We start from the raw sequence: 56,838 nt of genomic DNA, 5'->3' as shown, positions 1-56,838 counted from the left end.
GTTCACCGTCTGCGCTTTCGGTCTCTACGCCAGCTCGGTGACCACGCTCGCCTCGCGACGGCAGAATCTCTTCCTCAAACGGTTGCGCTCCACCGCGGCCGGTGACGGCTCCATCCTGGTCGGGCTGGTGCTGCCGGTCACCGTGATCGCGCTCGTCCAGGTGGCCGTGATCATGACCGTGCTGGGCGTGGTCACCGGAAGGCCCGCGAACATCGCCCTGCTGGTGGTGGCGGTGCTCGCCACCGTCGCCATGATGATCGGCCTCGGCCTGGCCACCGCGGGCCTGACCAACTCCCCCGAGCACGCCCAGGTCACCACCCTGCCGGTCAGTCTCGGCGTCCTCGGCGTGGCGACCTGGGTCGGCATCTCCGGCACCGACGAGCTGCCCCTGCTCAAGCGGCTGCTGCCCGGGGGCTCGGCCACCGAACTCGCCGTCAACGCCTGGAACGGCGGCGTCGCGGTCGCCGATTCGCTGCTCCTGCTCGCCCCGACACTGGCCTGGGTCGTCGTCGCCGTCGTCCTGGCTTCGAAGCTCTTCCGCTGGGAGCCGCGCCGATGAGCATGCGCAAAGCCCTGCCTCTCGTACTCGCGGCCGCCTTGGTGACCGCGGCGACCCCCGCCGTCGCGTCCGCGGCTCCCCCGCCGAAATGGGGGCCGTGCCCGGAAGAAGCGTCGGGTCTCGGACTGGAGTGCGGCACCATCGAGGTACCGCTGGACTACCGCGACCCCGGTGGGAAGACCATCGAGATCGCGATCTCGCGGCTCGCGAGCACCAAGCCGGAAAAGCGCCGCGGCGTGCTGCTGACCAACACCGGCGGCCCCGGCGGTGAAGGCCTGGCCTATCCGGCCACCCTCAAGAAGCTCGACATCCCGCAGGAGGTGCTCGACAGCTACGACGTGATCGGGATGGACCCGCGAGGCGTCCACAACAGCACACCGGTGACCTGCGGGCTGTCGCTCGCGGAGCATCCGACCAACATCCCGAGGTACGCGCGCGACTCAGCCGACGTGACGACCGAGGCCCAGCGGGTCGCCGCCGTCGCCGCGAAATGCGGTTCCTCGGCCACCGCGCCGCTCCTGCCGTACATGACCACCGCCAACACCGCCCGTGACCTGGACCGGGTCCGCGAGGCGCTCGGCGAGCGGAAGGTGAACTACTTCGGCATCTCGTACGGCACCTACCTCGGTTCGGTGTACACCACGTTGTTCCCGGAGCGCAGCGACCGGTTCCTGATCGACAGCGCGACCGGACCCGGCGGCTGGGACGCCTCCTTCTCGCGATTGTTCGGACAGGGTGTCGAAGACCGCTTCCCCGACTTCGCGAAGTTCGCCGCCTCGAAACCCGAATACGGCTTGGGCCGGACGCCGGCACAGGTGACGGCGAAGTACTTCGAACTCGCCGCGCGGCTGGACAGGACGCCGAGCCCGGACGGCTACAACGGCCAGGTGTTCCGCCACATCACCTTCGCCGATCTCTACTACGACAAGAGCTTGCCGCATCTGGCCGAGACCTGGCGCGCGCTCGACACCGGGAAACCCGTACCGCCCGCCACCTCCGGGCAGTCGTCCACCGGCACGGCTTACCCGGCGGACAACTACATCGCGAGCCAGCTGCACGTGATCTGCAACGACTCCGACTGGCCGGAGGACGTCGGGACGTACCGGCGCGACGTCGCGATCGACCGGTTCCGCCATCCGCTGTTCGGTGCGGCGGCCGCGAACATCACGCCGTGCGCGTTCTGGCCGTCGGAGCCGATCGAACCGCCGGTGAAGATCACCGGCCGCGGCCCGTCGAACGTGCTGATCGTGCAGAACCTCCGCGACCCGGCCACGCCGCTGGCGGGAGCGCGGAAACTGCGTGAGGCCTTCGGCGACCGCGCCAGGATGGTCACCGTCGACCAGGGCGGGCATCTGGCGTACCTGTTCAAGGACAACGAGTGCGCCAACGACCTCGCGACGGACTTCCTGGTCACCGGCGCGCGGCCACGGCACGATCTCGCCTGCGGGAGTCAGCGGCAGGTCCGGTCCGCGGGGAGCGCTCCGCTCAGCAAGTAGTCCCGCACCGCCGTGTCGACGCACGCGTCGCCCTTCAGGAACACCGAGTGGCGGTACACGCCTTCCACCGTCACCAGGCGCGATCCGGCGAGCGCCCTGCGCATGGCGAGTTGCCCCGCGTAGGGCGTCGCGGGGTCGCCGGTCGAGCCGAGGAGCAAGGCCGGTGAACTGTTGCGGATCCGGGTGGCGGGTTCGACGGGAGCCACGGGCCAGAACGCGCAGGGCGTGATGTTGCGGGCCAGCGGGCCGAACAGCGGCTCGGCGGCCCGATGCGCCTGGATGTCCCGGTAGTACGTCGCCGGGTCGCGGGAAGCCGCGCGATCCGCGCAGACGACCGGCGTCCCGGCCCGGTCGGTGGCGGCGCCGGATCCGGTCGTCAGGCCGTCGAGGAGCGCGTTCAACGCGGCCGAAGGCGTGACGGGAAGACCCGCCGCCGCATCGCGGAGTGTCCGCACGGTGGTGGCGAACTCGGCCTGCGACGCGGGCCGGTCGTCATAGAGGCCCGCGAAGAACAGATACGGCACCATATGACCGTCCACTGTGTACTTCCCAACCTTGAACGGCCGCCGCTCCGCCGCCCTGGCGATGTCCCGCAAGGTCTGCTCGCCCAGTCCTTGTCCCGCGGCGGACTTCGCCCAGTTCCTCGACGCCGCGTCGAGCGCCGGGGCGGTCGGGCGGAGCAGACCCGGCCCGAACACCTCGGGATCGACCGACGAATCGAGCACGAACCGATCGGCCCGCGCGCCGAACATCTGGAGGTACACCGCGCCGAGGTAGGTCCCATAGGAGGCGCCGATGTAGGAGATCTTCCGTTCGCCGAGCGCGGCACGCACGACGTCCATGTCCCGGGCGGTGTTCCGGGTGGAGGCGGCCCGCAGAAGCTCGTGATCATTGCCAGAACACCCGCGCGCCAACTCTTTCGCGAAAGCGACACTCTCGCCGAACGACCTGACGTCCGGCCCGGCCGAACGCGTGAACGTATCGGTGTTCCAAGCACACCGCAGAGGCGAACTACGCCCGACGAACCGGGGATCCATGCCGACGAGGTCGTACTCCGCCGCGATCTCCGGCATCGACGCCCCGGCCAGCACCAACTCCATCGCCGGACCACCCGGCCCGCCCGGATTGAGCAGCACCGCGCCGCGGCGGCGCGCGGGATCGGTGGCCTTGATCCGTGCCAGCGCGACGGTGATCTCCCGGCCCCGCGGCCGCCGGTAGTCGACCGGCACGACGACGTCGCCACATTGCGCACCGGCCTTGTCCAGTTCGGCGCCGAGGCTGTCGCCAGGACCGGTCGTGCAGCCGTGCCAGGTGATCGACGGCGTTGACGCGGTGGCGGGCGTCGCCGGTGTCAGGGCGGCGGCCAGGACGAGGGCCGCCACGATGGCTGTTTTCTTGGGCAACCCGGGCTCCTTGCTGTCGAGTTCGTGGGTTTCAGGCTAGGAGCGGGACCCGTGTGCGGACGTCCGTCTGGAGTCGGATGCGTCTAGCCCGCTGGGGGGTTCTTCGGGGGATCGCTACGCGTCGTTCTCTGGCTGGGGGGACTGTGTGGATTTTGGTGCGTTGGATGACCCGAGATCCACACAGTCGTGCTGTGACCGGTCCGGTCGGGGCCTTCTGCCGGCTCCTGGCCGTCGTTCCGTGAAGGACTCCTTGAGGGACTCTGGGTCTCTCAAGGGGGCCTTCACGGAACGGGAAATCTCGGTGGCACCGGCGGAGCGCGTGAAGGGGTCCTTTCCTCGGCTCAGCCGAGGGAAGGACCCCTTCATGTACTTCAAGTCCGCTGGGCATGGCGAGGGGCCCGTCGCCGGTGTGGCTGGCGGGCGGGCTCCTCGGGTCACACGTGGTGGAGGGTGTTGCGCCGGGGTTTTCGGAGCGGATCTCGGTACTGGGGCGGGATGAACTCCGGCAACCCATCGGCCGCCATCCGGACTTCCCAATCACCGTGATGGATCAGCCGGTGATGAAAACCGCACAGCAACACCAGATTCCGAAGATCCGTAGAACCTCCATCAGCCCAGTGACGAATATGGTGGGCGTGGCAGTTCTTCGGCCGCCGATGACACCCAGGGAACGCACAACCGCCATCCCGGATGTTCAACGCACGCCGCTGGCCGGGAGTGACGAACCGTCGCAGCCGCCCCACATCGAGGGGTTCACCGGCCGCACTCATGACAACCGGCAGCATCAGGCAGTCGCAGGCCGCGAGGCGTGCCTCGCGAGCGGTCATCGCCCCGACGAAGTCCAAGCAGGCGGTCCCGAGACCGGACTTCAACTCGTCGAGTCCGATAGTGACATGCAGCAGAGTCCGATAGCCGCTGGTCCCGGGCTGGTCCGGGCACGCGATCGCCAAGTCCAGGATGTCGACCCACGCATCACCCATCCGTTCGCACTTCATCCGCAGATCCACCTGGCCGAACTCGTCCACCGGCCGCGGTTGCGCATACGCCTCCAAAGCCGCAGCGGTGCGAGCACCCGTCTCGTCATCGAGAAGACCAGTCAGCTTCCAGAACCCGTCCTTACGGCGCTCCAGCGTGATCTCCCGGCGCGGCTCAGTAGGTTCGGGATCCTTCGGCTCGTTGCCGTCCGGATCCAGCCAGGCCAGGAGGTTCACTTCGGCGTCCGCGAGCTGGCGGGGTCCGGCGTCGCGGGCGAGGTCGGCGAGGATCTTCTCGGCACTGGCCCGGTCCTCGGTGGAAGTGTCGGCCGGGAGCTTCTTCAGGATCTCCAGGATCTGACCGATTCGCTCATCCCCGACCAACCCCTCCTCCGCCACCGCAGCAGTAGCCGGTGCGGCAGCAGGAACCTCAGTGCCATCCAAAGCACGAGTGGGGTTCAGGGCGACGGCCCGGTTCACCACCGCACGCGCCTCACCGACCGATAGTCCCGCGATATCGGCGAACCAGTTGGCTGTACGACCATAGCCGTACAGGTCTTTGACACCACGAGACTCGATCTCCGCCAAGAATCGCCCCAGACCGGCGGTGGCCATCCGAATCACCTGCAAAGACTGTTGCACGCCATGGGCAAGCTCCAGCTTGCCGGCGCGCCACAGTTCCTGCGGCAACTCGGGAAGGAAAGTCTCGGACACCCCTCAATAATACCGCAAAGCAATCGAACAGGCGTTCGTAATTTTAAGCGACAATGAAATCGAACGAACAACACTGAAGGGTGATGGCGCCGAGAAAACAAACTCGCGTTGCGTGGTCACGCAAGACCGACCACCAAAGACCGCCAAAAGACCAACGCCCCGGACCGGAACACCCACGTTCCGGCCCGGGGCGACCCCCAGTCGACCTCTCAGCGGTCGCGTTCCTTCGCGAACAAGGACTTCGACCACACGTACCCGACGACCGAAAGCAGCACGCACCACCCGACCGCGAGCCAGCCGCTGCTGCCGATCGGGGTGCCGAGCAGCAGGCCGCGGATGGTCTCGATGACCGGCGTGAACGGCTGATAGTCGGCGAACCAGCGCAGCCAGGCGGGCATGGAGTCGGTGGGCACGAAACCGCTGCCGAGGAAGGGAAGCAGCATGAAGATCATGGGCGTGTTGCTGGCCGTCTCCACGCTCTTGGCCGCCAGGCCGAGCGCGACCGACAGCCAGGTGAGCGCGATGGTCAGCAGCAACAGCATGCCGACGGCGGCGAACCATTCGCCGACGCCCGCGGTCGGCGAGAAGCCGATGAGCAGTGTGACACCGAAGACCACGGCGAGGGCGAACGCCGTCTGGATGAGTGCGCCGACGACGTGGCCGGTCAGGACCGACGCTTTGCTGATCGCCATCGTGCGGAACCGGGCGATGATGCCCTCGGTCATGTCCGTCGCCACCGAGATGGCGGTGCCGAGGGCGGCGCTGCACACGGTGACGAGCAGGATGGCGGGCGTGACGTAGCCGACGTATTCGGCTCTGCCGCCTCCGCCGCCGCCGAGACCGTTCCCGAGGGTGCCGCCGAAGACGTAGACGAACAGCAGCAGGAACACGATCGGCTGCCCGATCAGCATGATGGTGAGCGACGGATAGCGTCGCATATGCCGGATGTTGCGCCGCAGCATGGTCGCCGAGTCGCGCATCGAGAGGGACAGGGCGGTCATCGGGCCATCTCCTTGGTCGCTTCGGTCCGGTGACCGGTGAGGCTGAGGAACACGTCGTCGAGGTCGGGGGTGTGCACGGTGAGGCTGTCGACGGAGACCGCTTCGGCGTCGAGCCGGTCCAGCACGGCGCGAAGGGCGGTGACGGAGCCGTCGGTCGGCACGCGGAGCACCAGGGCTTCTTCGTCCGAAGTGGACACTTGAAGTACGCGGGTCGCGTCGCGCAGCGAGACGGCGTCGGGGAATTTCAGCTGCATGTGCCCGCCGGGCACGCGACGCTTCAGTTCATCGGGGGTGCCCAGTGCCACGATCCGGCCGCCGTCGAGCACGGCGACGCGGTCGGCGAGCTGGTCGGCCTCCTCGAGGTATTGCGTGGTGAGGAAGATCGTCACGCCGCTGTCGACGAGGTCCCGGATGATCTGCCACATCGTGCGGCGGCTGCGCGGGTCGAGGCCGGTGGTCGGCTCGTCGAGGAAGATGACCTTGGGGTCACCGATCAACGTCATCGCCAGATCGAGTTTCCGGCGCATGCCACCGGAGAAGGTGGCCGGCGTCTTCTTCGCGGCGTCGGTCAGCTCGAACCGTTCCAGGAGTTCGGCGGCGCGTTTGCGTCCCTCGCGGCGGGGCAGATGGTGCAGATCCGCCATGAGGAACAGGTTTTCCTCACCGGTGAGGAGGTTGTCGACCGCGGAGAACTGGCCGGTGAGGCCGATGACGGAGCGGACCCCGTCCGGATCGGTGGCCAGGTCGGCTCCGGCGATGGTCGCGGCGCCGCCGTCCGGACCGACCAAAGTGGACAGGATGTTGACGGTGGTGGTCTTGCCCGCGCCGTTGGGGCCGAGCAGGGAGAAGACGGTGCCGGTCGGGACGTGCAGGTCGATGCCGTCCAGGACGACCTTGTCGCCGTAGGACTTGCGCAGTCCGGTCGCGGAAATGGCCGGGTGTCTCATGTGGATTCCCCTGAGGTGTAAGGACCGGTTGGTCAGGAACGGTGCACGATGATGTCGCCGACAGCGGTGCCGGCGTGGATTTCGACCTTGTCGGTCGCGTCGCCGGGCGCGGTGGCGGCGGTCATGTCGTTGAGGACCCGGCCGAAGTTGGTGTTCACGTCGAGCCAGGCCGCACTGCCCTCGCGGATGCCGATCTCGATGTCCCCCAACGACGTTCCGAGCGTGAGCGTCCCCCTGGCGGCGTCGAGCACGCGGACCGAACCGTTGGCGGTCTTGGCTTCGACGCCGCGTTCGGCGCTCTCCACGGTGATGTCGCCGTTGGCCGAACGGAGGCGGATCGAGTCACCGGCGGCGCCGATCGTGGTGGACCCGTTGGAGTTCTTGACCACCGCGGTGCCCGTGATCCCGCCGACGTGCACGCGACCGGAGCTCGTGCTGATGTCGGCGTTGCCGTCGACGCGCTCGACGACGATGTTCCCGGACGCGGAGTGCAGTTTCAGCTCACCCGTGTGGTCGAGCTGGATGTGCCCGGTTCCGGATTTGTAGCGGCAGGTACCGAGCGGCCCGGTCGCGGTCAGGTCGCCGAGGCCGGTGCTCCCCTGAACCCGGGAGCCGGCGGGCAGTTCGATGGTGACGTCGATCGACCTCGTCCGGTTGCTGAAGTCGAGCAGGCGCATCTTCGGCGCGCGGACCGTCAGGGTGCCGCCGGAGAATTCGACGACGGTCCGCTTCGCGGCGTCGACGTCGGAGGCGTTGTTCTCGTCGAGCGGGGCGACTTCGACGACCGTTTCGGTGCGGTCGCCGGCGACGATGCGGACGTTGCCGACGACCGGCTCGAGGTCCGCGAGAATGGGTTCCGGGGTGGCGAAAGTAGGCATGGTTGTCCCCTCAGAGGTGGCGTGATCGATGTTTGTGCTGGTGAGCGGGGTCTAGCTGACCCAGCCCGTGTAACGCTGTGTGCCCCGGTGACCGCCGCTCACCGGAGCGGGCGGGGTGGCCCGTTCCGACGGCTGGAGCGCGGCGGACGCGGCCCGCACGAGCCACGCGTTGACCGAACGGCCTTGTGCGGCGGCGGCTTCCTCGACGCGTGCCTTGAGGTGCTCCGGAAGCCGGAAGTTGATCCGGGCGGTGGCTCCTTCTTCGTCCGGCAGCGGCGGCTGCGGAGGCGCCGGGGCTTCCGGCGCCGCGGCCGCGATCGGCCCGTCCTGCTCGGCCGCGGGAAGCGTGACGGCGAAGCTGGCTTCCCCGGCGCGCAGCCGCACTTCGACCGAACCGGGCGCGAGGTCACGGGTGATCTCGTCCGACGCCGCGGACAACGCGTCCAGCAGCGCCAGCCGGATGGCCGACGCGAGCGGCGCGGTCAGGCGTTCGGCGAGCGCGCTCGCCTCCGCTCCCCCCGCCTCGGCGGCGACGGCGAGCTCCCGGCGAACGGTGTCCACAAAGGGCGTCAAATCCATGATGCCATCATGGCACCACGATGGCGCCATGGCAAGTGCCAGATGGCGCCATCTTGCGCCAAAGTGGCGTTTACGCAGGTCGGAGGGATAATTCTTGAGTCGGCGGTCATGGTCACGGCAAGGGGATGCCCATTCGGCCATTCTCAGCTGGCGCGGGAAGCACGACGCGGCCGATTGCGTTGCCGCGGTCGGCGCAGCGGGCGAGAATCGCCGCGAGCCGCGCGGGAAAAGGGAGCGACCCGCCATCAGGTGTGGGGGTCACCGAGGCGGGCCGCCACCCGGTTTCCACCGTACAAGAGGTGTGCTCGCTCATGCGGGCAACGCTTTCTGTACCGGCGGACCTTGACAATTCGAAGATCCACAGTGGACAGCGGGCCGTCCGCGACAGAAGAGGAACACATGCGAGCAGTTCGGGTGAGCGTCTGCGCCCTGGACCCCATCACGAAGGCCGGAATGGCCGACCTCCTCGACACCCGCGCGTCCGTGGCGGTGGTCGACGGCCGGGCACGGGACGAAACCGATGTCGTCGTCGCGGCTTTCGACCGGCTTTCGGCCGACGCGGTCGCCGCGTTGCGCGAGGTCGCCGTCGAACTCGGCAAGCCGATCGTGCTGGTGACCGACCTGATCGAGGAAGGCGGGCTCGCGGCCGCGGTGGCGTGCCGGGTGGTCGCCATCCTGCCGAGGTCGGCGATGACCGATTCCCGGGTGGCCGACAGCGTCCGTGTCGCCGCGTCGGGCACCGTGACCCCGCCGTCGGCTCTGCTCGGCAGGCTGACCGAACACGCCGAGCGGCTCCACCGGGAGCTGCTCGCGCCGAGCGGGCCCGCCGGATCGGCGCTCTCGTCGCGGGAGATCGACGTCCTCCGGCTGATGGCCGACGGATTCGACACCCAGGAAATCGCCACCGAACTGTCCTATTCGGAACGAACGGTGAAGAACGTCATCTACGCGGTCACCGACCGGCTGCGCCTGCGGAACCGGTCGCACGCGGTGGCGTACGCGATCCGCGAAGGGGTGATCTGAAGCCGTTCGTCAGATGAGGCCTTCGCGGAGCGCGTACGCCACGACGTGGGTGCGGTTGCGCAAACCGAACCGGCTGAGCAGGCCGTGCAGGATGTTCTTCACGGTGCGGTCGGAGTAGGCCACGCGCCGGGCGATCTCACCGGTGTCGAACCCGTCCGCGAGCAGCCGGAGCACTTCGGTCTCGCGCGGCGAAAGGCCACTGAGGGTGAGCTCACGCGGCTGGAGAACTTCCTTGTGCAGCCGCGAAATCCCCCGCAGCAGGCTGCCGAGCTGATCGGCGGGCAGATCGCCCCGGCCGGCGTGGGCGTCGGCGACCGCGCGCAGCAGCCGTCCCGGCGTCGCCTCGGAGCGCGCGACGACCACGGCGAGCCCGCGTTCCACCGCGGCCCACAGTTCGGCCTGATTGGGCCGATCGGCCACCAGCACCAGCCGGGTGGATCCGGCGGGGATCCGGCGCGGCTCGTCCCCCGCGACCGCGACGAGGACGTCGGCCTGCGCCGGGTCGTCCCGCAACGTGATGCCGGGGCCGTCCCCGAGCGCGCTGCGCAGGCCCGCGCGGACGAGCGGGTCGTCGGCGTGCACGGCGACCAGGATCTCCCGGCGCCCTTCGGTCCGGGCGACCGGGCGGACGGGCGTCGTCATGATCGTCGACATGGGTTCCAGGTAACCGGCCGCGGCGAAGCCGGGACAAGCGGAAGCAGGGGGCAGCTTTTCGACGGCGGAAGCCTGCCGGTTGAATGGACCGCGGTGGAACCGGTGGAGGCGAGCGAGACGCGGTCGGTGTTCGGCAAGCTGCTGCTCGAACACCGGCGGGCCGCGGGCTGGACACAGGGACGGCTGGCGGAGGCCTCCGGGATCAGCGTCCGTGCCCTGCGCGAGCTGGAGCGCGGCCGCGCGCGAGCCGCTCAGCAGCGCTCCGCCGAGGTACTGGCCGACGCGCTCGGCCTCACCGGCGGTGACCGGGAGTTCTTCCTGACCGTCGCCAAACAGGGACGCCGCCGGAACCCGGCGCTGGCCGCCCAGGTCGCGGCGACCTGCGCGCTGCCCACGCCGCCGCCGGATCTGTCCGGCCGCGAAAGCGAACTGGCGCAACTGTCCGCCAAGGCCGCCGAGGGTGGTGGCGTGGTCGCGATCGTCGGACAGGCCGGGGTCGGGAAGACCGCGCTCGCGGTGACCGCGGCGGATCTCTGGCGCGCGGACTACCCGGACGGGGTCTTCGCGATGGATCTGCGCGGGATGGACGAAGAACCGCTGAGCGCCCGTGCCGCGCTCGACCGGCTGCTGCGCGCACTGGACGTAGCGCCGGGGCAGGTACCCGCCTCCGAAGACGACCGGTCGGCGCTGCTGCGGATGCTGCTCGAAGGCCGGAAAGTCCTGCTGCTGCTCGATAACGCCGCCGACGAGGCGCAGCTCCGGCCGCTGCTGGTCGCCGGGCCGGGCTCCCTCACCCTGATCACCTGCCGCCGCACGCTCGCCGGGCTCGAAGGCGCCCGGTGGCTGGGGCTCGAACCGCTTTCGGACGGCGGCGCGACCGGTCTGCTCGCCAGGATCATCGGCGCCGACCGGGTCGATGCGGAGCAGGCGGAGGCGCGGGAACTCGTCGAACTGTGCGGCTTCCTTCCGCTCGCCGTCCGGATCGCGGGCAACCGGCTCGCGACCCGGCCGCAGTGGTCGCTGGCCCACCTGGCCGACCGGTTGCGTGACGAAGGCACCCGGCTGCGCGCGCTCGCGGCGGGAGATCTGCAACTGCGCTCGGCGTTCGACCTGTCCTATCGCGCGGTCTCGGCCGGAGCGCGGCGGCTGTTCCGGCTTCTGGCGACCGTGCCGGGCGCCGACTTCGGCCTCGAACTCGCGGGCGTCGTGTCCGGCGCGGCCCCCGCCGACGTCCGCGATCAGCTCGACGAACTCGTCGACGCCAGTCTCCTGCAGGCCACGGCGGATCCGGAACGGCACCAGTTCCACGACCTGATCCGCCTGTTCGCCGAGGAACGGTTCGAGGCGGAGGAAGACCCTGCCGCGCGGGACATCGTGCTCGCCCATCTGCTCGGCAAGGCCGCCGAGGCGGCCAGGCTGTTCTACCCGCGGGCCCCGGAAACCGGCCGGTTCGGTTCACGGGACGAAAGCGCGCGCTGGCTGGACATCGAGGCCGGGAACTGGATCGCCGCGCACCGGGTCGCGGCACGGAAGGGCTGGCACCGGGAGGTCGGCGATCTCGCCATCGCGCTGCACTGGTACTCCGACGGGCGGAGTTCCCAGCGGCCGTGGTGGGAGATCTTCTCCCTCGGCGCGGACGCGGCGAGGGCGCTCGGCAACGCCGGGGACGAGGCGAAACTGCTCAACTTCGTCGGCTGGGCCTGCAGTGTCTGCCTCGACGACGCCGAAGGTGCCGTCGAGGCGCACCGGCGCGCGCTGGACATCGCCGTCCGGATCGGCGACCGCACCGAGCAGACCTGGGCGTCGATCTACCTCGGCCAGGTACTTCGATACGTCGGAGAGGACGCCGAAGCGTTCGAATTCGCGAAACGCGGCTACGAGCTGGCGGACGAATTACCGTTCTGGGACGGGCAAAGCTCGGCACGGAACGTCTACGGATACGCGTTGCTCGCGGCGGGGAAGCACGCCGAAGCGCTCGCCGTCCACCGTGGCGTGCTCGCCGACGCCGAACGGCTGGCGGCCGACACCTATCCCGGCCTCCGCCGGATGTTGAAGGCCTTGTCCCTGCGCGCCATCGGTGACGTACTCGGCGATCTCGCCGAATGGCGGGAAGCGGCAGGCTACTACCGCACCAGCCGGTGGCTCTCGTGGGAAGGCGGCTTCGACGCGATGGAGACGATCTGCGCGTTCCGCGAAGGGCGGGCCTGGCGGGAAGCGGGTGCTTTCGAGGAGGCCAGGGAGTGCCTCACCCTGGCCGTCGAGCTGTCCCCCGAGCCGTCGTTCACCGCCCGGCGGGAGCAGGCTTTGGCCGAACTGGCGCTGCTGCCCGAGTGACCACTCGCGGAGAAGCGCCGACTAAGCTGCGGGCCGACGGAGCGGGAGGGCCGATGACGGACGCGGACGGGCAGAGCCCGCGGGAGCGCTACCGCGACCAGGTGCGCGCGGAGATCAAGCAGCACGCGTGGGAGCAGATCGCCGCCGCCGGGGTGCCCGCGCTGTCGCTCAACGCGATCGCCAAACAGGTGGGGATGAGCGGTCCCGCCCTGTACCGGTACTTCGCCAGCCGCGACGACCTCATCACCGCGCTGATCCGCGACGCCTACCGAAGCCTGGCCGACACCGTCCGCGCGGCGTTCGACGCCGGTGCCGACCTGGCCGGGCTCGCCGTCACCATCCGGGACTGGGCCCGGAGCGACCCGCAGCGCTACTTCCTCATCTACGGCACACCCGTTCCCGGCTACCACGCGCCCGACGACACCACCGCCATTTCGCACGAAGTCATGACCGTGCTGCTCGAAGCGTCCCGCGGGATCACCGTCGACAAGCCGGCAACCCCGTTCGACGAGCATCTGGACGGCCACCGCGACTGGGCGGGCGACGATCCGGCCCCGTCCGCGACCCTGCATCGAGCGCTCGCCTTCTGGACCCGCCTGCACGGCGTGCTCTCACTCGAACTCGCCGGCCATTTCACCGGTATGAAATTCGATCCCGGCCTGTTGATCGCGGACGAACTGGACGACCTCACGACCCGGTGACCGGCCTTCGCCCGAGTCCGATCGCGTGCGCACTGAACCTTTCCCGCCTTCCGGGCGTCTTGTCCTGTGACGTTGCCGCCTTCCTTCGGCGGTTGACATGCAACATTGGAAGGTTATAGCTTCTAAGTAAAGCAAGAACTACTCACATCGCGGATCGACCGCCCGCACACCCGACGGGCGGCGGCCGGTCCGCCTGCCCGCTTCAGGGTTTCCGAGCGCTTCGGATGGGGACTTCGATCATGATTCACGGGGAGAAGCTCAGCAGGAGGACCGATCGCGTCAGAGTCGCCGTGCATGCGCCGGATCTACTGGCCGGGCTGGGCACGACGAGCATCCTCGGCGCCGACGAACGGCTGGACGTGCTTGCCGAAACCGACCTCGGACCGGCCGAAGTGATCGTGACGGTCGGGGATTCGATCGGCGACGGGGTCTTCACTTTCCTGCGCCAGGTTCGCGCCGCGTCGTCACTCCCGGCGCCACCGAGATGCGTGATCGTCACCGACCATTTCCCGGTCCAGGTCCTGATGACGGCGATCGAATGCGGCATGGCCGCTCTGCTGCCGCGGCTCGATCTCGACGGCGAGCATCTGGTGCGGACGATTCTCGCGGTCAGCCAGGGCGCCGGCGCCCTGCCGCCGCGTTTGCAGGGCAGCCTGCTCTCCCAGCTCGATCGGATACAGGAAGACCTGCTGATCCCCAACGGTCTCGCCTTGTCCGGATTGTCCGACCGCGAACGCGAAGTGCTCCGCCTGCTGGCGGATGGCCATGGCACGGAAGAGATCGCGATCAAACTCGCCTATTCGGAGAGCACGGTGAAGAACGTCCTCCACCGGGTGATGTCGCGCTACGGCCTGCACAACCGCACGCACGCCGTCGCCTTCGCGTTGCGCACCGGCTCGATCTGAAAAGGTCCGTCCAAAGTGGACGCATTTTCCCGCCCCCTTCAACTTGTAGCGGACATGGGGCTTGCGGCAAGACCATGGTCATTCCGCAGAATTGCGCGCCGAAGGACGGGAATCGCAAAATGGGGAGTCGCGAAATGCGTGTTTGCCGACGACGTGGGGTGTCGTCGCTGAAGCGAGGGGAAGACGCGCTGAAGCTCGCCCCGGGCTCCGGCCGGGCACGCCGTCCCCGAAAGGCGAGACGGACAACCGACGGGAGCGTGGATCCGGCCCGACGACCGTCCGCTCCCGGACGATCTGGAGGAGTCCTCGAATCCGGTGAACCGCCGGCGTGGCCTCGATCGACGACGCCGACGACTGTTTCGTCGTCGGCGAAGTCAATCAGCAGGCGCTGTTCCGCCGGGCGGCCGCCGTCGTGCACCACGGCGGCGCGGGCACCACGACGGCGGCCTCACTGTCTGGCACGCCCCAGGTGGTCGTCCTCCGGATCGCGAACCAGCCGTACTGGGCCGAGCGGGTGGCGGAGCTGGGAATCGGTGTGGCGGACGCTATCCGGACCGACGGGGCGATAGTGGCCGCGAAACTGCTCCGGGGGCGTCAGTTCACCGGACCGACAGCCGGCTTGAGGACCTCCTCGCACCACTGGCGGAAGGTCGTCGGCGTGGTGGCCTCTGGCGTTCGCGGTGCGGCGGTGTCGATGCCCGCCTCCTTGGCGGCCATCATGTCGACCATGCCCTGGGCCATCGCCTCGGACCAGCCGTGTTCCCGTTGTGTCGCACGGAAGGCGTCCATGGAGACCTGCTGGTAGCGCACCGGCCGCCCGAGCACGTCGGACATGATCTCCGCGATTTCGTTCTGGGACAGGTCTTCCGGGCCGAGTACCGGGACCTCGGCGACGCCGTGCCAAGACCGGTCGAGCAGCACTCCGGCCGCGACCGCGGCGATGTCGCGGGTGGCGCAGGTCGGCGCCTTGCGGTCGCCTGAGAGCGGCCCGAAGAAGACGCCGTGCTTGCCGATCGCTTCGGCCTGCCACAACAGGTTGTCCATGAACGTGGGCATGGTCAGCGCCCGGTAACGCACACCTGTGCCGGCGATCAGGTCGTCCATGGCGAGCGACGCCGACAGGTATCCGGCGTTCTCCGCGAAGCCACGGCCGAGGGCTGAAATGCCGACCACTCGCGCCACGCCGTGCTTCTTGACGGCCTCGCAGGCCGGCCGGGTGAAGTCCAGATAGGCCGCCTCGAGACTCTCGGCACGGGGATCCGCGGCGACCAGCCAGAACACGGTGTCGGTACCGGCGAAGGCTTCGTCGACGACGTCGGCGTCGCTGTGCGAGCCCTTGACCACTTCGACGCGCGCTCGGACGTGCTCGGGGAGCCGGGCGGGATCGCGGGCGATCACGCGGATCGGCTCACCACTTTCGAGGAGGGTGGCGAGCACCCGGCTGCCGATCTGTCCGGTCGGCGCGGTGACGACGATCATGAAGACTCCGAGGTGATGGGGGATTTCGACGTCACCCAGTCAAGCCGGAACGGCCGCCGGACCGAAGGACCGCCTCGGTCACCATTGATACCCTGGGGATATGAGTGACCTGGAAACGCGGCAGCTCAGATACTTCGTGGCGGTCGCGGAGGAGCTTCACTTCGGACGCGCGGCCGAGCGCCTTTCGATGGCGCAGCCGCCGCTTTCGAGGGCGATCCGGGAGCTCGAACGACGGCTGGGCGTCCGGCTGTTCGAACGCACCACCCGCCAGGTCACGCTGACCGGAGCGGGTGAAGGATTCCTGCGGGACGCCAAGAACGCGCTCGAAGCGGTCGCAGCGGCGGAACGGCGGGCGCGGCAGGCGGGCCGCCCCGATCCCCGGCTGCGGCTGGCGCTGAAGGCCGACCATGACGCCGGGTGTCTGCCGAAGATCATCGAAACCTACGAGACCGAGGACGGCGCCCTGCCCATCGAACTGATCCTCGGCGGCCGTGGGGAACAACCGCAGCAACTCCGGGACGGGCGAGCGGATGTAGCGCTCGTCCCCTCCCCCTTCGACGCGCGCGGCCTGGACTTCGAGCCATTGCTGACCGAACCCCGGCTGGTGGCACTGGCGGCCAACGATCCGCTGGCGGCGAGGTCGCGGCTGACCCTCGCGGATCTGAAAGGCCGGCTCCTTCCCGACGGCGCCGCCGCCGACCAAGGCCCCTCGATCGCTCCGCCCGGCACCGCGGTGCCCCACGGCCGCGTCTCGGATCTGACGCAGATCCTCAAACTGGTCGAACTGGGCAGCATCGTCTGTTTCCTGCCCGTTTCGGTGGCGGATCGCTACCGCCGCACGGGAATCGCGTATCTGGCCGTCGACGACCTGGAGCCGGTGACCCTCACCGTCATGTGGCCGCAGGACTCCCGGTCACCGGCCGTCGCCGCCTTCGTCCGCTCGGCCGTCTCGGTGGTGACGTCCGCGAACACCCTCGCTCAGCGGAGCTGAACGCGGCCGAGCAACCGGTCCACGACCTCGGGCAGCGGCTGATCCTCCGGGCCTTCCAGCCACAGCACGTTCCCGGTCCGCAGGGTGGCGAGGAAGGTCGCCGCGGTGAGCCTGGCCAGCTCCTGATCGAGGCCGTGCCCCCTGGCGAGCAGCACCGCGATCAGGTCGCGTTCGAGGGCGAACCGGTCACCGGCCTGCCGCGCGAGCAGCGACGGATGCCGTCGCAGCAGCCGTAGCTGCGCCCCCCACTCACGGTCGGGGACGGGATGCGCCCGATACAGCTCCCGGCACGCCGCGCGCAGCGCCTGCCACGGCTTCTCGCCGGACGGCCTGCCTTCGACGAGCGACACCAGGAGCCCGGTGCGCTCGCGGTCGGCGTGCAGGATCGCGTCCTCTTTGTTCGCGAAGTAGTTCGAGAAGGTCCGCCGGGACACGCCCACCGCGTCGGCGATGTCCTCGACGGTCACACCGTCCAGACCGTGCTCCATCGCCAGCCGGAGCGCGGCCTCGTGCAGTGATTGCCGCGTCGCCGCCTTCTTGCGGGTGCGGAGCGTGTCGAGGGTGTCCACCAGGACAGCGTAGCGAGGGGAATAAAGTTCTCACTGTGCAAGTTTGCACAGTGAGCAACATTGCCGCTCGAAAGGACGCCATGAAGACCGAGGGAACGACGGCGGAGGCACCACCGGGGGCGATGGGACACCGGCAGGTGCTCGAGTCGCTGTCCGGACTGCTGCTCGCGCTGCTCGTGGCGATGATCAGCTCGACGGTCGTGTCGACCGCCCTGCCGTTGATCATCGGCTCGCTGAACGGCACGCAGACGCAGTACACGTGGGTGGTCACGGCCACCCTGCTGGCGGCGACGGCCACCACCCCGATCTGGGGCAAGCTCGCCGACCTGTTCAACAAGAAGACGCTGGTGCAGGTCGCGATCGTGATCTTCGTGATCGGGTCGATGATCAGCGGGTTCAGCCAGAACACGGGCCAGCTCATCGCCGCCCGCGCGTTCCAGGGCATCGGTGTCGGCGGCCTGCAGGCCCTGGTCCAGGTCGTGATCGCGGCGATCATCCCGCCGCGTGAACGCGGCCGCTACAACGGTTACCTCGGCGCGGTCATGGCGGTCGCCACCGTCGGCGGCCCGCTGCTCGGCGGGCTGATCGTGGACGTGCCGTGGCTGGGCTGGCGGTGGTGCTTCTTCGTCGGCGTGCCGATCGCGGTGGCGGCGTTCATCGTGCTGCAGCGGACCCTGAAGCTGGAGACCGTCCGCCGGGAGGACGTCCAGGTGGACTACCTCGGCGCGGGTCTCATCGCCGCGGGCGTGAGTGTGCTGCTGATCTGGGTCTCGTTCGTGGGGAACACCTTCGACTGGCTCTCGTGGCAGACGGCCCTCATGGTGGTGGGCGGCGTCGTGCTCCTGGTGCTCGCCGTGCTGGTGGAACGGAAGGTCCGCGAACCCATCGTCCCGCTGCACATCATCACCCAGCGCACCCCCGCGCTGGCGATCGTCGCGAGCCTCGCCGTCGGGATGGCGATGTTCGGCGGCGCGGTGTTCCTCGGCCAGTACTTCCAGGTCGGCCGCGGCTACTCCCCCACCGAAGCCGGTCTGCTGACCATTCCGCTGATGGCGGGCGTGCTCGTCTCCTCGACCGTCTCCGGGCGCCTGATCAGCCGCACCGGACGGATGAAGCCGTACATCGTGGCGGGCACGATCACCCTGGTGATCGGCTTCCTCGGCCTGGGCACGGTCGACCACGCCTCGCCGCTGTGGCTGGTCGGCATCGCGATGGCGGTGGTCGGCGTCGGTGTCGGCATGACGATGCAGAACCTCGTGCTCGCCGTGCAGAACACCGTTCCGCTGCGGGATCTGGGCGCGGCCAGCGCCTCGGTCACGTTCTTCCGGTCGCTCGGCGGCACCATCGGCGTCTCGGTGCTGGGCGCGGTGCTCGCGAACCGGGTCACCGCCGACCTGTCGACCGCCTTGCACGTCCCGGAAGGCCAGGCGTCGACGGGAAGCGTCAGCGCGCTGAACCTCAAGGCGCTGCCGCCGGAGGTCCAGACGATCGTGCACACCGTGTACGGCGACGCCACCGCGCACATCTTCCTGATCTCCGCGGCGGTTGGCGTCGTGGGCGTGCTCGCGGCGCTGCTGCTCAAGCCGCTCACCCTGCGCACCACCCTCGACGTGGAGCCGAAGACGGAAGCCCCGGCATCCGACCGGGTCACCAGGTAGGCGCGCGATGAACGGGAACGCAGCCAGGGCCTTCGAGTCCACTGTGGAGCGTTTCGGCCCGCCTCGGCACCACACGGGGCGGGCCATCCTGGCCGGGGTCGACGGCTCCGACACGGCGATGCGTGCGGCGGCGTTCGCGTTCGGCATGGCGCGGCGCGAGAGCGGCAGGCTGATCGTCGCCTTCGTCTGCCGCCCGGCGCTCGGACCGGCGGTCGCGGCGACGGTGGAGCACGACACCGCACAGCAGCTCTACGCCGAACTTCGCGAGCAGATCCGCGCGGCGGCCGAGGAACTCGAAGTGCCGGTCAGTTTCCTGAAGACCTTCGGCGACCCGTACACCGCGCTTCGCGACACCGCCGACCGCGGCCAGGTCGACACCGTGGTGGTCGGCGCGTCACAGAAAGCGGGCCACCGGTTCGCGGGCTCCGTCGCGACCAAGCTCATCAGGACCGGGCACTGGCCGGTGCTGGTGGTTCCCTGACGACCGGCCGCCCAGTAGCGACACGACACCCACCGCGACGACGACGAGCGCACAGCCCGCCAGTTGCAACGGTGTCGGCCACTGACCGAGCAGGGCGGCCCCGAACAGGATCGCGGCGGCGGGTTGCAGCATCAGCACGGCGGACCCGCCGCTCGCGGGCAGGGCGGACAGCGCCTTCCCGATCAGGAGCCAGCCGAGCACCTGTCCGGTCACGGCCAGCACGAACAACCACAGCAACGCCGAAGCCGGTGGCGTGACGTCGAGGTTTCCCGCGAACAGGCCCGAAAGCCCACCCACGCTCGCGGACGCCGCGGTCGCGGTGGCGAGCATCGTCGTGCGGCCGCCGCCTTCGGTTCCGGCGCGGCGCAACAGGATCAGGTAACCGGCGTAGGCCACGCCCGCCAGCACGGCCATGACCGTGCCGTACCAGGGATCACTGCCCGCGGCACCACCGTCGGCCAGTCCCCCGGCCAGCGCCGTCCCCGCCAGCATCACCGGGATCGACAGCCAGAACGACCGCGACGGCCGCTCGCCGAACCACAGCAGCCCGGCCAGCGGGACCAAGACCACCTGGACGTTGACCAGTGCCGTGGCGACCCCCGCGCCGACGGCGAGGATCGCCTCGCTCCACAGCACCATGTCGATCCCGAGCAGGACACCGGCCAACACGTGGCGCCGCCGCGCGGCAGGCGGCGGACGGTGTCCTCGCTCCCGGGATCGAGCCAGCAGCACGAGGACCGGCAAGGCGAACAGGCAGCGGAAGAACGTCGCCGTCGTCGAACTGACGCCGGACAGCGCGACGAGCGGGGCGGACAGGGCGATCGAGAGGGCTCCGAGTACTCCTTGCACGCGCGGATCGGCGAGAATTCCGGTGTGTCGCATGACTTCGATTCGATCGCACGACGGCGGAGAGGACCAGCGAGATCCTCTTACCGCCGGGGTTAAGCTCGGCTAATGAGTGGTGATCTGTCCAATGTGGAACGGCTGCGGATGCTGCACGCGGTGTGGCGGCGGGGATCGCTCGCCGCCGCGGCCGAACTGCTGCACGTGACGCCGTCGGCGATCTCCCAGCAGCTGATGAAACTGGAACGGGAGGCGGGCACCGCGCTCCTCGTCCGGCACGGCCGCGGCGTCCGGCTCACCCCGGCGGGACTGCTGCTCGCGCAGCGCTCGGACCGGGTTCTCGCCGAACTCCGCGCCGCCCGCGCCGATCTGGACTCCCTCACCGGGGCGACGACCGGTGTCGTCGAGATCGGCGCCATCCCGTCCGGCGTGCACACGTTCATCGCGCCCGCGCTCACCGGTCTCGCCGTCCGCCACCCCGGCATCGAGGCGCGGCTGCACGAGGTCGAACCGGAAGTGGCGCTTCCCGCCCTCGCCGACGGCGTCTTCGACGTCGTGGTCGTCGAGAGCTGGGAGAACCTGCCGCTCACCCGGCCACCGGACACCCGCTGGACCGTCCTGCGCGACGACTCGGCGATGATCGTGCTCCCGGCCGGACACCACCTGGCGGACGCGGACTCGGTGCGCGCCGAAGACCTCGCGGACGAGATCTGGGTCGCCTGGGCCCGCCCCACCCTGGCGAACGCCTGGATCCGTCACACCCTGCGAGAACGCGGCATCGAACCGGTGGTGCGGCATACGGTCAGCGGATTCGGCACCCAGTTCGCCGTCGTCGCCGGGCTCGGCGCCGTCACGCTGGTGCCGAGTATGGCCACCACGATCGCGCCGCCGACCGTGGTGTGCGCGCCGCTCGAACCCGTCCTGCACCGGCAGCTCTACGCCGTGCAGCCCCAGGGGGAAACCCGGCCCGCGGTCGCCGAATGCGTCAGGGCCATGGTGGAGGCAGCCCGTACTTGGGGCGGCTGAGGTCGCGCGTTCTCCCTCAGGTTCCGCGTGTTCCTGCGGATGGCTCTGTGTCGTTGAGGGCTGGTCGCTCCAGGACCCCGAGTGGCGATTCCGGTTCTCTGCCAGGTTCCCAATGCGGATTTCGAGACCGGGAACAGCGATCACCGGCTCCGGAGGTCCATCCGCAGGAATTCGGTGACGCGGAGCAGTTTCGGCGGGCGGCTCACACCGCCGGGGAACTCGTCCTCGCCGACGAGCCGAGGGCCGACGAGTTCCACTTCCCGCCCGTCGATCCGAAGCCGCGCCTCACGCGCCGCCAGGATGTTCCGCACCCAGTCCGCGTCCGGGCCGTACACCGGGACGAACAGGTAGCCGCCGTCGACGGGGTGCGCGTCGAGCGGTGTGTGGTGGGTCTTCCCCGAGGCGCGGCCGACGTGGATCAGCACCGGGTACTTCCCGCCGGCGATCGCGCGGGGATTGAACACCCGTTTGTTGACGTGTCCCCACCATCTCGGCATCGGCATCGGGTTCTCCTCTCGATGGCCTTACACCCGTAAGGCTGACTTACACCTGTAAGGTTGTCAAGGTGCCGCCTCGCCGATCACTCACCAAAGAACGCGTACTGCGAGCCGCGATCGAGGTCGCCGATCGCGGCGGCGTCGAGGCGATGACGATGCGGCGGGTGGCGCAGCACCTGGGCGTGGAGGCCATGTCGCTGTACCACCACGTGCCGAACAAGGACGCGATCCTCGACGGCGTCGTCGACGCGGTGTTCGCGGCGATCGAGCTGCCCGGCCCCGAAGACGGCGATTGGCGCGACGCGATCCGCGCACGCGCTTCGTCCGCACGCGCGGTCCTGTCGCGGCACAGCTGGGCTCTCGGCCTCCTGGACTCCCGCCGCAATCCCGGGCCGGCGACGCTGCGCCACCACGACGCGGTCCTGGGTGTCTTCCGACGGGCGGGATTCACGCTCCCGATGGCAGTGCACGCCGTCTCGCTCATCGACAGCTACATCGGCGGATACGTGTTGCAGGAGTCGAGTCTCCCGGCGAGCGACGACCTCGCGAAGGTGGCGGACGACATCCTGGAGAACCTGCCGAGAGACGAGTTCCCTTATCTGGCCGAGGTGATCTCCGGCCACGCGATGCGACCCGGCTACGACCACACGAGCGAATTCGCCTTCGGGCTGGAGCTCATCCTGGACGGACTCGAAGCCCGCCGGAAATGATTCAAAGGGTCTTTCCCGGCATCACGAGGGCCAGCCGCGCGACCGGCGGCAGCGGCACCTGTTCCGGCACGGCCTGGAAGGACTGGATCACCAGCGCGGCGAACCGCCGGGACGCGGCGACCTGCGCGGCGGGCGACGCGGCCTGGATCCCGTTGTTGGCCATGAGCATGAGGATCAGATCGTCGAGCACGAAGTCGGAGCGGAGTTTCCCGGTGTCCTTGGCCCGGCAGGCCAACTCGGCGATCGCCTTGAGCGCGTAATCGCGGTCCGCGGTGAAATCCACCGCTTTGGGAAAAGCCGACACGAAGGCCGCGGTGAAACCCCGGTCACGCGAGTGCAGCTCGCAGATCTTCTCGATCACGGAACACAAGCCGCGCCAAGGATCCGGATCGGCGAGCCCCTCGTCGACGACGACGTGGCACATCCTCATCTGGTCGGCGAAGGCCTCCGTCGCCAGGATCTCCTTGGTCGGGAAGTGGCGGTACAGCGTGGCGGGACCGACTTCGGCGCGGCGCGCGACCTCCCGCATCGGCACGTTCAACCCTTCGGCGGCGAACAACGCGCGAGCCGCTTCGAGGATGCGTTCGCGGTTGTCCAGGGCATCCGAGCGCGGGATCCGAGACAAACGACTGGTCACCACTCTCACTTTAGCCAAAACGGACGGGGGCGTCCGTTAGCGTCGGCCGCCGGTGATCAACGACCAGGAGACGAAGATGCGAGCAGTCGAGATCCGGAAGTTCGGCGCCCCCGAGGGCCTTGCCGTGATCGAGCTACCCTCCCCCGTTCCCGCCGCGGGTGAAGTGCTGATCAGGGTGGAAGCGATCGGCGTCGGCGGCGTCGACACCGTGATCCGGAGCGGGGCCCTCGCCGGTTTCGGCTTCCGGGAAGGACATGTTCCCGGCAACGAGGTGGCGGGCACCGTCAGCGCGGTCGGCACCGGGGTCGATCCGGCCTGGGCCGGGCGGCGCGTCTGGGCGTTCACCGGTGAGGGCGGCGGCTACGTCGAGCAGACGGCCCTCCCGGTCGAGAAGGTCCTGCCCCTCCCCGGCGACCTGTCCGCCACGGACGCGGTGGCACTCGGGACCTCCGGCATGGTGGCCCATTTCGGTCTCGCCCATGCCCATTTCGCCGACGGCGAGTCCGTGCTGGTGCGCGGGGCGGCGGGCAGCATCGGGATCATGACGGTGCAACTCGCGGCGGCCGGTGGCGCGAGCGCCGTCGCGGTCACGACGTCCTCGGCCGAACGCGGCGACCGCCTGCGCGAACTGGGCGCGACCCACGTGCTCGACCGTTCCGGTGGCGGGGACGGCCCCGCGGGTTACGACGTGATCATCGACATCGTGTCCGGTGCGGACATGCCTTCCTTCTTCGACAGGCTGAATCCGAACGGCCGGATGGTGCTCGTCGGCGTGGTGGCGGGCATGCCACCGGCGGACTTCGGCACGAAGCTGATGGCGACGTTCCGGAAGTCCCTCTCCTTCGCGGCCTTCAGCGCGGATTCGATCCCGGAGGCGGATCGGCGCGCGGTGGAGGCGGAGCAGTTCGCCGCGGCGGCCCGTGGTGAGCTGCGCCCGATGGTGCACGAGGTGCTTCCGCTGGAGAAAGCCGTGCTGGCGCACCGGAAGATGGACGACGGCGAAGTGTTCGGCAGGATCGTGCTGACGCCGTAGTCCTGTCCTTTGTGGAGTGCGCGTCACCCGGTCAGTGCACTTTCCCCCATTGCGTGCGCGCTCGCACTAGGCTGCCCACTCGTGCCCGAACCGATGACCGAGGGAGCCTGCTTCACGGCTGTCGGCCTTCGGCCGCTCTCCGACGGCGAGGGCACCGGCGCGTACTGCGTGAACGACGCCGGGACGATCGTGGGCGAGTCGGGGTCGCGGCCGGTGCGCTGGGATCGCGACGGAAGTCCGACTCTCTTGCCGATCCTCGACGGCTATTCCGGCGGCCGGGCGGTCAGTGTCAACGCCGCGGGCGTCATCGCGGGCTCGCTCTACCTCGGCGAACACCTCCGGCCGGTGTGCTGGCTGCCCGACGGCCGGGTGCACGCGCTCGAACTCGCCGCCGGAATGGTCTCCGGTACGGCGTGCCGGGTGAACGAACGCGGGTCGATACTGGGGAACGCGATGTGGCCGGGCTACCGCTGGCGAGCCTTGCGCTGGGAGCCCGGCGGCGAAGCCGTCGAACTCGGCACCCTGCCGGGCGGAGGCGAGACCCAAGGCCACGACCTGAACGGGTTGGACGAGGTCGTCGGATCGGCCAAGAACGGCACGGGGCTCAGGACCGCGGTGCACTGGACGCCCTCGGGGAAGATCAGCAAACTGCCCCCGCCCCGCCGTACGACGGCCTGCGGTATCACCGACGCCGGCGCCATCCTCGGCGACGGGGTCGTGTGGAACCGGGACGGAGGCACCGTCCTGCTGACCGGGGAACCGGAGTTCCGCGCGGGACAGGTCGTCCGGATCACCGGACACGGTGTCACGATCGGCTGGGGCGTGACGCCGGACCGGCACGGCACCTGCGCGCGCTGGGATCGCGACGGACGGCCCACCGTGCTCCGGCCCCTGCCGCAGGACCTCGCCAGCATGTGTTTCGACATCGACGAAGCCGGGACGGTCGTCGGCGAATCCGGGAGCGAGGGAACGGTGCGCCCGGTCCGCTGGGACGCCGACGCGACACCGTTCCCACTCCCGTCGCCTCGCGGCATCACGGCGATCGTGGCCCAGCACATCAACGCCAACGGCACCGTCGTCATCGGCTACGGCTTCGCCGAGGACACCTCCACCTATCGCGGGATCGCCTGGCACCGCACGTGATTCGACGGTGCGTCAAGCGGTCGCGAGCTCGATCGCGCGCCGCATCGCCTCGTCGAGCGGCGTCCCGAGGCGAAGGGCCGTTCGCCCGGCGGCGAAAACCGCGCCGGTGACCGCGCCGACGACCGCCGCGGCGTCGATCTCGTCGAGTTCGCCCTCGCAGGCTTGGCACAGCGCGGCCGAAAGCCGCTGCTGAGCGTCGAACGCGCGCCGCAGCATCGTCGCGCGCAACGACGGCACCGACGTGATCAGGTCCAGCCGGATCCGCTCCGGCTCGGCGGCCGGATCGCGCGGCCCCTCCCCCGCCTCGGCGAGCATCCTGAGCATCGCGCGCCGCAGAAGCCGAGGCGCCGCCTCGCCCGCCTCGCGCGCCGCGAGTACGTCGAGCCCCGCTCGCAGGATGTGCTCGCCGTCGTCGGTGAGGACCAGGTCTTCCTTCGTCGCGAAGTGATTGAAGAACGTCGCGGTCGACACCTCGGCGGCCGCGGCGATCTCGGCGGTGGTCGTCCGGTCGTAGCCCTGCTGCGCGAAGAGCCGGTACGCCGTCTCGATCAACGCCTTCCGGGTGCGCCACTTCTTCCGTTCCCGCAAGCCCACCGGTTCGCTCATGCCGACAGCATACTGGAGCCGGACCAAAATTAGAGCTACTCTAATTTTAGAGTGAGTCTTACTGCTGGAGGAGAGGCCCATGACCATCGACGCTTTCCTGGACCGGCTGGAGTACCGCGACCCCGTCCGGCCGGATCTCGCCACGCTGCGGAAGCTGCACCGGGCGTGGCGGCTGCGGGTCCCGTACGAGAACTTCGACGTCCAGCTGGGCAGGCCGATCCTGCTCACCCCGGACGCGCTGATCGACAAGTTCGCCCGCCGCGACCGCGGCGGGCTCTGCTACGAAATGAACGGCGCGCTCGCACTTCTGCTGCGGGCCGCCGGGTTCACCGTGACCATCGTGGAAGGCGCCGTCCTGCGCGCGACCCGTGGCGAGGGTCAATGGGGCAACCACGTCGCCCTGCTGGTCGACGTCGACGGCGAATCCTGGCTCGCCGACACCGGGATCGGGGACGCTTTCCTCGAGCCGCTGCCGTTACGGGAAGGCACACACTGGCAAGGAGAACTGGCGTTCCGGATGGAACGCCTCGACGCCGGAACCTGGCGGATGCACCACCATCCGGGCGGCACGATCGACTCGTCCGACTTCCGCACCACACCCCGCGAGATCACCGAGTTCGCCGAACGGGCCCGAAACACCTCACCGGACTCCGCGCTCGCCAAGGTGCTCGTGGCGCAACATCATCGCGACGGCCGCGAGCTGGCCCTTCGCGCCCGCACGGTCAAGCGCGGCGACGGCGACCGCCGCACACTGTCCACTCTCGACGAATTCGCCGAGACACTGCGGGAATTCCGTATCCCACTGGAGGACTTCAGCGCTGACGAGCTGGCGGCACTGTGGGCCAAGACCGAAGAGCAGCACGAGATCTGGCTGGCCATCCAGGCGAACGCCGCACGAGCCTGACCGGGCTTGTCAGTGGTGATTCGGGAGCCGGCCGGGTCCCGAATCACCACCTTTACCACTCGCGACCTCAGTCGCGCCAACGATTGTTGAGGAAGGCGTCGTCCTCGTCGTCCGCCGGTGCCGGGCGTGCGCGGGGAGCGCGCCGGGGGGTGTCCCGCCCGGTGTGGGCGGGTGGCGCCTCCGAAGCGAACGGAGCCGCCATGTCCACCGGGTCGTCTCCGAACGCCGACCCGGCGCCCGGCTCCGCGTGCGACCGGTCGGTGCTCCAGCCGGACTTCGTCTTGCGCTGCCCCAATTCCCGCCGGTGCTCGACGTAGCGCTGGGCGGTTTGGACCTGTTTGGTCATGAATTCCTGCGCACCGGCCTTGATCTCGCCGGCGCGCTGATCCCGCAGCGCCCGGCGCTCCGCCTGCTCGCGGACGAGACCATCCAGGGTCGCCTTCATACCGGTGGTGTCATCGGCGCTCATCTGTTCTCCCCTGCCCCGGCTCACCGCTTACGGGTGACCGACTGATCCTCATCGTCCAGCAGCGAGCCGGTGATCCGGCCGGTGGGTTCGTTGATCTGGTCGAACACCTCGCCCTCGATCCGGTACGCGCGGTTGCTCCGTTCCTGGTCGCCGCCCGCACCGCCCGCTCCACCGGCGCCCATGCCGCCCATCGGTGGCATCGCGCCACCGCCGAACGACTGTCCGCCCGGCCCGCCCATCGGGGCCGACGGCGCACCCGAAGCCACGGGTTGCGGCTGATGGGTCGTCGCACCACCGCCGGTGTGCAGGCCCTCGGACAACGACTGGCCCGTCGCGGGGCTCGCGGTTTCGAAAGGCATTGACGACACTGCAGGCATCGAAGGCGACGAAGCGCCACCACCCCCGCCGCCGCCGGAACCACCGCCGCTGACGTCACCGGCGACGATGCCGTCGGGCACCGTTCCGCCGCCACCCTGGTGCGGGGTGAACGCCGGACGGGGCTCGGGCTGCGTCGTGCCGGTGACGGGAGTGAGCGGCTGCGCGGCCTTCTCCGCGAGGGTTTTCTCCTCGCCGAGCGTGTACGTGGTCGGCTTACCGGTGCCGTCGTCGACGGTGACGACCGTCGGCCCGGACGGTCCGTCGGGACGTTCGGCGGTGATCTTCAGATCGCCGTCCTGGATGTGGATCTTGCCGTCCGGACCCGGGCGGTGAACGTCGTCCTTGTCCGGCTTGCCGTCGTCCGACCCGGGAGCGGAGCCCAGCTTGGACTCGTCGCCGTCGCCGGTCCAATCGAGCTTGAAGTCCTTGGCGGGCCCGGAACCATCGCCGACCTTGATCTCCATCTCGCCGTCTTTGTCCGGCTCGGTCATCTCGAAGGTCGTGTCACCCTGCTTGACCTTGAGAGTCTCGCGTTCGCCGTCCTCGGCCTTGTCGCCGTCCTCGCCTGGTTTGTCGCCGGTGAGCTTGTCGCCGTCTTTACCGGGCAGCTCGTCGTCGAGCTTGTCCAAGGCGTCGGAGGCCTTCTTCTTCGCCTCTTCCGCGGCCTTCTCGTCGGCAGCCTTGGAATCGGTGTCCTTCGAGTCACTATCGCCAAGGCCGCCAGGGGCATCGCCCATCTTGTTCAGCGCGTCGGACGCCTGCTTCTTCGCGTCCTCAGTGGCCTTCTCGGCCGCGGCCTTGGCCTCGGCGGCGGCGTCCGTGTTGCCCCCGCCGCCACCCGGGCCACCGCCGGTGCCGCCACCAGGACCGGAGCCGCCGGAACCGCCCAGGTCGGCACCGGTGGGACCGTCACCCAGCTTGCCCAGCGCTTCGGAAGCCTGCTTCTTCGCGTTTTCGGCCGCCGCGGCGGCCTGCTTCTTCGCCTCTTCGGCCGCGGCCTTCTGCTCGTCGCCGTTCGACGGCGGCGGAGCCGAGCCCGAGGGCGACGTCTGGTCCTTGTTCGCCTCCGGCCCACCGCCGAGGCCGCCACCGGGGCCACCGCCGGAGCCGCCACCGGGGCCACCGCCGGAGCCGCCCGGCGTTCCGCCCGTGCCGCCCTCCGGAATGTTCACCTCGGGGACCGGCGGAGGCTTGACCTGACCGCCCGGACCGGAACCGCCCGGCCCCGACCCACTCGGGCCCGAGCCGCCACCCGGACCGCTGCCCGAGCCGCCTTCCGGGCCGCCGCCAGGGCCGCCACCCGGTCCGCCGCCGGAGCCGCCGGTGAAGTCCGGGGCGTTGCCCGGACCACCACCGGGCCCACCGCCGGTACCTGGACCGGTACCCGGACCACCGCCGGGACCGCCGCCAGGGCCCCCTCCCGGACCGCCCTGTCCACCGGTGAAGTCCGGGGCGCCGCCACCGGGACCACCGCCCGTGCCGCCGGGTCCGCCACCCGTGCCACCGGGACCGCCCGCGCCACCGGCACCGCCCGCGCCGGCGCCTTCGAACTCGTTCTTGACCTTGCCCATGACCTTGTCGAGCTCGTCGTAGGCCTGGTTGACGAAATCCTTGGTTTCCTTGCAGGACTTGGCGAAGCCCTCGTAGATGATGGTCCACATCTCGGGAATGAACTGCCGCTGGATCCACTGCTTGGCGAGGTTCTGGCCCGCCTTCTTGAACTCGTCGTCGTCGCAGCAGCCGTCGTTGTTCAACTGCTGGACCAGGTTGGAGCCGAAGTTGACGTCCATCCAGCCCGCGATCGCGCCGAGGTCCTCCTTGCCGCTCTTCTCACCGGCGGCGATGGCGATGACCTTCTGCGCCATCGGGAAGTCCGCTTTGCCGACGATCTCCTTGTAGAGGTCGATGACCGTGTCGGCCTTGCCCTTGCACAGTTTGAACACCGTGGCGGTGGTGTGCAGCGTTGCTTCGCTCGCGTTGTTCAGCGTCTGGGAGAGTTCCTTGGCCTTGGGGAGGATCTTCTCGTTGTAGTTCTCCGACGAGGCGTCCGCGGCGTTTCCGGTCCAGGTCCCGTAAAGGGTGTTCAGCTGGGAGCCGGTGTCGTCCATGGCCTTGTCGATGGTCTTCGAACCGGTCTTGAAGTGGGCGGCGTCGTCGACGAAGTTCTTGAAGCTGATGCCGCGCTGCTCGTCGAAGGGCTTCTTGATGTCCTTCTCGAAGTCGAGCGCGCGGGTGGTGCCCCGGCAGTCTTCCGGGAGCTTCGCCAGCAGCGAGCCGAAGGTCTCGAAGACCTTGAGCGCGGGCACAGCGGCGTCGAAGATCTCGTCCGACGTCTTGGTCCCGGCACCCTCCGCGGTGGGTTCCTTGGTGTCGTCGAGCTTTTTGTTGCCGTCGTCGACGGCCTTCTTCTCCGCGTTCCGGTTGAAGCTGGCCTGGTCGCCCGCGCCTTTCGCGTCCTTGTAGACCTTGTCGATGTCGTCGTCATACGGCAGGAGCGGGTGAGCGTTGTAGGACGCCGCGTACTTCTCGGCTTCCTTGCGCTTCTGCTTGATCTCCTCCGGCTCCTGGTCCGCCGTCCACGGCGGAGGCGCCGGATGCGTCCGCATCCACGAGCCGATGAGCTGGGTCTTCTTCTCGGCGGGAACGGCCGGGTCGTCGAGGACGGCTTTGACGTCGGTCCAGGTGGTTTCGGTGGCCACTAGCGCATCCCCGTCTCGGTGATCTTGTTCTTCTGCTCGTCCTCATTGGTGCCGTAGGCGGTGCCGGCGGTGCCGAGGTTCGTGCCGAACGAGCCGAGCGTGGTGCTGTACCCCTGGACCGACGCCCACAACGCCGCCACCCCGTCGGTGTACTTCTTCGCGTGGTCGCCGTGAGCCTGGCCGAAGCCCGCCGCGTTCACCGGCGTACTCGACAGATCCGGATTGTCCTCGAGCAACTGCTCGGTCAGCTTTCCGATGTTCTTCGACGCCGATGAAAGCGCATCGGTCGCCGCGGTGAAGCCCCCGCTCATTCTTTTCAGCGCCTTTCGTCGGATCCACCGGCATTACCGCCGAGTGCCTCTGCGAGGACTTCGGCCACCGACCCGATGTCGGTGAACCGGTCCAGCTGGTCCAGATCAATTCTCACGTCGTGGTAGATCTCCAGCGCCGACAGGAGTCTTATCCGTCCCTTGGAGTCGATGCCCAGCTCTTCGAGTGGTGCGTCGAACTCGATTTCGGCGGGATCAAGCCGAAAAGTCTCGCTGACGACCTTCACGACCTCCGCGCGGTGATCACCCACGGGGCCGACTATAACGCGCCCTCGCCGCCGCACGCGCGACCTTGCCACTGGAAGTGCGCGGAAGGTCACCGGAGGGAACCAGACGGACCGATCGCAACGTCAGATCATGTTCCCGTGACACCGCGCGCAATACCACTCTGGTGACTTCTTTGACATCGGCTTCGGCGTTCTTTGCCCATTCGGCTACCAACATCGCCCCTTCGCCCATTTCGTCCGAGATTCCGAAGGCGGCGACACGATCGCGGCGGATCGCCGGATGCGCTTCCCCGGCCACCGCTTCGATGTCCTGCGGATGGAAATTGCGGCCGTCGATGACGATGAGGTCCTTGAGCCTGCCGGTGATGTAGAGGTCGCCGCGGTGGAACACGCCGAGGTCACCGGTGCGCAGCCAGCCGCCGAGGCCGTCGAGTTCGCCCGCGAACGCGGCCGCGTCGCCGCGGCCCCAGTATCCCGCGGCGACGTTCGGTCCGTGGATCCAGATCTCCCCGGCGAGGCCGTCGGGCCGCGCCACCCCGTCGCGGACGATCCGGACCCGCTGTCCGAGCGGACGGCCGACCGAGACGAGCTCCTGGCCCTCGGGCACCTCGATCGCCCGGCCCTGCGCGAGGGCCTCCCTGTCGAACACCGCGCCCCGTGGTCCTTCGGCGCCCGCGCTCGCGACGTACACAGTGGCCTCGGCCAGGCCATAGGACGGACGATGCGCTTCCGGCCGGAATCCGCGCGGGCCGAAGGCTTCCTGGAAACGCGCGACCGTACGCGGCTGGACCGGCTCGGCGCCGTTGAGCGCGACCCGGACGCCGGAGAGGTCGAGCTCGTCACCGGCCTCGCCGGCGGCTTCGACGGCCAGGTCGAAGGCGAAGTTCGGCGCGGCGGTGAACACGGCCGGGTGATCGGCGAGCTGGCGGAGCCATCTCACGGGCCGGTGCACGAATTCGGCGGGCGACATGAACACCGATCGCGCTCCCGCGTGAACCGGCAGGCAGAGCAGCTGGATCAGGCCCATGTCGTGGAAGAACGGGATCCAGCCGGCGCAGGTCGTACCCTCGTCGACGGCGTAGGCGCGGCTCGCCTGCCAGCACGCCGCGGCGACCGCCCGGTGCGGGATGACGGCACCGGCGGGCTCCCGGGTCGACCCGGACGTGTACTGCAGGTAGGCGGGACTCTCAGGGGCGACAGGGAGCGGATCGATGCCCGGTCCGGAGACCTCGTCGACCACGATCAGCTGCTCAGGTGTCCCGGCCTCGCGCACCTTCACGGCTGCGGCAGCGGAGGTCAGCCACACCTTCGCGTCGCAGTCCGCCAGCACACCGGTGAGCCTGCCTCGCTGGGCAGGGCTGCCCGGAGCCATCAACGGTACGGCCACGAGGCCGGCGGCGAGCGCCCCGAAGAACGCCAACGGGTAATTCAGGTCCTGACCGGTGAGCACGGCGGCGCGATCACCCGGCCGTGTGACCCTGCGCAGCGCCCCGGCGACCACTCGCACCCGGGAGGCGAACTCCGTCCAGGTGACCGTATGGTCCAGACCGGCGGCGTGGTCCTGATGTGTGAACAGCGGGCGCGGGTCGGCTTCGCGAGCGAACAGCCGCTCGACGATCGAGGTGCGCAGCACCTGTTCCGGCACATCCTCCGGCGACGCGGTCATATCCGGCAACGTACTGGAACCGCCGGGAGGGCGCTCGGACGGCCCGCGCGACCGACCGTCCTAAGTAGACGATCCTCGGCGCGATCCGCCGGCATTCGCTCTTGTGAATTCCGGACAGAAGACCGGACATTCCTCGCCCTTTCGCCGACCTCGGCCGCACACTCGGCGGGCAGTGTGTTTCTTTCCCCCGGCCTTGGAGGACTAGACCATGCGTCGAAGAATCGCCCTGGCAATCGGCGGCGCCGCCGTCCTGACCGCGAGTCTCACTTCCGCCGCCCTCGCCCCGATCGCGCAGGCTTCCCCCGGACTGATCGCCGCCATGCAGCGGGACCTGGGGCTCACCGCCGCGCAGGCCTCGACCCGGCTCACCCAGGAAATGACCGCCTCCCGGGTGCTGCCCGGCGCCCAGCGGGCCGCCGGCGCGGCGTTCGGCGGCGCCTGGTTCGATCCGGCGCGCGGCGAACTCGTCGTCGGGGTGACCGATCCCGCGGCGGCCGCCGCCGTCCGGCAAGCCGGTGCCGAACCCACCGCGGTCGCGATCAGCGCGGCCCGGCTCGACGCGGCGAAGGCCGAGATCGACTCCTCGGCCAAGACCCGGCCCGCCCCCGCCGCCGTCAGCGGCTGGCGTGCCGACCCGCGCAGCGGCAGTGTCGTGGTCGCCGTCCGCCCGGGTGCACACGGCTCCGACGTCGACGAATTCCTCTCCAGGGCAAGGAAATCCGGTCCGGTCACGGTGGTCACCGCCCCCAAGGCCGAACCGTTCGCGGCCGGCACCGTCGGCGGTGACCCGTACTACATCAACGGGAACACCCGCTGCTCGATCGGCTTCTCCGTCCACGGCGGATTCGTCAGCGCCGGCCACTGCGGCGGCAGCGGCAGTCCGGTCGTCGGCTGGGACGGCTCGGCCATGGGCAGCTTCGCCGGTTCTTCCTTCCCCGGCAACGACTACGCGTTCATCCGGATCGGCAACGGCTGGTGGACCGCACCGGTCGTACTCGGCTGGGGCACGGTGAGCGACGCGCTCGTCCGCGGATCGTGGGTCGCGCCGGTCGGCACCTCGGTGTGCCGGTCCGGTTCGACCACGCACTGGCACTGCGGCACCGTGCTGGGGCACAACGAAACGGTGAACTACTCGCAGGGCGCGGTGCACCAGATGACCCGCACCAACGTCTGCGCGGAACCCGGCGATTCCGGTGGCTCCTTCATCACCGGCGACCAGGCGCAGGGCGTCACCTCCGGCGGCTGGGGCAACTGCGGTTCCGGCGGCGAAACCTGGTTCCAGCCGGTGAACGAGATCCTGCAGACCTACGGCCTGTCGCTCGTCACCGCCTGACGTCACACCACCCGTGGCCTTTCACCGTTTCGGCGGTGGAAGGCCACGCCGGCGCCCGCCTCACCGACGTGAGGTGGCGAACAACCGGTCCAGCGCCGAGCGGCTCTCTTCGGCCAGCGCGCGGTAGATCACCAGCAGCTGATCCGAATCCTGCAGTGGCGTGAGCACCTCGTAGTGCAGTTCGAGCTCGCCGGCCTCGGGATGCCGCATCACCTTGCGCCCGCGGCCGTTGACCTTCACGTCACGTTCGGCCCACAACCTCGCGAATTCCTCGTCGGCGGTGAATTCGGCGATGAGCTCGGTCAGGGCCTGATCGTCCGGATGCGCGGCCCACGCGGCGCGCAGGTGCGCGATCCCCTCCCGGACGAGACGTTCACGGTCCGCGTAGAACTCGCGGATCTCGGGATGTTTGAGGCACAGCCACATCGAATTGCGCTGCGAGGGCGGCAAGGTGTCGAAATCCACCAGCAGCCTCGCCATTTCGTCGTTCCAGGCCAGGATGTCGTAACGGTGATTCATCAGCATGGCGGGCAGCGGTGACAGGTCGGCGACCAGCCGGGCCAGCGGCGGCGCCGCGGTGGTCGCGAGCTTGCCGTCGTTGCGGGGACGCTGCCGGGCCAGGTCGAAGAGGTAGGCGCGTTCGTCGGGGGCCAGGCGCAATGCACTGGCCAGCGCCTCCACGACGTCCGCCGAGGGCCGCAGCCCGCGAGCCTGCTCCAACCGCACGATGTAGTCGATGCTGACCCCGGCCAGTTCGGCGACCTCCTCGCGGCGCAGCCCCGGGGTCCGCCGGGACCGGCGGCGCGACGGCAGCCCGAACGCATCCGGGTCCAGGCGTTCGCGCCGGGTCCGCAGGAACGCGGCCAGCTCCTGTGTCGTGTCCACGGTGGAGGTCGTCATGCCCGGTCCAACAGCGAGGGTGGGACCGCTGTTCCCAGGAAGTCCTCTCCCTTAACCCCTGCTCGCGGCGGTCGCAGACTCGTCTTCGACCACGGATCACGAGTACAGGAGGACACGATGTCACTCACCCTCGACACCTACCGGCTGCTGGGCCGGTCCGGGCTGCGGGTCTCCCCGCTGGCGCTGGGCGCGGCGACCTTCGGCACCGAATGGGGCTGGGGCGCCGGGCGGGACGAGGCACGCAAGCTGTTCGATCACTACGTCGATCGCGGCGGCAACTTCATCGACACCGCCAACACCTACACGGACGGCAGCTCCGAGCGGCTGCTGGGCGAATTCGCGCGAGACAACCGCGAAAGCCTCGTGCTGGCGACCAAATACACGACACTGCGCCGCCCCGGCGACCCGAATTCCGGCGGCGGCCAGCGCAAGAGCCTGTTCGCGTCGGTGGAAGCCAGCCTGCGGCAGCTGAACACGGACTACATCGACCTGCTTTACCTGCACCTGTGGGATTTCACGACACCGGTCGAGGAGATCCTGCGCGGTATGGACGATCTGGTCCGCCAGGGCAAGGTCCTGTACGTGGCGATCTCCAACGCACCGGCCTGGGAGGTGTCGCGGATGCAGGCGATCTCCGACCTGCGCGGCTGGTCGCCGCTGGTCGCGCTGCAGATCGAGTACAACCTGATCGAGCGCACCGGGGAACGCGACCTGATCCCCATGGCACGCGAGATGGGGCTGGGGGTGGTCCCCTGGTCGCCACTGGCGGGCGGCGTGCTCACCGGGAAGTACGACCGCGACGACTTGGCCCCGGCCGAGGACGGCACCCGCAAGAACTTCAACCTCGCCCTGGGCACGCTCACCGAACGCAACCTCGCGATCGTGGACGTCGTGAAGGAGGTCGCCGCGGAACTCGGCCGCACACCCGCCCAGATCGGGCTCGCGTGGACCCTGCGGAACCCGGGCGTGACGGCACCGATCATCGGCGCCCGCACCCCCGCCCAGCTGAAGGACAACCTCGGCGCGCTGGACGTCGAGTTCACGACCTCGCAATTGGCCGGCCTCGACGCGGCGAGCGCGATCGAACTCGGCTTCCCGCACGACCTGCTCGCCCGTGACACGACCCTCGCGCTGACGCGCGGCGGCATGACGATCGAACCGCGCCGCTGACTTCACGGGTCTCGGCGCCACCAGGGACAACATCGGCGGGTAGTGAGGGGCCCCTTCCCTACCTTCAGGGTAGGGAAGGAGGCCTTCACGGACCGGTGAGCGTTCTCAGGGGGTCGTGAGTGGCGATTCGGGTTCTACTGAGCGGTAGGACGATCGTGGCGTGTTGCGAAAGCCACTTTCGCAACCTTCAGTGTTGCGAAAGTGGCTTTCGCAACGTCGGAGGCGGGGCCGAGCTACGTCGGGAGCACTGAACGAGGCTGCGGCACGCCATGATTGCCTTACCCCTCAATAACCGTCATCGCCACTCACGACCCCGCCGCGCGCCAGATTCCCGAACCGACGGGAACAGTTCCCCTACCTGCCGGGAAAGATCCGAAATTAGCCTTCGGTCACCGGTCGGCCACGTCGGCACCCCCCATGGACTCCGACCCGCGCCGGTAAGTCTCGTGAACCACCGCGGGTATCCGACTCTGGAGGATGTGTGACTGAGCGAGAAGTCGACGTATCGGCGATCGGCGGCCGGGCGAAGGCGGGCGGGTCCGCATGACCGGCGCCACGAGGACCGGCGTCTTCGCGGTACTGCGGTCGACCCCGGCCCCCGTCAGGTATCTGCTCGGCGGCGTGCTGGTCAACCAGCTGGGCGCGTTCGTCCAGACGTTCCTGATCCTGTACCTGACGTTCCGGGGCACCTCGGTCGGTTTCGCCGGGGTCTGCCTCGCCGCGTACAGCGTCGGGGCGATCTTCGGCGCCATGCTCGGCGGCGAGCTGACCCACCGGTTCGGTGGCCGCGCGACGATCGTGACGGTGATGACGTGCGCGGCACCGCTCGTCGCGTCGATCCCGCTGGTCCGGGGCACGCCTTGGGCACTGGTCACGGCGGTCGCGCTGTCCGGGCTGGCGATCCAGGCGTACCGGCCGGCGGCCGCGGTGCTGCTCGCGGAGTACATGCCGGAAGAGCACAAGGTCATGGGCTTTTCGATGATGCGCATCGCGCTGAACATCGGCGCGGCCGTGGCGCCGCTGATCGCCGCCGTGGTCATCCAGGTGAACTGGGATCTGCTGTTCTGGCTGGACGGGATGACGGCGGCGCTGTGGGCGTTGCTGGCGTTCGTGTTGCTGCCGAAGGGAAGCAACACCCCGCAAGAGTCCAAAGCAGACGCTCCTCCCGCGCTGAGCGCCCGCGCGGTGTACGCGACGATGATCCGGGACACCCGGTTCCTGTGCTATCTGGTGGCGGGCCTGTTCGGCATGATGATCTACGCCGGCTGGGTCGCGGTGCTGCCGTTGAACATCGTCGACGCCGGGTATCCGGTGGGGCTGTACAGCACGGTGCTGGTGATCTCCTCGGTCGTGCTGATCACCTGTGAACTGAAGATCACCACCTACATCGTCCGGATCCCGAAGAATCTCGCCGGTCTGTTCGGCAACCTGGTGAGCGCGCTGGGATTCGCGCTCTACGGGCTGATCGCGCAGCATCAGTTCTTCGTGATCGCCGGTGCCTTGCTGGCGGTGTCCGGGCTGATGATCCACGGACCGAGCACCGCCTCCCATCCGGCGACTTTCCCGGTGGAGCTGAGAAGCCGCTACATCGCGACGAAGGAGACGTTGTCCGGGGTGGCCGCGACGATCGGGCCGGTACTGGGGCTGTTTCTCTGGAGCGAATTCGGAGGCCCGGGGTTCTGGGGCTTCTGCGCGGTGCTGTCCGTCATCGCCGGATCGATGCACATCTACGGCCTCAAACAACCACCCGTGGCGGAAAAGGTGGCCGAACCCGAGCCGGAAGTCGTGGGAGAGCGACCATGAACGAATCCAACGGTGTCCTGCTGATCATCGGCAGCGGACTGAAGTTGTACCGCGAGTACCTGGTCTCGTCCATCCATCGGTGCGCTCGCGAGGCCGGACTCGGCCTGGTGCTGCTGAACAATCTCAAACCCACTTGGCAGCACGCGTATTTCGACGAGATCGTCCACACGGACGTGTTCGACGCGGACGAGATGCTCGCCGCCGCCCGTGAGGTCGCCGGACGGCACCGGATCGCCGGCCTGATGTGCTGGGACGAGCCGGTCGTGCTCGCCGCGGGTGAGCTCGCCGCCGAACTCGGGGTCCCCGGGTTGAGCGTCGACGGCGTCCGCGGCTGCCGCGACAAGAACCGCACCCGCACCGTGCTGACCGCGGAAGGGTTGCCGCAGCCGGGATACGCCTTGACCACCGGTCTCGACGAGGCCCGCGCCGAGGCCGCCCGGATCGGGTACCCGGTGGTGCTCAAGCCGAGGGCGATGGGCGCGAGCATCGGCGTGGTGTACGCCGCCGACGAGTCCGAAGTGGACGCCGCGTTCGGGGTCGCCATGGGCGCCGCCACTGTCGACCAGAGCCGCTACGGCGGCGGCGCGATCGTGGAGGGCTACGTCGCCGGGCCCGAGATCAGCATCGACGCGGCCGTGTACAAGGGCGAATACCTGCCGATGTTCGTGGCCCGCAAGGAAACCGGCGACCAGCCGTACTTCGAGGAGATCGGGCACGTCGTCGACGCCGGCGATCCGCTGCTGCACGACACCGAACTGATGGACGTCCTGGCGCGGGCGCATCGCGCGCTCGGCGTGGAGGACGGCATCACCCATTCCGAGGTCCGGCTGACCGACCGCGGCCCGCTGATCATCGAGATCAACGGGCGTCTCGGCGGTGACCTGATCCCGTTCCTCGGCCGGACCGCCACCGGTCTCGACCCCGGCGAGATCCTGTTCGCCGTGGCGACCGGGCGACGGCCGGTCATCGCCCCGACCCGGCACGCGGTCGCCGGGATCCGGTTCGGCTACCCGGCTCACGACTGCCTGGTCCACGAAGTCACGGTCCCCGCCGAAGCGCCGGGCCTGGTCGTCGCGTCGCCGATGGTCGACCCGGGGACCACCCTGCGGCTGCCACCCGGCGGCTACATCGCCCGGCATTCGTTCGTGGTGTGCGAAGCCGATGACCGGGACACCTGCGCCCGGCGACTGGACGCGGCGGCCGCACTGGTGCGGGTCGACGCCGATCCGGTGGACCCACCAGCACCCGGTACCGCGTTCGAGATGCCCGCCGGGCTGCTCGACGTCGACGAACACGAGGGAGTTTCCGCATGACCATGACCGAACCCGTCCGCACCGACAGGCCGCTGACCGGCGCTCAGATCCTCGCGAACGCGAAGGCGCTCGCGCCGATCCTGCGCGAGCGGGCGGCGGAGATCGAAAAGAACCGGAGCCTGCCCGCGGACGTGGTCGAGTTGCTGCGCGACGCCGGTGTCTTCCGGATCGGTTTCAGCCGGGACTGGGGCGGCCCCGAGATGACCTCGATGGAACAGACCGAGGTGATCGAAGCGCTTTCGTACGGCGACGCGTCCGTCGGCTGGTGCGCCAAACTCGGCTCGGACATCGGGTTGCACGCCAACTTCCTCGACCAGGACGAAGCCCGCCGGATGTTCACCAGCATCGACATGCACTCCGCCGGTGTGCTCCCCGTGACGGGGCACGCGGAACGTGTCCCCGGCGGCTACCGGCTCACCGGACGCTGGAGTTTCGGCAGCGGCTCGACCCACGCCGACTGGGTGGCCTCCGGGGCCATGGTGTTCGAGAACGGTGAGCCCTACGCCAGCCCGGACGGCAGCAACCCGCACGAGTCGCGGCTGTTCATGGTGCCCGGCGACCAGATCGAATCCGTCGACAACTGGTACACCCTCGGCCTGTGCGGCTCCGGCAGCAGCGACTACACGATCACGGACGTCTTCGTACCGGAGAACCACACCCTGACTTTCGACAACCCGCAGATCCCCAATGGACCGCTGGTACAGCCGGACGTGATCCAGCGCAGCATGTGCGGCGTCCCGCTCGGCGTGGCGAGGGCCGCGCTGGACTACGTCCGCGGTCTCACCATGGAACGGGTCGACATGCTGAAGGGCTCGCCGTGGCGGATGAGCGGCGTGGCCTGGAAGGACAACGAGCGCATCCAGATCACCCTTGCCGAATGCGAGGCCGACTACAGCACGACTCGGGCCGGCGTTTACCAGGCGCTGCAGCGCCAATGGGAGGTCACCGCCGACGGCACCGGCACGCTGGACGATCTCACGCCCGACGAGCGGGTCGCTCCGGCGCTGACCGGCTGGCAGGCCTTCCAGATGTCGAAGCGGGTCGTGCAGCGGCTCTGTGATCTGCTCGGCACCGCGGCCATCCGGTCGGGCGACCCGATGAACCGGTGGCTGCGCGACTCGATGACCATGGCCATGCACCCGACCGCGCGGGACCGCGTCACCCAGACGGTCGGCGCGCATCTCGTCGGTGCCAAGCCGTCCATGCGGTTCATGCTCGGCATCGTCGACAAGCCCAAGACCGAGTCCGATGCGTGAGCAGCGGCCCATCCTGATCGTCGGGTTCGTGACGCCGGTGCTGATGGCACTGACCGGCACCGAACCCGGCGGTTCGGTCATCCTCGTCGAGGAGCCGGACGTCATCCGCAAACGGGACCTGCGCACGAGGCTGGCCGGGTCTCCCCTGGTCGGTGCACTGATCGGCTGGGAACACGCCCGGCCCGGTTCGGCCGACGAGTTCTACGTCGCCCATCCGGACCTGGACCCGGCCGCGGTGATCCCGCTGATCGAGTACGCCACCCCGTTCGCCGCCCGGCTCGCCGAACGTTACGGCCTGCCGGGCGCGACCCTGGGGGCCGCGCAGATCCTGCGGGACAAGGCGATGCTGCGGAAGGTCAGCGCGGCCGCCGGGCTGGCCAATCCGGAGAGCGCCACCGTGACCTCTCCGGAGGACGTGCTGGCGTTCCTGCGCGCCCATCCCGGCCCGGTGGTGCTCAAACCGGCGAACCGGCAGGCCGCGGTCGGCACGCAGATCATCCGTGACCCTGGCGAGGTCGAGGGGGCATGGGCGAGCTGTGTCGAACAGGACGAGGGCATCTTCGTCCCCGACCGGCCGATGGAACTGTCCATGCTGGTCGAGCGGTACGTGCCAGGCCCCGAGTACAGCGTCGAGATGCTCGTCCGCGACGGGCGGCAGCTGTTCGCCAACGTCACCGGCAAACAGCTCTATCCCGGCCCGCGGCCGGTGGAGCTGGCCCATATCGTGCCCGCCGACATTCCCGGCGACCTCACCGAGGAGCTCGCGGAACTGACCTGTCAGGTCGTCGAGGCGGTCGGATTCGCCGACGGCATCCTGCACTGCGAGTGGATCGTCTCCGACGGACGGCCGTATCTGGTGGAATGCGCCGGCCGGATCGCCGGTGACGGGATCATGGAGGTCATCGACCGCGCCTACTCGATGGAGCTGTTGCGTTCCTACGTGGCGATGATGCGCGGCGAGATGCTGCCCGAGTTGCCTCGCCGCGCCAAGGGCGGCGCCGCCGTCCGGTTCGTCCCGATGGAGCCGGGCGTGATCGACGCCGTCCTCGGGCTCGATCAGGCCCGGCAGGTGGAAGGCGTGTTCCTGGTGGACATCCAGGTCGAGCCGGGCCACCGGTTCACCGGGCTGCGCAGCTCGTGGGACCGGACGGGGTTGGTGATGGCCGTCGCGGACAGCCCCGCCGAAGCGTTGCAGCGCGCGGAAAAGGCCGCGGGCCTGATCCGTATCGAGGTCACCCCGGAGCCTTGAGACTCGGCGCGGCCCGGCGCTCGGACGAGCGTCCGGTCGGGGGCCTTCTGCCGGCTCCGGATCGTCGTTCCGTGAAGGGCCCCTTGAGGGACTCTGGGTCCCTCAAGGGGCCCTTCACGGAACGGAAAACGTCCCCGCGACCGGGTCACAACTTGAGCGCGTGAAGGCCCCCTTCCCTCGGCTGAGCCGAGGGAAGGGGGCCTTCACGCGCTTCCACTGTGGACGGTCAGCGGCGGAGTCGGCGGGCGGCCGCGGCGGCGGCACCGGCCGCGACGACCGCGGCACCCGAGTACTTCAGGATCCGGTGCTGGCGGGTAGCCCGCCGCAAGGCCTTGGCGTACGGAACGGTGGTGTTGGTGATCATCGCGTGCAGCGGCATCCAGCGGTGCCGGAGAACTTTCTCCAGCACGGTGTCGCAGGCGCGTTCCAGACGGACCGCCGGCGAGCGCACGGTGTCGCGGAGTTCGGCGAAGTTGCGGTGGGACATGTCCGCCAGCGCGTCGGTGTTCGGCTTGCGGCGGGTGTAGTACCTCGTCAGCGCCGCCGTCGTGTCGCCCGGGTGGAGGGAGAGACTGTCCGTCAGTTCCAGCGCGTCCTCGAAGGCCGAGTTCATGCCCTGGGCCAGGAACGGATAGACGGCGTGGCAAGCGTCCCCGATCAGCACCACCTTCCCCTCGTGGATCCACGGGGCCGTGCTGACGGTGACGAGATTGAAGGTGGGCCGCCGCAGGAACTCCTCGCCGAGGTCGGGGACGAGCGACAGGACGTCGGGGAAATGGCGGCGGAACAAGGATTCCACGTCCTCAGCCGTCTTCAGCGAGTCGAAACCGTGGGGGCCGCGGAACGGCAGGACACAGGAACAGGTGAAGGAACCGTCGCGGTTGGGGTGGGCGAACATCATGATGTCGCCGCGGGGCCACAGATGGAAGACGTCGTCGGCCATGCGATGGCCGCCGTCCGCGGCCGCCGGGATGTGGAGTTCCCGCCAGCCCCATTCGAGGTAGCGCTGCGAGAACTCCGCGCGCTGTTCGTGGTGCATGGAGCGGCGGACGGCCGAAAACGCGCCGTCCGCGCCCACCACGACATCCGGCTTCACCACGAGTGCCCGTCCGTCGGGGTCTACAAAGGACACCGAGGGCAGGTCACGGTCCATGCCGGTGCACCGCGTGTCGAAAACGAACCGCACCCCTGGCACCCGGCAGGCCGCGTCCACGAGGACCGCGCTCAGGTCCTGGCGCTGGATGGCCAGGATGCCGCCTTCGCCGTAGGCCGAGAACCGCAGCCCGCTATCGGGGTTGTGCAGCATCCGCCCGCGCATCGGCACCACGAGCCGTCTCACCTCGTCCGACAACCCCAGGCGATCCAGCGCCGCCAGGCCACGCCGGGAAAGCCCGAGGTTCATGGACGTGGCGGCGCTGGCGGTCTCGCGAGGATCCGGCCTGCGGTCGTACACCGTCACCGTATGCCCTTGCCTGCCCAGCGAAAGCGCCAAGAACGCGCCCGCCATCCCGGCGCCCACAATCGTGAACTCCACTATGCACTCCCCTTGTTCAAGCCTTGACCTCCATGACAGCGCCGAGGATCTCCTCGGCGACGAGCGGCGCGGTGGCGAATCCGGTGCCACCGCAGGCGGGACGGGCCCACACCGACGGGCGGATCCGGACGAGCATCGGGCCGCCGCCGACGGGATCGGCCGCGTAGTGGCAGTCCCGCACGGCGACGACGGCGTAGTCCGCGGCGCCGGCGAGGATCGGCTCGGCGAGCAGCCGATCCGCCCACGGTCCGCGTTCCCGCTCCGTGGTGGCCGCGACCTCCCGGCACACCGCGTCCGAACTGATCTTGAGCAGGGTGCCCCCGCCGGGTGGCAGGAGCCAGGCCGTGCGGGCCGCACCGATCCGGCCGACGCCGGGGGCCGACGTCCACCAGCCAGCCAGCTCCCGCGGCGGCCGCAGGTAGACCATGGTCTGCCGGTACAGCGTGACGGGCCGCTCGACCAGTTCGGTGTTCCCCGGTCCCGCCGCGACCAGCACGAGATCCGCGTCCACCACGGTCCCGTCGGCCGCGGACACCCGATGCTCGTCGACATCGACGACGGCGCATCGCGGCCGCAAGGTCACCGCGGGATGCGCGGCGAGCCATTCGGCCGCCGCGCGCAGGAACCGTTCCGCCAGCAGCACGCCGGCACCCACGTCGAGCACCCCGGCGGTCCCGGCGGGGAACACCACGGGCGCCAAGGCGTCCGGCGACACGGCGACCGCGGGCAGCCCGGCGCGGCTCGCCGTGTCGAACATCGACGCGAGCTCGTCCGGGACGCCCGCGGTGACCACGCCGACCGGCCGGAAGATCTCCGTCCGCAGCAACGATTCCAGCTCCAGCCACCGACGGCGGGCCTCGGCCATCCGCAGGGTCCCGTCGACGTCGTCCGGACGCAGCACCCGCAGGGCGCGGTGCTGGTCGGACGACGCCGACGCGGGATTCGGGACGGGACCGCGATCGAACACGGTGACGCGGTGGCCCGCCCGCGCGCAGCCGATCGCGGTCACCAATCCGGTCACGCCCGCGCCGACGACGGCGACCGAGGCCATCAGACGGCCAGCCGCGGCAACTTCTCGGCGACGACCGTGCGCGCGTCCACCTGCCCTGGCAACGTCGTGTCGGGCAGCGCGGCCGCGGCGAGATCGATCAGGATCGGAGCGGCACAGCGCAGGAACACGTTCACCTGGTGGCAGAGGTCGCCCGCGGTCTCGGCGGTCGTCGCGGCGGCCAGCCGGTCCAGCCGTCCCAGCTGCTCGGCGAGCGTCGACGCGACGGCGGTCAGGCTGAACCGCTCGAGCCCGTAGCCGTCGGTGAACCGCTCGGTCATCCGCTTCGCCGTCCGCCGCGCGTCGGCGGAGACGGGCAGCGGGCCACGGTCCACCCACTCGTCGACCACCGCCGCAATCCGGTTCCACGGCCCGGTCAACCGGGTCTCGCTGACCCGGAGCAGCGCCTCGTGGGTGAAGTCGGTGCGCTGGTATTCGGGGCTGGTGGCGCAGAGATGGAAGCGGATGAGATCGCGCGGCACCTCGGCGGCCAGTTCGCGGCCGGACACCACATGTCCGCGGCTGGTGGAGAACTTCTCGTTGGCCAGCTCGTAGAACTCGTTGGTGACGTACTGCGCCGGCAGCACATGGCCGCCGAGCGCGGTGAGCATCGCCGTGCCCACGACCGCGAACGGGTACGTCGCGTCCAGGCCGAGGAAGTACACCACGGTCGAACCGGAGTCCTCCCGCCACAGCTCGTCGTCCGCGGTCAGCACCGCGCCGCGTTTCTCGGCGGCCAGCGCGGTGGTGAACATGCTCCACGGCATGCCCTCCATATGCGGATAGATGACCTGCCCTGGCACCTCGGGGAACGGCGCCGGGATACCCCACGACGTCGGCTGGGTGATCGGGAAGTCCGGCAGCGGCCCCGCCATCGCGGACTCGATGAGCCGCGCCATCCCGGGCCGCATCGGGATCCGGGCGAAGTACGCCTCCAGTTCCGCGCGGTACCGCTCCACCGGGAAGACGAGGATGTCCGCCTCCCGGTACTCCAACGGCTCGTCCGGGCGCAGCGTCGAACGCGGCTCGATCAGGTCACCCGGGGCGACCGGCAGCCCGCAGCTCTCGCAGATCCCGGCGTACCCGTCGGCGAGGCAGAACGGGCAGCCGCCGCTGACGTAGGCGTCCATCAGGTACTCGCCGGTGCTCGGCAGGAACGGGAAACGCACGGTCCGCAGCTCGAGCCTGCCCATCCCGTGCAGGCGATCGTAGAAGTCCATGACGAGTTTGGTGAACCTGTCACCGATGCAGCCGAACCCGTCGACCTCGATCCCCATCGCGGCCAACGTCTGCCGCACCTGCTCCGCGGAGCGTTCCCGCAGGTCTTCCGGTGCCACGCCGAGCCGCGCGGCAGCGGTGACGATGTAGTTCTGGGTGAAGTGCATGCCGGTGCCGTAGAGGGCTTCCGTGCCGGTCGCGCGGGCGTACCGGGCGCAGACGTCGGCGGCAAGGAACGGTCCGGCGAGATGGCCGAGGTGCAGATCGCCGTTCGCCGTCGGGGCCGGCGAGATCACCACCAGCCGGTTCATCAGGCGGTCCTCGACTCGGCGCCGCGGCGCGCGAGCAGATCGCCGACGATGTCACGGGAACGATGGGCCAGCACGCTGATCAGCGAGTCGGCGATACCGTGCGTCGCCTCGTTGACGCCCTGCAGATACACCGCGCCCCAAGCGGAATCGCCGAGATCGACCCGGTAGCAACGGCTGACCGAGATCTCCGCGAGGCCGACGCTGTCGGCCAGGTCGCGCACCATCGCGGGCATCCGCTGGTCGTAGCCGGTGCCGAGGAGCACCAGATCGCACTGCAACGCCTCGACCTTGCCGCTGGTCCGATCACGCAGATCGAGGACGATCTCGTCGTCTTCGATCCTGGCGCCGACCACCTCGGTCAGGGTGCGCACGTGCGAACGCTGCACGCCGAGACCGCGCTGCTGGTAGAGCGTGGTGTACATGTGGTCGAGGAACGGCGGGGCCGCCCCGGCGTAGTTGGTCAGGCGCATCTCGTCCAGCATCTGCTCCCGGATGTCGGCCGGGCTGTCGTAGAAGCGGTCGACGAACGACGGGAAGAACAGCTCGTTGACGAATTTGCTGGTCTGGTAGTTCTGCGGGCCGATCGAACGCACGATCATGGTGCGGGTGCTGTTGGGCAGATTGTCGTGCAGTGCCATGAACATCTCGGCCGCGCTCTGCGCCCCGCCCACCACGACGGCGCGCAGCGGGGCGTCCGGCGGCAGCTCCGCGATCCGGCGCCGGTACTGGGCACTGTGGATGATCCGGTCGGCCGGAAGGTCGGCGAAGACGTCCGGCACGTTCGCGTCCCGGCCGCCGCCCACGACGAGATCGCGGCAGTGGATCGTGTCCCCTCCGGCGAGCGTCGCGGTCCAGCCGGTGATCGATCCGTCGGTGCCGCGTACGGGTTCGATGCGCTGGACCCTGGCGTCGTACCGGATGCGGACCTTGTCCAGCGACTTCGCGACCCACTGCAGGTAGTCGGAGAACTCCCAGCGGAACGGGTGGAAGGTGCCCAGGTTGACGAACTCGTCGAGCCGATTCTCCTGGTACAGGAAGTTGAGGAACGAGAACTTGCTGCGCGGGTTGCGCAGGGTCACCAGATCCTTGAGGAAGGAGACCTGGCTGCGTGCCCACGGCATCAGCAGATCGCGTTGCCATTTGATGTCCGGGCTCTGCTCCAGCAGCAGCGTCTGCTCGGCGAGCTCCGGATTCCCGGACTCCTCGATGGCCACCGCGAGCGCCAGGTTCGCCGGTCCGGCACCGATCGCCAGCAAACCCACCTGTATTTCAGTCACAGATACACCCCGTTCGTCCAGAATAGGTTGCCGACACTAAGGATCGACATTTCCCCGGCGACAGGGTCGCTTTTCCCGCCGAACCGGGAATCTCGGCAAGGTCATCCGCTTCTGCACAAAAGACCGCCCGGCGATAGGGATAAATTCCCCCTTTTCCGGGAGACCACCTGGCCGGCCTCTCCGCTACCCCAAGAGGCTCCGCCGTCTGCCCCATAAGGTAGCGGCACGTTGCCGCATTCGGCCGAGTACCGAAAGCACGCCGCTTCTTCCCTCTTGACCGACCAGGTCCACACCAGCGAAAAAATTGATTGCGATCAATTGTCCATAACGGTCGTATGGATCCGTTCGATACCTAGTGCATAGACTCTTCTCGCGGCCGGCGAGCCCCATCCCCGGCACGGTCGAGCAGGCACCTTCATCGCACTTCACCGAACGGAGCCGATCAGGCAGGCTCAGTAGCGGCAGGCATAGGGGAAAATGATGAACAATCACGTCAGTGTCGGTAACACCGCCCGTTTGTGGCCGGCGGAACTCCATGACCAGCGGCGCACCGCGCGCCTGTTGCCCGAACAAAACAGGGGTGAAGAAAATACCGACACCGAATGGGTGACGGTATTCCTCGCCGACAGCCAACCGGCCGTTCGCTACCGGGTCCGCTCCGCGCTCGAACTCGTCGACGGCATCGTCGTCATCGGTGAAGCGGCCACGGCGAACGCCACGATCGCGGAAACCTTCCGGCACCGGCCGGACGTACTGGTCGTCGACCCTCAGCTCGGCGAGGCCGCGGCCATCGACGTGGTGAGCCGGGTGTCCCGCGTCGCACCGGACACCCGGATCCTGGTGCTGAGCACGGCCGACGACGACTCCGCCATCAGATCGGCGCTCCAGGCGGGCGCGCGCGGATATCTGATCAAGGGCACCGATCTGGACCAGGTCGTCCGCGGCGTTCAGGTCGTGGCCGCGGGCGAGGCGATCGTCGGCAAGGCGATCGCCTGCCGGTTCAGCGCCTTGATGCGGTCGGCGGGCGGCCCGGAGCCGTACCCCTTTCCCCAGCTGACGACCAGAGAACGGGAAGTGCTCGACCGCGTCGCCGCGGGAAAATCGAACGGCGCCATCGCCCGCGAACTGGCGCTTGCGCAGAAGACCATCAGCAATCGTGTTTCCGCGGTCTTCGGCAAACTCGGAGTGGCCGACCGGGCACAGGCGATCGTGCTGGCGCGGGACGCGGGTCTCGGCCGCGGCTGATTCACCGGTAATCGGGAATAGTTCCCCTATCTCCGGGAAGACGGCCGAACATAGCCTCGATCAGCACCGAACGCCGGAGAAGGAAAGCATGCTGATCGGAGTGGGATGTGACTGACCAAGACCTCGCCGTCGTGGACATCCGCAGGCTGGAACACGAGAACCTGACGCGGGCCTACGGCTTGGAGATGAAGCTGCTTTATCCATGGAACGGTTTGACAGCACCGTTTCGAGGGGCTTGGTGTGTCCTTCGCCCCGGTGACGTATCGGTGTCCCACGCCCACCACGAGCACGAGATCTTCATCGGAATGACCGGAAAGGCCGCGGTGATCGCCGGCGAGAAGCGGCACGAGTTCGTGGCCGGCGACCTCGTATTCCTGAAACCGGGGATCGAACACAACCTCGTCAACGATCACGACGAGGACTTCTCCTACTACGCGATCTGGTGGGACCGGTCGATGTCGGACGAGTTCGTCTCCCACGAGATCTCCCGGGCCGAGTCCCATGATTGATTACGACGGGCGGAAATTCCGCAAAGCGGGCGGCGACGCCGAAGCGATCGCCGTGTACCGGCAAGAAGGCGACGTCGTCTGGTCCGAGTTCGCCGGGGGCGAGGTGCGGCGAGGGTCGATCACCGGCGCCCAGCGGGAGAACGGGGCCCTGCACCTGGGATACACCCTCGTGCTCGCCACCGGTGAGGTGATCTGCGGGCACACGGTGAACACGCCGGAGATGACCGAAGACGGCCACCTCCGCCTGCGTGAGGTGTGGGAGCGCTACGGCCCGCACGCCGCCACCGGCGTCTCCTACCTCGACGAGGTGAGCTAGTGTTCCGCAGCCCATCCGACGCGGACTGGCGACGCCTCGACCACGCCGTGGCAGGCCGCGTGCGGCGCCCCGGAGAGTCCGGGTTCCGCGACGCCAGCGTGCCGTTCAACAAACGGTTCGCGGAAATCACCCCACGCGGTGTCGTCTCCGTGACGAACACCGCCGACGTACGAACCGCCATCGAATGGGCGCGCGACACCGGCGTCGACGTCGTCGCCCGTTGTGGCGGGCACAGTTACGCGGGCCATTCGGTCAACACCGGCCTGGTCATCGACCTTTCCCCGATGAACACCGTGACCGCCGACGGGTCGACAGGGCTCGTGACGGTCGCGGGCGGCGCGCGGATGGCGGACGTCTACGCCGCCATCCAGCCGTACGAAATGGCATTCGCGCTGGGCAACGGAGCCTCCGTCGGTATCGCAGGACTCACCCTCGGTGGCGGGTGCGGGGCCACCTCCCGCGCGTTCGGGCTGACCGCGGACGCGCTCGTGGCGACCACGGTGGCGACCGCGGACGGGCGGGTTCTGCGGTGCGACGCGGACGACAACGCCGACCTGTTCTGGGCCTGCCGCGGTGGCGGCGGCGGGAACTTCGGGATCAACGTGTCCTTCACCTTCCAGGCGAGGCCGGTGGCGGACTGCGCCAGCTACCTGCTGCTGTGGGACCGCGCCGACGCGCCGAAGGTCTTTTCGGTGTTGCAGGAGGTCGCGCGGCGGGCGCCGGACGAATTCGCGGTCCGGATCGGCGTCAGCAAGTCTGGCGAGTCGGACGCCGTCGTGTCCGCCATCGGGCAGCATCTCGGCACGGCCGAGGAGTTGCGGGAGATCCTCGACCCCGTGCTGTCCGTCGCCCGGCCGATCCGCATGGATCTCGCGGACCGGACCTTCTGGGAGGCCAAGGACGACCTTCTGCACGAGACCGCGGAGGGCGCGTTCTCGGTACGGACCAACATCGTCACCGAGCCACTGCCCGACGAGGCGATCGCCACGATGCTGTCGTTCGTCGACCGCCTGCCCCCCAGCGGCAACCCGGACGGCGGTGGCGCGGCCCTGTTCTCCTGGGGTGGCGCGATCAACCGCGTGGGCGCGACGGAGACCGCGTTCGCCCACCGGAACGCGCTCTTCTTGCTGTCCATGGACACTTCGTGGGCCGAGAACGACGAGCCCGCCGTGGTCGACGCCAACCTCCGCTGGCTGGCGGAACTGGCCGACGCGTTGTCGCCGTATGTGTCCGACGGCGCCTTCCAGAACTTCATCGACCCGGATCTCGAAGACTGGCGCACCGCCTATTACGGCGTCAACTACCCACGACTGAAGGCGATCAAGGATCGGGTCGACCCCGACGGCGTCTTCACCTTCTCGCAAAGCATCGGATCATGATCGGCGACGACAAGGTCCTCATCTGGACGGCGGCCGAGGTCGAGAACGGCGCGATGCCGGCGGAGCATCGGCCCTACGCCCAGGAGATCCTGGCCTGGGCGGGCCGCTACCTGGTGTCGCCGCATCCGGAACTGGGCCGGAACGGACCGGTGTGCCCGTACACGCAACCATCGATCCACAAAGGACTATTCCATCTGGCGGCGCTGACCACCACGAATGGCGAGACCGACGTCCGCGACGCGATCGAGAGCCTGCGTTCTTGGTATGAAAGGCTTTCCGTCAGGACCTCGCCCGCGGACCGGGAACTGCTGACGATCCTCCTCGTGCTGCCGCAACTGGACTATCAGGACGCGACAGGGCTGGACGATCTGCAGCGTGAGGCGAAGGACAAGTTCGTCAACGACGGCCTGATGATCGGGCAGTTCCATCCGGTCTGCGAACAGCCCGGCCTGTGGAACGAGAAGTTCAAGGCGCTGCGCGCGCCGGTGCCGTTGCTGGCCATCCGGAAACTGGTCGTCTTCGACCTGCCGTTCCTGATGGACGACGCGGTGCACGCCGAAAGCTACCTCCGGCGGTTCGCCCCGGACATCCCGCCCCGCATCCGCGACCAGCTGGTCAGCAGGCTGGTGGGCACCAAGAAATCCTTGCAGACAGCCTGATCACCCCCGGGGGAAAACACTTATGCGGCACTACCTCATGGTCCGGCCGGCGTACTTCGACGTCGAGTACTCGATCAACCCGTGGATGGATCCCGGCAAACCCACCGACGCCCGGCTCGCGATCACCCAGTGGGAATGGCTGCGCGACCTTTACGTCGAACTGGGCCACCGGGTGGACCTGCTCGATCCGGTGCCGGGTCTGCCGGACATGGTGTACGCGGCCAACGGTGCCACCGTGGTGAACGGCAAGGTGCTGGTCGCGCACTTCCACCACCGGCACCGTCGCCGGGAATCCGCTGCGTACCTGAACTGGTTCACCGAGCACGGTTACCGCGATGTGCGGCAGGCCCGGTGGCACAACGAGGGCGAAGGCGACTTCCTCGTCGCGGGCTCCCGGATCCTGGCGGGTTCGGGTTTCCGCACCGACCGCCGCGCACACGACGAGGGCGCCGAGTTCTTCGGGGTGCCGGTGGTGGGGCTGACCTTGACCGACCCGCGTTACTACCATCTGGACACCGCCCTGACCGTCCTGGACGACGACCTGATCATGTACTTCCCGCAGGCCTTCACCGAAGAAAGCAGGCAGCGGCTCGAAGAGCTGTACCCGGACGCCATCACCGCTTCGGCCGCCGACGCCGCGGCGTTCGGCCTGAACGCGGTCTCCGACGGGCGGCACGTCATCCTGCCGCAGGCCGCGACGGGACTGATCGCCCAGCTGCGCGAGCGCGGCTTCGAACCGATCGGCGCCGATCTTTCGGAGCTGCTCAAAGGCGGCGGGAGTGTCAAATGCTGCACGCTGGAACTCCGCCCCGCCGCCCCATGAGGAACTCCGGCCGGATCAGGTCCGGTCCGCGTGCCTGGCGAACCAGGTTTCCAGCAACTCGGTGACACGCTCGGGTTCTTCGTGGTGCGGCCAGTGCCTCGCGTCGAGCCAGTGCACTTCGGATTCGTCGCACAAGGCCGCACTGGGTTCGACGAGACGCGTGCTGAACGCGCCGTCCCGTCGTCCCCAGATGATCTGGGTCGGCACGTGGACCGGCCGGTCGAGTTCGGCGCGCGCGGCGCGGCCGGACGTCGAGATCGTCCGGAACAGCGCGCGGTACCAGAACAAGGGCCGCTGGATCGCCCCTGACCGGCGCCAGGCGGCGCGGTGCCGGTCGACGTCGGCGTCGCTCAGCCGGGCGCCGTGTTTCAGCATCGCCGCGAGAACCGCGCCGTCACGGGCACCGAGGACCGTCTCGGCGAGGCCGGGGATCTGGAACGCCACCATGTACCAGCTCCGCAGCAGCTGGGCGGGTTTGCGGATCAGTGCCTCGGCGAAGACATGCGGATGCGGGCAGTTGACGATGGTCAGCGACCGGACCAGGTCGGGTCGTTCGATCGCCACCATCCAGGCCACCGCCCCACCCCAGTCGTGCCCGACCAGGTGCACCGGCTCCGTCCGCTGCCGTTCGATGAGCAACACGATGTCCTTGACCAGCTCGGGCATCCGGTAGTCGGCGACCAGACCGGGTTTGGACGACAGGCCGTAGCCTCGCTGATCCGGCGCGAGTACCCGGTAACCCCGCTCGGCGAGCGCGGTCATCTGCGGCTCGAACGTGAACCAGAGGTCGGGCCAGCCATGGAGGAACAGCGCCGCCGGACCGGTTTCGGGACCGCCGGCCTGGAGGTGGAGCGTGACGTCGTCGACGTCCACGAACTGCGGCTGGAACATGGGTGCTCCTTCAGTTGCGGATGATCCTCCGTTCCGTGGCGACGGCCACCGCACCGGCACGGCTGTCGACGCCGAGTTTGTCGTAGATGTGGACCAGATGTGTCTTCACGGTTGCTTCGGAGATGAACAGGCGCGCGGCGATCTGCCGGTTGGTCAATCCTTCCGCCACCAGCTGCACGATCTCGGTCTCACGTGGGCTCAGCGCGGGTGCCGGGGCCCGCATGTGCCCGAAGAGCCGGGCCGCCACCTGGGGTGCCATGGCGGTTTCGCCGCGTGCGGCGGCGTGGATGCCGCGGAAGAGATCCTCGGGCGGTCCCGCCTTGAGCAGGTAGCCGGTGGCGCCGGCGGCCACCGCCCTGGTGATGTCCAGTTCGGCGTCGTAGGTGGTGAGCACCAGCACCTTCGGGGGATCCGCCAGGGCGGTCAGGCGCTCGGTGGCGTCCACCCCGTCCGGGCCGTCGCCGAGCTGCAGGTCCATCAGCACGACGTCCGGCTTCTCGGCAGTGGCGAACCGCACTGCTTCGTCGGCGCCCGCGCATTCGCCGATCACGTCGAAACCGGGCTCCCCGGCGAGCAGGGCCGCGATCCCGGCCCGCACCACCGGATGGTCGTCGACGATCAGCACCCGGATCGTCATGGGACCTCCCCCGCAGGCATGGCGGACACGGTGGGCACGGCGACGGCGAGCGCGGTGCCCTCGCCCGGCGCGCTCTCGACGACCATCTCACCACCGAGTTCGGCGACCCGCTCACTGATCATCCGCAGCCCGTTCCCCCGGTCTCCGCTCGCGCGTGCGGAAGCCGGATCGAAGCCGACACCGTCGTCTCGGATGTCGAGGACGACCTTGTCGGCCAGGTAGGTCAGCGTGACGGCGGCTTCTCTCGCGCCCGCGTGTTCACTCACGTTCGCGAGTGCTCCCTGCGCGACCCTGAGCAGGCCGGCCTCCACCTGTGGTGCCAGCGGATACGGGTCTCCGCTGATCTCGAAGCGCACCGCGTGCATGGCGGCGAACCCGATCTGTTCGGCGAGGTCTTTCAAGGTCTCGCCGAGATCGGTGGCGTCGAGCCGCGGCGACCCCAGGCCTTTGACGAACCGGCGTGCCTCGCCGAGGGTGTCGCCCGCCGCGTCGACGGCGCGGGACACGTAGCCCTTCGCCAGTTCCGGGTCCGTGTCCCACGACCGCTGCGCCGCCTGGAGCAGCATCCGCATACTCGAGAGCCCCTGCGCGAGGGCGTCGTGGATCTCTCGTGCCAGCCGCTCCCGTTCGTGCATCATCCCGGCCAGGCGCTGGCTCTGCGCCAGATCGACCCTGGCACCCAAGAGTTGTTTGACGGCCTCCCCCAGCCGGAACCGGTCGCGGTGGAGTTGCAGGAAGGTCATCGTGGCCATCAGCGCGACCGCGATGGGCGCGAGCACGATGCTCGGGTCGAATTCGGTCGCGATCCTCAGCTGGGCGAGGATGGTCGCGACGGTCAGCAGGACGACCACCACGACCACGATCCGCGGGCGCAGCACCTGCAGGCCGACGAAGAACAACGGCACCGCGCACCAGGCGAAACTCGGCGCCGCCACCACCAGCGCGAGCCAGATCGCGATCACCGTGGCCAGCCACGCCGGACGCCACCGGTCGAGCACGGCCCAGCTCAGCACCCCGGCCGCGTAGACCAGCGCGAGCGCGCCGGTGAGCGCGAGGATCAGCGGTGTGGCGCCGCTCGACCCGTGCGCCGCGACGAACCTGGCCACCGACGCGGCCAGCAGCAGGAAGAACCCGGCGTGCATGGCGGCGTTCAGCCGCGTGGCCGCCCCGAAATGCGCTTTCAACTCGGTCCTCCCTTCGTCGCCGATGATCGTATGCGGGGAGGCGGGGTGTCCCGCATCAATCGTTCGGTTGATGCCGCTACCCATCACACGGCGTCCGATCGACATCCACTCTCCCGATTCGCCCGGCCCGCCCAGCCGGGAAAGTCGAAGGGGAACGAACACCCCCTCACGGCAAAGGAAATCCGATGAACGCCACGCTCCCCCGCACTCGCCTCGTCCTGGGTATGACGGCCGGTCTCGCGACCGTCGCGCTCGCCACCGGCCTCGGTGCGGCGCAAGCACAGGACCGCAAGCCGCAGCCGCCCGCGGCGCAGGCCGTCGTGCAGACCGGCGTGCTCGGCATCGACGCCGCCACCCGTGCCGCGCAGGCCGCGCTGGACGCCGCAGAGAAGGAGGGGCAGCGGGTCACGGTCGCCGTGCTGGACCGCTCGGGTGACGTCCGCGTCCTGCTCAAGGGCGATGGCGCCGGACCGCAGACGGAGGAGTCCGCCAAGCGCAAGGCCTTCACCGCGGTCTCCTTCGGACAGCCCACCTCGGCGCTGTCCAAGAACGCACAGGGCGACGGTCCGACCATCCGCGACATCCCCGGCACGCTCTTCCTCGCCGGCGGTGTGCCGGTCGCCGCGAACGGCGCGCCGATCGCCGGGATCGGGGTCGGCGGCGCGCCCAGCGGCGACCTCGACGAGCGGTTCGCCACGGCCGGCCTGCGCGCCATCGGGGAGCTTCGCTGAGGGTCGGTGAGCGGGCGGCCGTGGCGTTGCTCGCCGCCCTCGTGCTCGGTGCCTGCTCCCCCCAGGCACCGAGCACCCCCCCCCCCCCCGCTTCATCGCAGCCCGCCTCATCCACGCCTTCTCCATCCCAGCCTTCTTCGTCCACGCCGCGGCGCCAAGGAGTCCCCGTGAGTCAGCTCTTCGAAGCCGACGTGAACCTCGTCAGGCAGGCGGTCGACGCAGGCGCCGACCTGGAGACACGGGACGATCGCGGCCGGACCCCGTTGCTCGTCGCCGTCACCGAGAACCGTGTCGAGATCGCCGAAGTCCTCGTCAAAGCGGGCGCCGACCCGGACGCGTTCGACGAGCGGCACGACACACCGTGGCTGGTCACCGGCGTCACCGGAAGCGTCCCGATGGCGAAGGTGCTGCTCGAGGCCAAGCCGGATCTGACCATCACCAACCGATTCGGCGGCGTCTCGCTGATCCCCGCCTCCGAACGCGGGCACGCCGAGTACGTGCGCTTGGTCGCGGGCAGCGGGATCGACGTCGACCAGGTGAACGACCTCGGCTGGACCGCGTTGCTGGAAGCGGTCATCCTCGGCGACAGCGGGCCGCGCCACCAGGAAGTGGTCCGAGCACTCGTCGCCGCGGGAGCGGACGTGAACCTCGCCGACAAGCAGGGCGTCACTCCCCTCGCGCACGCCAGGACCAAGGGCCAGACGACCGTCGCCGAGATCCTCCGAGAGGCGGGAGCCCACTGACCACGGTCCGGCCGGCGGCGGGGGGCCCCAATGTCGCGCTAGAGACACTGAGCGTCTCCGATGCGACATTGGGAACCCGCCCGGTTCCCCGAAGCGCCGCGCGCGACGCTGGAGCGACCGGCCCGCCCCGGAGCACCCAAACGGCTGTGTCGCGAAAAAGCCGGGCCCGAGCACCCGCCCGCGCCAGGCCCCTGACCGTGTGGATTTCGGGGCATCTGACGTCCCGAAATCCACACGGTCCCGCCCTGCCAGGCCGATCAGGCCGTCGGGGGTCCTGTCGTGAAGGGGTGTGTGGAAATAGGGACACTCAACGTCCCCATTTCCACACACCCCTCACCCAGCGTCACCACACCAAGGCAGCTATTGAGGGGTAAGGCCAAAATGGCGTAGCTGAGCGTCCGGTGAAGGCTTCTTCGATGGTTTCGAGGTAGGCGGGAGGCCTTCGTGCTGTGGCTCTCGACCGACTGTGGGTGCCGGCCGTGCCTTGAATGTCCACAAGGGAGACCGGCGAGTGGTGAAACGTCTGGTCGATGCCTACACGAACGGTTTTGCCGGGGGCGCAAGTGGCAAGGACGGCTATTGAGAGGTAGCGCAAGGGTGTCGGGTCGCGGGTATTCGCTCGCGACCGTGGGGCACCCAGGTGTCGCGAAAGCCACTTTCGGGACCTCAGGCGTCGCGAAGGAGGCCTTCATTTGTGTGCCTACGTCTGACCTGCGGGTTGGCGGGCGGGTCGTGAGGTGATGTCACCACCAGGCCGATGGACGTCGCGCGTGATTGAAGGCGGAACTCGCGTGTT

General features: G+C 69.2%; 54 protein-coding genes and 1 pseudogene (1 of these 55 only partly in view). 29 read left to right on the top strand and 26 right to left on the bottom strand.

What is annotated here, in order from left to right; genetic code table 11:
- A protein-coding gene (locus DL991_RS28605; RefSeq protein ID WP_125787548.1) for an ABC transporter permease crosses the window boundary here: on the top strand, positions 1-559 show its 3' portion. It extends 161 nt beyond the left edge of the window; the window shows 559 of its 720 coding nt (coding positions 162-720); its start codon lies beyond the left edge, outside the window; its stop codon occupies positions 557-559.
- Between the two features lie 2 nt (positions 560-561).
- Positions 562-2,055, top strand: a complete 1,494-nt coding sequence (locus tag DL991_RS28600) for an alpha/beta hydrolase (RefSeq protein WP_125787546.1) — start codon at positions 562-564, stop codon at positions 2,053-2,055.
- Here DL991_RS28600 and DL991_RS28595 read toward each other — a convergent pair.
- From DL991_RS28595 to DL991_RS28570, 6 genes are all read right to left on the bottom strand, one after another.
- Complete coding sequence (locus DL991_RS28595; protein WP_233599046.1) at positions 2,010-3,458, bottom strand: alpha/beta hydrolase; 1,449 nt, start codon at positions 3,456-3,458, stop codon at positions 2,010-2,012. The genes DL991_RS28600 and DL991_RS28595 overlap by 46 nt on opposite strands.
- A gap of 434 nt (positions 3,459-3,892) precedes the next feature.
- Positions 3,893-5,146 carry an HNH endonuclease signature motif containing protein gene (locus tag DL991_RS28590; RefSeq protein ID WP_125787450.1) on the bottom strand — a complete coding sequence of 418 codons (1,254 nt, stop codon included), beginning with the start codon at positions 5,144-5,146 and terminating at the stop codon, positions 3,893-3,895.
- 209 nt (positions 5,147-5,355) lie between these two features.
- Entirely contained in the window at positions 5,356-6,147 is a 792-nt protein-coding gene (locus DL991_RS28585) for an ABC transporter permease (RefSeq protein WP_125787449.1), read from the bottom strand.
- Positions 6,144-7,094 (bottom strand): ATP-binding cassette domain-containing protein, encoded by a 951-nt coding sequence (locus DL991_RS28580; RefSeq protein ID WP_125787448.1) that lies wholly within the window; start codon positions 7,092-7,094, stop codon positions 6,144-6,146. The genes DL991_RS28585 and DL991_RS28580 overlap by 4 nt, the downstream gene beginning before the upstream one ends.
- A 32-nt stretch (positions 7,095-7,126) precedes the next feature.
- A complete protein-coding gene (locus DL991_RS28575) occupies positions 7,127-7,972 on the bottom strand; it encodes a DUF4097 family beta strand repeat-containing protein (protein WP_125787447.1) in 846 nt (281 codons plus the stop codon).
- Between the two features lie 51 nt (positions 7,973-8,023).
- Positions 8,024-8,551, bottom strand: coding sequence for a toxin-antitoxin system HicB family antitoxin (locus tag DL991_RS28570; protein ID WP_233599045.1), 528 nt, complete (start codon positions 8,549-8,551; stop codon positions 8,024-8,026).
- Positions 8,552-9,004: 453 nt separating this feature from the next.
- Between DL991_RS28570 and DL991_RS28565 the strand changes: the two genes are divergently transcribed.
- On the top strand, positions 9,005-9,574 hold the full coding sequence (locus tag DL991_RS28565) for a LuxR C-terminal-related transcriptional regulator (protein WP_125787544.1): 570 nt from the start codon (positions 9,005-9,007) through the stop codon (positions 9,572-9,574).
- A 9-nt stretch (positions 9,575-9,583) separates the two neighbouring features.
- Here DL991_RS28565 and DL991_RS28560 read toward each other — a convergent pair whose 3' ends face one another.
- On the bottom strand, positions 9,584-10,228 hold the full coding sequence (locus DL991_RS28560; RefSeq protein ID WP_125787446.1) for a response regulator transcription factor: 645 nt from the start codon (positions 10,226-10,228) through the stop codon (positions 9,584-9,586).
- Positions 10,229-10,321: 93 nt separating this feature from the next.
- Here DL991_RS28560 and DL991_RS28555 point away from each other — a divergent pair, with 93 nt between their 5' ends.
- The 4 genes and pseudogenes from DL991_RS28555 to DL991_RS44050 form a co-directional block, all read left to right on the top strand.
- Positions 10,322-12,562, top strand: coding sequence for an NB-ARC domain-containing protein (locus tag DL991_RS28555; RefSeq protein ID WP_199754110.1), 2,241 nt, complete (start codon positions 10,322-10,324; stop codon positions 12,560-12,562).
- A gap of 53 nt (positions 12,563-12,615) precedes the next feature.
- Positions 12,616-13,263 (top strand): TetR/AcrR family transcriptional regulator, encoded by a 648-nt coding sequence (locus tag DL991_RS28550; RefSeq protein WP_125787445.1) that lies wholly within the window; start codon positions 12,616-12,618, stop codon positions 13,261-13,263.
- 239 nt (positions 13,264-13,502) lie between these two features.
- Entirely contained in the window at positions 13,503-14,168 is a 666-nt protein-coding gene (locus DL991_RS28545) for a response regulator transcription factor (RefSeq protein WP_125787444.1), read from the top strand.
- 328 nt (positions 14,169-14,496) lie between these two features.
- Positions 14,497-14,667 (top strand): annotated as a pseudogene (locus DL991_RS44050) (glycosyltransferase); the annotation flags it as partial.
- A gap of 95 nt (positions 14,668-14,762) precedes the next feature.
- Here the strand turns inward: DL991_RS44050 and DL991_RS28535 are convergent.
- A complete protein-coding gene (locus tag DL991_RS28535; RefSeq protein WP_125787443.1) occupies positions 14,763-15,647 on the bottom strand; it encodes an NAD(P)H-binding protein in 885 nt (294 codons plus the stop codon).
- Between the two features lie 100 nt (positions 15,648-15,747).
- Between DL991_RS28535 and DL991_RS28530 the strand changes: the two genes are divergently transcribed.
- Positions 15,748-16,638 (top strand): LysR family transcriptional regulator, encoded by an 891-nt coding sequence (locus DL991_RS28530; RefSeq protein ID WP_125787442.1) that lies wholly within the window; start codon positions 15,748-15,750, stop codon positions 16,636-16,638.
- On the opposite strand, the gene DL991_RS28525 is transcribed toward DL991_RS28530, so the two are convergent.
- Positions 16,626-17,207, bottom strand: a complete 582-nt coding sequence (locus DL991_RS28525; RefSeq protein ID WP_125787441.1) for a TetR/AcrR family transcriptional regulator — start codon at positions 17,205-17,207, stop codon at positions 16,626-16,628. The two genes, DL991_RS28530 and DL991_RS28525, sit on opposite strands and share 13 nt — an antisense overlap.
- Positions 17,208-17,287: 80 nt before the next feature.
- Between DL991_RS28525 and DL991_RS28520 the strand changes: the two genes are divergently transcribed.
- Both DL991_RS28520 and DL991_RS28515 read left to right on the top strand, forming a co-directional pair.
- Positions 17,288-18,865, top strand: coding sequence for an MDR family MFS transporter (locus DL991_RS28520; RefSeq protein ID WP_125787440.1), 1,578 nt, complete (start codon positions 17,288-17,290; stop codon positions 18,863-18,865).
- Positions 18,866-18,872: 7 nt separating this feature from the next.
- Entirely contained in the window at positions 18,873-19,346 is a 474-nt protein-coding gene (locus DL991_RS28515) for a universal stress protein (RefSeq protein WP_125787439.1), read from the top strand.
- Here the strand turns inward: DL991_RS28515 and DL991_RS28510 are convergent.
- Entirely contained in the window at positions 19,260-20,228 is a 969-nt protein-coding gene (locus DL991_RS28510) for a DMT family transporter (protein ID WP_125787438.1), read from the bottom strand. The two genes, DL991_RS28515 and DL991_RS28510, sit on opposite strands and share 87 nt — an antisense overlap.
- 72 nt (positions 20,229-20,300) lie before the next feature.
- On the opposite strand from DL991_RS28510, the gene DL991_RS28505 reads away from it, so the two are divergent.
- A complete protein-coding gene (locus DL991_RS28505) occupies positions 20,301-21,215 on the top strand; it encodes a LysR family transcriptional regulator (RefSeq protein WP_125787437.1) in 915 nt (304 codons plus the stop codon).
- 140 nt (positions 21,216-21,355) lie between these two features.
- Here DL991_RS28505 and DL991_RS28500 read toward each other — a convergent pair whose 3' ends face one another.
- Positions 21,356-21,718, bottom strand: a complete 363-nt coding sequence (locus DL991_RS28500; RefSeq protein WP_125787436.1) for a nitroreductase/quinone reductase family protein — start codon at positions 21,716-21,718, stop codon at positions 21,356-21,358.
- Between the two features lie 62 nt (positions 21,719-21,780).
- Here DL991_RS28500 and DL991_RS28495 point away from each other — a divergent pair, with 62 nt between their 5' ends.
- A complete protein-coding gene (locus DL991_RS28495; RefSeq protein ID WP_125787435.1) occupies positions 21,781-22,422 on the top strand; it encodes a TetR/AcrR family transcriptional regulator in 642 nt (213 codons plus the stop codon).
- A 1-nt stretch (position 22,423) separates the two neighbouring features.
- Here the strand turns inward: DL991_RS28495 and DL991_RS28490 are convergent, their stop codons facing one another.
- On the bottom strand, positions 22,424-23,059 hold the full coding sequence (locus tag DL991_RS28490) for a TetR/AcrR family transcriptional regulator (RefSeq protein WP_125787434.1): 636 nt from the start codon (positions 23,057-23,059) through the stop codon (positions 22,424-22,426).
- A gap of 76 nt (positions 23,060-23,135) precedes the next feature.
- Between DL991_RS28490 and DL991_RS28485 the strand changes: the two genes are divergently transcribed.
- Positions 23,136-24,092: a zinc-dependent alcohol dehydrogenase family protein gene (locus DL991_RS28485; protein WP_125787433.1), complete on the top strand. Its 957-nt coding sequence runs from the start codon at positions 23,136-23,138 to the stop codon at positions 24,090-24,092.
- Positions 24,093-24,173: 81 nt separating this feature from the next.
- Positions 24,174-25,235 (top strand): hypothetical protein, encoded by a 1,062-nt coding sequence (locus tag DL991_RS28480; protein WP_233599044.1) that lies wholly within the window; start codon positions 24,174-24,176, stop codon positions 25,233-25,235.
- Between the two features lie 12 nt (positions 25,236-25,247).
- On the opposite strand, the gene DL991_RS28475 is transcribed toward DL991_RS28480, so the two are convergent.
- Positions 25,248-25,841, bottom strand: coding sequence for a TetR/AcrR family transcriptional regulator (locus DL991_RS28475; RefSeq protein ID WP_125787432.1), 594 nt, complete (start codon positions 25,839-25,841; stop codon positions 25,248-25,250).
- Between the two features lie 79 nt (positions 25,842-25,920).
- Between DL991_RS28475 and DL991_RS28470 the strand changes: the two genes are divergently transcribed.
- Positions 25,921-26,745, top strand: a complete 825-nt coding sequence (locus tag DL991_RS28470) for an arylamine N-acetyltransferase (RefSeq protein ID WP_125787431.1) — start codon at positions 25,921-25,923, stop codon at positions 26,743-26,745.
- A 67-nt stretch (positions 26,746-26,812) separates the two neighbouring features.
- Here the strand turns inward: DL991_RS28470 and DL991_RS28465 are convergent, their stop codons facing one another.
- The 5 genes from DL991_RS28465 to DL991_RS28445 are packed head-to-tail and all read right to left on the bottom strand — an operon-like array spanning position 26,813 to position 32,513.
- On the bottom strand, positions 26,813-27,214 hold the full coding sequence (locus DL991_RS28465; protein ID WP_125787430.1) for a hypothetical protein: 402 nt from the start codon (positions 27,212-27,214) through the stop codon (positions 26,813-26,815).
- Positions 27,215-27,234: 20 nt separating this feature from the next.
- A complete protein-coding gene (locus tag DL991_RS28460) occupies positions 27,235-30,291 on the bottom strand; it encodes a WXG100 family type VII secretion target (protein WP_125787429.1) in 3,057 nt (1,018 codons plus the stop codon).
- Entirely contained in the window at positions 30,291-30,602 is a 312-nt protein-coding gene (locus DL991_RS28455; RefSeq protein ID WP_034311561.1) for a hypothetical protein, read from the bottom strand. Before DL991_RS28455 ends, DL991_RS28460 begins: the two co-directional genes overlap by 1 nt.
- A 5-nt stretch (positions 30,603-30,607) precedes the next feature.
- On the bottom strand, positions 30,608-30,871 hold the full coding sequence (locus tag DL991_RS28450) for an acyl carrier protein (RefSeq protein ID WP_199746585.1): 264 nt from the start codon (positions 30,869-30,871) through the stop codon (positions 30,608-30,610).
- Positions 30,864-32,513 carry a fatty acyl-AMP ligase gene (locus tag DL991_RS28445; protein WP_199754109.1) on the bottom strand — a complete coding sequence of 550 codons (1,650 nt, stop codon included), beginning with the start codon at positions 32,511-32,513 and terminating at the stop codon, positions 30,864-30,866. Before DL991_RS28445 ends, DL991_RS28450 begins: the two co-directional genes overlap by 8 nt.
- Positions 32,514-32,721: 208 nt before the next feature.
- Here DL991_RS28445 and DL991_RS28440 point away from each other — a divergent pair, with 208 nt between their 5' ends.
- Complete coding sequence (locus DL991_RS28440) at positions 32,722-33,846, top strand: S1 family peptidase (RefSeq protein ID WP_125787427.1); 1,125 nt, start codon at positions 32,722-32,724, stop codon at positions 33,844-33,846.
- 60 nt (positions 33,847-33,906) lie between these two features.
- Here DL991_RS28440 and DL991_RS28435 read toward each other — a convergent pair whose 3' ends face one another.
- A complete protein-coding gene (locus tag DL991_RS28435; protein WP_125787426.1) occupies positions 33,907-34,746 on the bottom strand; it encodes a helix-turn-helix transcriptional regulator in 840 nt (279 codons plus the stop codon).
- Between the two features lie 117 nt (positions 34,747-34,863).
- On the opposite strand from DL991_RS28435, the gene DL991_RS28430 reads away from it, so the two are divergent.
- The 5 genes from DL991_RS28430 (at position 34,864) to DL991_RS28410 (ending at position 41,537) form a co-directional block, all read left to right on the top strand.
- Positions 34,864-35,916, top strand: a complete 1,053-nt coding sequence (locus DL991_RS28430) for an aldo/keto reductase (protein WP_125787425.1) — start codon at positions 34,864-34,866, stop codon at positions 35,914-35,916.
- Between the two features lie 543 nt (positions 35,917-36,459).
- Positions 36,460-37,719 carry an MFS transporter gene (locus DL991_RS28425; RefSeq protein WP_125787424.1) on the top strand — a complete coding sequence of 420 codons (1,260 nt, stop codon included), beginning with the start codon at positions 36,460-36,462 and terminating at the stop codon, positions 37,717-37,719.
- Positions 37,716-39,032 carry an acetyl-CoA carboxylase biotin carboxylase subunit family protein gene (locus tag DL991_RS28420; protein WP_125787423.1) on the top strand — a complete coding sequence of 439 codons (1,317 nt, stop codon included), beginning with the start codon at positions 37,716-37,718 and terminating at the stop codon, positions 39,030-39,032. Before DL991_RS28425 ends, DL991_RS28420 begins: the two co-directional genes overlap by 4 nt.
- Entirely contained in the window at positions 39,029-40,288 is a 1,260-nt protein-coding gene (locus DL991_RS28415) for an acyl-CoA dehydrogenase family protein (protein WP_125787422.1), read from the top strand. The genes DL991_RS28420 and DL991_RS28415 overlap by 4 nt, the downstream gene beginning before the upstream one ends.
- Positions 40,281-41,537, top strand: coding sequence for an ATP-grasp domain-containing protein (locus DL991_RS28410; protein WP_125787421.1), 1,257 nt, complete (start codon positions 40,281-40,283; stop codon positions 41,535-41,537). The genes DL991_RS28415 and DL991_RS28410 overlap by 8 nt, the downstream gene beginning before the upstream one ends.
- Before the next feature lie 226 nt (positions 41,538-41,763).
- Here DL991_RS28410 and DL991_RS28405 read toward each other — a convergent pair whose 3' ends face one another.
- Genes DL991_RS28405 through DL991_RS28390 form a run of 4 tightly spaced genes read right to left on the bottom strand, consistent with a single transcriptional unit; the run spans position 41,764 to position 46,925 of the window.
- Complete coding sequence (locus tag DL991_RS28405) at positions 41,764-43,071, bottom strand: NAD(P)/FAD-dependent oxidoreductase (protein WP_125787420.1); 1,308 nt, start codon at positions 43,069-43,071, stop codon at positions 41,764-41,766.
- A 16-nt stretch (positions 43,072-43,087) separates the two neighbouring features.
- Entirely contained in the window at positions 43,088-44,122 is a 1,035-nt protein-coding gene (locus DL991_RS28400; RefSeq protein ID WP_125787419.1) for an FAD-binding oxidoreductase, read from the bottom strand.
- Complete coding sequence (locus DL991_RS28395) at positions 44,122-45,648, bottom strand: class I tRNA ligase family protein (protein WP_125787418.1); 1,527 nt, start codon at positions 45,646-45,648, stop codon at positions 44,122-44,124. The genes DL991_RS28400 and DL991_RS28395 overlap by 1 nt, the downstream gene beginning before the upstream one ends.
- The gene (locus DL991_RS28390) at positions 45,648-46,925 is read right to left on the bottom strand and encodes a SidA/IucD/PvdA family monooxygenase (protein ID WP_125787417.1); all 1,278 of its coding nucleotides are present in this window, start codon (positions 46,923-46,925) and stop codon (positions 45,648-45,650) included. Before DL991_RS28390 ends, DL991_RS28395 begins: the two co-directional genes overlap by 1 nt.
- A gap of 606 nt (positions 46,926-47,531) precedes the next feature.
- Here DL991_RS28390 and DL991_RS28385 point away from each other — a divergent pair.
- The 6 genes from DL991_RS28385 (at position 47,532) to ddaH (ending at position 51,856) form a co-directional block, all read left to right on the top strand.
- On the top strand, positions 47,532-48,170 hold the full coding sequence (locus DL991_RS28385; RefSeq protein ID WP_233599043.1) for a response regulator transcription factor: 639 nt from the start codon (positions 47,532-47,534) through the stop codon (positions 48,168-48,170).
- A 107-nt stretch (positions 48,171-48,277) separates the two neighbouring features.
- The gene (locus DL991_RS28380; protein WP_199746583.1) at positions 48,278-48,679 is read left to right on the top strand and encodes a cupin domain-containing protein; all 402 of its coding nucleotides are present in this window, start codon (positions 48,278-48,280) and stop codon (positions 48,677-48,679) included.
- A complete protein-coding gene (locus DL991_RS28375; RefSeq protein WP_125787415.1) occupies positions 48,672-48,995 on the top strand; it encodes a hypothetical protein in 324 nt (107 codons plus the stop codon). Before DL991_RS28380 ends, DL991_RS28375 begins: the two co-directional genes overlap by 8 nt.
- Positions 48,995-50,374 carry an FAD-binding oxidoreductase gene (locus DL991_RS28370; RefSeq protein ID WP_125787414.1) on the top strand — a complete coding sequence of 460 codons (1,380 nt, stop codon included), beginning with the start codon at positions 48,995-48,997 and terminating at the stop codon, positions 50,372-50,374. Before DL991_RS28375 ends, DL991_RS28370 begins: the two co-directional genes overlap by 1 nt.
- Positions 50,371-51,033, top strand: coding sequence for a DUF6875 domain-containing protein (locus tag DL991_RS28365; RefSeq protein ID WP_125787413.1), 663 nt, complete (start codon positions 50,371-50,373; stop codon positions 51,031-51,033). The genes DL991_RS28370 and DL991_RS28365 overlap by 4 nt, the downstream gene beginning before the upstream one ends.
- Before the next feature lie 22 nt (positions 51,034-51,055).
- Entirely contained in the window at positions 51,056-51,856 is an 801-nt protein-coding gene (gene ddaH / locus DL991_RS28360) for a dimethylargininase (RefSeq protein ID WP_125787412.1), read from the top strand.
- A gap of 15 nt (positions 51,857-51,871) precedes the next feature.
- Here the strand turns inward: ddaH and DL991_RS28355 are convergent, their stop codons facing one another.
- Genes DL991_RS28355 through DL991_RS28345 form a run of 3 tightly spaced genes read right to left on the bottom strand, consistent with a single transcriptional unit; the run spans position 51,872 to position 54,568 of the window.
- On the bottom strand, positions 51,872-52,747 hold the full coding sequence (locus DL991_RS28355; protein WP_125787411.1) for an alpha/beta fold hydrolase: 876 nt from the start codon (positions 52,745-52,747) through the stop codon (positions 51,872-51,874).
- Positions 52,748-52,757: 10 nt separating this feature from the next.
- Positions 52,758-53,384, bottom strand: coding sequence for a response regulator transcription factor (locus DL991_RS28350; RefSeq protein ID WP_125787410.1), 627 nt, complete (start codon positions 53,382-53,384; stop codon positions 52,758-52,760).
- The gene (locus DL991_RS28345; RefSeq protein ID WP_125787409.1) at positions 53,381-54,568 is read right to left on the bottom strand and encodes a sensor histidine kinase; all 1,188 of its coding nucleotides are present in this window, start codon (positions 54,566-54,568) and stop codon (positions 53,381-53,383) included. The genes DL991_RS28350 and DL991_RS28345 overlap by 4 nt, the downstream gene beginning before the upstream one ends.
- 185 nt (positions 54,569-54,753) lie before the next feature.
- Here DL991_RS28345 and DL991_RS28340 point away from each other — a divergent pair, with 185 nt between their 5' ends.
- Together DL991_RS28340 and DL991_RS28335 are read left to right on the top strand one after the other, a co-directional pair.
- A complete protein-coding gene (locus tag DL991_RS28340) occupies positions 54,754-55,299 on the top strand; it encodes a heme-binding protein (RefSeq protein ID WP_125787408.1) in 546 nt (181 codons plus the stop codon).
- A gap of 167 nt (positions 55,300-55,466) precedes the next feature.
- A complete protein-coding gene (locus tag DL991_RS28335) occupies positions 55,467-56,042 on the top strand; it encodes an ankyrin repeat domain-containing protein (protein ID WP_125787407.1) in 576 nt (191 codons plus the stop codon).
- Positions 56,043-56,838: the final 796 nt, after the last annotated feature.

Source organism: Amycolatopsis sp. WAC 01375, from assembly GCF_003947325.1.
GTDB lineage: Bacteria > Actinomycetota > Actinomycetes > Mycobacteriales > Pseudonocardiaceae > Amycolatopsis.
This window is presented reverse-complemented; position numbering and strand designations above follow the sequence as displayed.

Excerpts from the sequence above, each read along its gene's own strand:
- DL991_RS28375 (WP_125787415.1), top strand. The coding sequence starts at position 48,672 with ATGATTGATTACGACGGGCGGAAATTCCGCAAAGCGGGCGGCGACGCC.
- DL991_RS28575 (WP_125787447.1), bottom strand. The coding sequence starts at position 7,972 with ATGCCTACTTTCGCCACCCCGGAACCCATTCTCGCGGACCTCGAGCCG.
- DL991_RS28475 (WP_125787432.1), bottom strand. The coding sequence starts at position 25,841 with ATGAGCGAACCGGTGGGCTTGCGGGAACGGAAGAAGTGGCGCACCCGG.
- ddaH (WP_125787412.1), top strand. The coding sequence starts at position 51,056 with ATGCGGCACTACCTCATGGTCCGGCCGGCGTACTTCGACGTCGAGTAC.
- DL991_RS28340 (WP_125787408.1), top strand. The coding sequence starts at position 54,754 with ATGAACGCCACGCTCCCCCGCACTCGCCTCGTCCTGGGTATGACGGCC.
- DL991_RS28445 (WP_199754109.1), bottom strand. The coding sequence starts at position 32,513 with ATGACCGCGTCGCCGGAGGATGTGCCGGAACAGGTGCTGCGCACCTCG.
- DL991_RS28430 (WP_125787425.1), top strand. The coding sequence starts at position 34,864 with ATGTCACTCACCCTCGACACCTACCGGCTGCTGGGCCGGTCCGGGCTG.
- DL991_RS28470 (WP_125787431.1), top strand. The coding sequence starts at position 25,921 with ATGACCATCGACGCTTTCCTGGACCGGCTGGAGTACCGCGACCCCGTC.
- DL991_RS28485 (WP_125787433.1), top strand. The coding sequence starts at position 23,136 with ATGCGAGCAGTCGAGATCCGGAAGTTCGGCGCCCCCGAGGGCCTTGCC.
- DL991_RS28565 (WP_125787544.1), top strand. The coding sequence starts at position 9,005 with ATGGCCGACCTCCTCGACACCCGCGCGTCCGTGGCGGTGGTCGACGGC.
- DL991_RS28515 (WP_125787439.1), top strand. The coding sequence starts at position 18,873 with ATGAACGGGAACGCAGCCAGGGCCTTCGAGTCCACTGTGGAGCGTTTC.
- DL991_RS28365 (WP_125787413.1), top strand. The coding sequence starts at position 50,371 with ATGATCGGCGACGACAAGGTCCTCATCTGGACGGCGGCCGAGGTCGAG.
- DL991_RS28505 (WP_125787437.1), top strand. The coding sequence starts at position 20,301 with ATGAGTGGTGATCTGTCCAATGTGGAACGGCTGCGGATGCTGCACGCG.
- DL991_RS28560 (WP_125787446.1), bottom strand. The coding sequence starts at position 10,228 with ATGTCGACGATCATGACGACGCCCGTCCGCCCGGTCGCCCGGACCGAA.
- DL991_RS28465 (WP_125787430.1), bottom strand. The coding sequence starts at position 27,214 with ATGAGCGCCGATGACACCACCGGTATGAAGGCGACCCTGGATGGTCTC.
- DL991_RS28550 (WP_125787445.1), top strand. The coding sequence starts at position 12,616 with ATGACGGACGCGGACGGGCAGAGCCCGCGGGAGCGCTACCGCGACCAG.
- DL991_RS28395 (WP_125787418.1), bottom strand. The coding sequence starts at position 45,648 with ATGAACCGGCTGGTGGTGATCTCGCCGGCCCCGACGGCGAACGGCGAT.
- DL991_RS28500 (WP_125787436.1), bottom strand. The coding sequence starts at position 21,718 with ATGCCGATGCCGAGATGGTGGGGACACGTCAACAAACGGGTGTTCAAT.
- DL991_RS28455 (WP_034311561.1), bottom strand. The coding sequence starts at position 30,602 with ATGAGCGGGGGCTTCACCGCGGCGACCGATGCGCTTTCATCGGCGTCG.
- DL991_RS28520 (WP_125787440.1), top strand. The coding sequence starts at position 17,288 with ATGAAGACCGAGGGAACGACGGCGGAGGCACCACCGGGGGCGATGGGA.
- DL991_RS28425 (WP_125787424.1), top strand. The coding sequence starts at position 36,460 with ATGACCGGCGCCACGAGGACCGGCGTCTTCGCGGTACTGCGGTCGACC.
- DL991_RS28410 (WP_125787421.1), top strand. The coding sequence starts at position 40,281 with ATGCGTGAGCAGCGGCCCATCCTGATCGTCGGGTTCGTGACGCCGGTG.
- DL991_RS28420 (WP_125787423.1), top strand. The coding sequence starts at position 37,716 with ATGAACGAATCCAACGGTGTCCTGCTGATCATCGGCAGCGGACTGAAG.
- DL991_RS28435 (WP_125787426.1), bottom strand. The coding sequence starts at position 34,746 with ATGACGACCTCCACCGTGGACACGACACAGGAGCTGGCCGCGTTCCTG.
- DL991_RS28600 (WP_125787546.1), top strand. The coding sequence starts at position 562 with ATGCGCAAAGCCCTGCCTCTCGTACTCGCGGCCGCCTTGGTGACCGCG.
- DL991_RS28355 (WP_125787411.1), bottom strand. The coding sequence starts at position 52,747 with ATGTTCCAGCCGCAGTTCGTGGACGTCGACGACGTCACGCTCCACCTC.
- DL991_RS28510 (WP_125787438.1), bottom strand. The coding sequence starts at position 20,228 with ATGCGACACACCGGAATTCTCGCCGATCCGCGCGTGCAAGGAGTACTC.
- DL991_RS28545 (WP_125787444.1), top strand. The coding sequence starts at position 13,503 with ATGATTCACGGGGAGAAGCTCAGCAGGAGGACCGATCGCGTCAGAGTC.
- DL991_RS28585 (WP_125787449.1), bottom strand. The coding sequence starts at position 6,147 with ATGACCGCCCTGTCCCTCTCGATGCGCGACTCGGCGACCATGCTGCGG.
- DL991_RS28415 (WP_125787422.1), top strand. The coding sequence starts at position 39,029 with ATGACCATGACCGAACCCGTCCGCACCGACAGGCCGCTGACCGGCGCT.
- DL991_RS28580 (WP_125787448.1), bottom strand. The coding sequence starts at position 7,094 with ATGAGACACCCGGCCATTTCCGCGACCGGACTGCGCAAGTCCTACGGC.
- DL991_RS28440 (WP_125787427.1), top strand. The coding sequence starts at position 32,722 with ATGCGTCGAAGAATCGCCCTGGCAATCGGCGGCGCCGCCGTCCTGACC.
- DL991_RS28570 (WP_233599045.1), bottom strand. The coding sequence starts at position 8,551 with ATGGATTTGACGCCCTTTGTGGACACCGTTCGCCGGGAGCTCGCCGTC.
- DL991_RS28530 (WP_125787442.1), top strand. The coding sequence starts at position 15,748 with ATGAGTGACCTGGAAACGCGGCAGCTCAGATACTTCGTGGCGGTCGCG.
- DL991_RS28535 (WP_125787443.1), bottom strand. The coding sequence starts at position 15,647 with ATGATCGTCGTCACCGCGCCGACCGGACAGATCGGCAGCCGGGTGCTC.
- DL991_RS28350 (WP_125787410.1), bottom strand. The coding sequence starts at position 53,384 with ATGACGATCCGGGTGCTGATCGTCGACGACCATCCGGTGGTGCGGGCC.
- DL991_RS28400 (WP_125787419.1), bottom strand. The coding sequence starts at position 44,122 with ATGGCCTCGGTCGCCGTCGTCGGCGCGGGCGTGACCGGATTGGTGACC.